Genomic DNA, 57,671 nt, shown 5'->3' with positions numbered 1-57,671 from the left:
AAGGGCCACTAAAATTGCTTTGAAATATAGTACCGGCGACCAAAAGCTAAGATAAACTCCGCGCATCATGCCAGCTGTCCGAATTTGTTTAACGGCTTGCTTCATGCGGGGAACAATATTAAGCGCGGCTAAAACACCGTAAGCAAATTTGCTTGGCAGGTGGAAATTTTGTTCAAAAGACCGTGCTAGTTCTTCCGCACTGGTGTCGATTGTGACACAGCTAATAGTTAAGATATAAACGTAGATCCGGCTGGATAAGCCAAGAGCGTTAAATAAGTCGGGGGTTGGCGTGAACCATTCAAGTGTCGCAAAAATCGTAAATGCGGCAATAAAGGGCACTATTAGTAGGAGCAGTAAGCTCTTTAACTTAATTTTTTTGACTAATAAATAGATAATTGCCAAGATAATAATCGCAAAATTAGTTGTTAGGCTAATTTTCAGCGATATTTCAAGCGAAATAATTAAGGCTAAAATAAATTTAAAACTAGGATTCATAAAGTTACCTCACTTAGTCACGTAATGCAGCTGCTTGTCGGCAAAGACCAGATGATAGTCGCACCAATCGGCTAGCCCATTAAGCTCATGGCTGATAATTAACAAAGTCTGACCGCGTTGTTCTTGGCTTTGTTTGAGCAGGTGCATAATTTTTTGACTAGATAGGTGATCTAAGCCGCTTAATGGCTCATCAATGAGTAATACATCTTGATCTGCAATTAACATTAGTAGAATTTGCAGCTTTTTTTGTTGGCCACCAGAAAGAGAATACACTACTTGGTCCAAGTGCTGGTCGAGGTCAAGGTCAGTTAAAACTTCCTTGATTTTTGGGTCAGTAAAAAAGGAATTAGTTCGCTGTTTTTTACTTAAATTAATTTCATCTTGAACGGTAACACTTAAGAATTGGTCGGTCGCATTTTGAAAAATCTGAGCAACGTGCAGTAAATATTTGCGCGTCTTTTGTTGGCGGATTTCACGGTTATGATAAGTTAAACTACCGTTATAAGGCAGCATCTTGGTTAGTGCGTTGAAGAGTGAAGTTTTGCCGACACCATTAGCGCCAGTAATTAGCGTGGTCTTGCCCGCAATAATGTTAAGCTCGTCTTGGTCTAATAAGAGCCTATTTTGCGTTAGCCGCGTTTTAGTTAGGGTAAAACAAGCAGCCTCATTTTGCGGCAATGCAAATGAATAATTATTTTTGCGAGTACTTGTTTGGAGTAAGTGCTTTTTGGCTGCGGGATCTAGCTGCTTAACGTTATGGTCTTTAAACTCAAAAAGACAGTCGCAGACAGTTTGATATCCGTCTAAAACATGGTCGCTCAAAATAATGGTCTTCCCCTGATCGCGCAAGTGCGCCAATTTGCTAATCAAAAATTGCCGCGCCTGTGGATCACAGCTGGCAAAGGGTTCGTCTAGCAAGAATAAGTCGATATCCATTGCTATCAGAACGGCCAGTGCCACTCGCTGCTGTTCACCACCTGACATTGTATTAATTTTTTGATCCAATAAATTTTCAATTTGAGCAAATTCGACGCCAGCAGATAGGTGCTTTTGGTAATTTTCACGTTTAACTTGTAAGTTCTCAAGCGCGAAAATAATTTCTTCACGTGGTGTTGCCATAGTGAACTGTTCGCCAGCATTTTGAAACATGATAGCCGATTTTAATCCAGCAAGGTTAAGTTCACCACTGAGTTTACCAGCATATTTAGGATATAGTCCGGCAAGTATTTTAAGTAAAGTCGATTTGCCGCAACCAGTAGGTCCAATCAAAAGTGAAAATTTCCCGGTGGGAATATCGAGATTAAGGTTGTTAATAATTTTAATATTTTGTTCGTATGAAAAGGTTAAATTTTTGCTTGTAATCATTATTTTTACCAATTAAAAAAGTCGCTAGGCAAGTGGCACTAACGACGTAAAAATCCATTCATTTTCCCTTCGCTGGCATTGTCCATAGCAGGTTCAACGGGTATTTTCTCAGCCTTGCGGCACCCCAAAGTTATCAAATTGATTGTACACGAAAGTGTTTTCGCTGTCTAGTCTTCTCAATTTTATGAAAATAAAATAGCAGTGAATATGTATTTTGCTATATAATAAAAGTATTAAAATAACAGTAAGAAGGTGAAGTTATGGCAGCAGTTAAATTAGCGCAATATTTAGCCAGTATTTTAAGTTCAACAAATAGTGATACAAATGAATTGCGGTTGAAAGCAGAGGGCAATTTTGACTTGTTTACGGTCTATCTTGAAAATCATAATACCGGTGTGCATCGTTATCAAACGACGAATGCAATGATTTTTTATGAAGCTGGCGGCAAGTCGAATATTAAAATTCATGGTCAAGACTTGGTACTAAACGTAGGAAATATCGTCTTTTTACCAGCTAAAAGTGACTATGAAGTGCAAAAGCAAACAAAAACTGATGTGCTGGTAAAGTTGGATTTAAATTCTAAGTATGATTTACAATATTTCCTGGGAAATATTGTAAATCATGAATCGCGTGAAGAGCAGGCAGTTAAGCAGATAGTTAGCAGTTTACGGACTAATCGGTTGTTATATTTAAAGTCAACCCCGATTTCTAAATCGGCTCAATTAATGAATCGAATAATTGATGAGTATTTAAATCAAAATTTGTTTGCTCAGAGTGTGGCTGCAGCAGAACTAAACTTGTTACTAATTTCAGCAGTTCGCAATCAAAACTTCGGATCAGTATCGGTGGAGAAGCAAGGTTTTGCGAATGTAACACTTGAAAGCTATATTGATACTAATTTTGCCGATATTACTTTAGATACGGCTGCCAAACATTTTGGCTTTAACCCAAATTATTTTTCTAGTTTAGTTAAGCAAAAAACCGGAAAAAGCTTTGTAGAGCATGTAGATGAACGGCGAATGCAGGAAGCGCGTAATTTACTTGCTCGTCCAGATATTTCGGTGAAGGAAATTATTGCCAGGGTAGGTTACAATGGCAAGTCTTTTTTCTATAAAAAGTTTAATGAATATTATCACCAAACACCGGTCCAAATGCGTGCAGAGCTGTTTCGCCAAGCTAATATTAATTTGAAATAACATCAAAAATGACATCTGTTAATTAACAGATGTCATTTTTAGATATTACATTTTTTCTAAACGTTTGATTCGGTCTTCTGTTGGCGGATGGCTATCAAATAGATGAGTAAAACCGTGCTTTTTACGCAATGGGTCTTCGATATACATGCCAGCACTACTAGGGTCGGCTTTCTTCATTGGTTTACTGCCGTCAATTTTTTCTAAAGCAGAAATTAATCCTTGCGGATTACGGGTAAGGTCGACTGATGAAGCATCAGCTAAGTATTCACGATTACGCGATAAGGCCATTTGCGCAAGACTGGCACATAATGGTCCCAGAATAAGTACAAAAACAATAGCAACGATTTTAAAAATAATGACAACGTTGTTATCATCATTTTTGTCACTGCCACGGTCATCATCAAACCACCAAATATAGCGGCTGGCAATTCCAGATAGATATGAAATTACTCCAACTAGAACAGCGGCAACCGTTGATAAGCGAATATCATAGTTGCGAATATGCGAAATTTCATGTCCCAAGACGCCTTCCAGTTCTTCGCGGTTCATCATGTCAAGTAAGCCTTGGGTTACAGCAACGGCGCTGTGGTCAGGATCACGACCGGTCGCAAAAGCGTTTGGACTAGGATCGTTAATGATAAATACGCGTGGCATGGGAACCCGGCCAACCATGGCCATATCTTGGACAATGTGCCATAATTCAGGGTTATCCTGTTCGTGAATCTCCTGAGCATGATTTAAATTCATTACTAGATTTGCGGGATCACGCATGACAAAAAATAGATAAAGAATGCTGATGATTAGCGCAATAATTACACCGCTCCACGGGTTATCACTGAAAATATAACCTAATCCAGCACCAACAAGGGCTAAGATCGCGGCAAATAAGACCATAATGATGCCAGTTTTGCGCTTATTACGAGCAATTTGTTGAAATAACATAGTAGTGACCTAGTATTTAAAATTTAACCTTAGGTGCTTCTTTTTCGGCATCACTGGCTTGTAAGTAGTCAACCTTTTTGAAGCCGTGAATACTGGCGATCATATTTGATGGGAAGGTCAGCAACTTTTGGTCGTAAAGGGCTGCTGATGAATTGTAAAGCTGACGTGAGTAGGCAATCTTGTTCTCGGTATTAGTCAATTCTTCTTGTAATTTCAAGAAATTTTGGTTGGCTTTTAGGTCAGGATAGTTTTCCTGTAAAGCAAAGATTGATTTTAAAGCATCAGAAATTTGGTTCGAAACCTTTAAAGTTTGGGTGCGGTCATCTTTAGGAATACTAGTTAACTGATTGCGCAGCTGCACAACATTTTCTAAGGTTTCCTGTTCATGTTTGGCATAGCCTTTGGTGGTTTCAACTAAGTTAGGAATCAGGTCATTACGCCGCTTTAATTGGACGTCAATTTGGCTCCATGATTCATCGGTGTAAACTTTGGCCTTTTGAAGACCATTGTAAATGGCGATATAGATAGCGATTAATAAGACAATGATAATTAGAATTATCCAAGTTAATGATGGCATAGGTTAAACCTCCTTATATATACTGCTTAATTATAACTGATTATATATTTTTTGGGTAGAAAAAAAGGATGTAACATTACATCCTAATTCAGATAAGTAAAATATGCTAAACAAGCAATAATAGCCAACCGATAATCATTAAGATGAATAAACCGATAAATTGCATGATGGTCCATTTCTTGAAGAATTCGTTTCTAGGGACGGTCGCATTCTGCATAAAGGTTTTGAGAACTAGCATGTTAGCCATTGAGCCGATAGGTGAGCCGAAACCGCCGATATTAGTTCCTAAGAAAAGCGCTTTGGCATATGGAGTAAATTTACCAACAAGGATCGTTGCGGGCACATTACTGATAATTTGGCTGGATAAAATTGATGTAAAGTAGGTTGAGCTTTCTGAATTAATCATTGTATGAATAATCATGACAATGATTGGAATCTGTTGAATATCGCTAATAAAGATAAAGAAACAGGTAAATGTTAGCAGCAAGGCAAAGTCAACTTTAAGCAAAATCCGCGGATTAATCAAAAGCGCAAGAATAATTGCCGCTAGCATCGGCCAGGCAACATTGACAACCTTGAAGACACCCAAAAAGAAAAAGGCGAAGACAATGGTTGTTATTATGGTTGGTCGAATACTGATATTAATTTGCTTTGCTTCTTGAACAGGAATTTGTTTACGCGGAATAAAGTGAAAAATAATAAATGTAATCACCAATGCGCTAAGCAAGTACGGCAATGACCATGAGAAAAAGGTCAGGGCATTAACGGAATATTTGCTAACCAGAAAAATATTGTGTGGGTTACCCCAAGGTGTGAATGCCGCACCGATATTTGCCCCCATTCCAATTAAGGTAACGGGCAAAATTTGCGGTAAATCATATCTTTTAGCAATGTTTAAATAAAGTGGAATTAGCGTAAGCGCTGTTATATCATTACCGAGAAACATCCCAGCGATAATTGCCAAAAGTGTGAACAAAATATTCAGTTTGCGCGTGTTGTCAGCAATACTAGTCAATTTGTATGCGAGCACGTCAAGCACGTGCAGGTACGCGTAGATTTGGATGATAATTAGCATCGCGGCGACTGAAAATATAGTGTGTAAGTTGATATCTCCAAGTCGCGGTCTAGCAAAAAAAAGACTTATAATTGTGACAATAGCAGTAATCTGCAAGATTCTGTCACTAAAGATTTTTTTCAAGACGGTCATAAAATGTCCCCTTTCGCAAGTTACAATCATCTATGGTTATTACTTCTATTTTGAGCTTTTTTTCCGTTGTGTGCAACGATAAATTTTTGACTATGAAAATGTAAATTTACTAAGCAGGAATTTTGCTTTCTTTTATGCACACAAGCTATACTTTAGTAAGTAGAAGAAATAAGGGGGATTTATGATGAGTAATTCTGAAACAATTAAAATGAATATAAAGCCTGAAGCTGCTGCTAGAATTAAAAGTCATGTTAAGCAAGACCAGATTGTATTATTGGCATTAAATGATGGCTCCAACCAATATTCTAAACTTGGCGGTACTTGTACTATTGGGGCTAATTTTCAATTTGTGATTTTGGATCAAAAAGACCCCGACTTTTCAATTGCAATTAACAACAATACTGACTTGAGTTTATTTACTAGTCCTGCAGAAATGCAGTATTTAGATAATAACTTAGTTGTCTCTGAAAAAAATGCCACAATGAGCTTGGCAGATGATAGTGGTGTGATTGATGGCGCGGTTTCAATTAACGAATATCAGCCATCAGCAGTAACTAAAAAGGACCTAGAGGAAGGTAAAACCTGTTAAATTGGTGCCATACCTTGATTCAAGACCCTTAACGTGGTAAACTAAGTAAGATTTTCGAAAATCTGAAAGGAAGTATAGTACTATGCGTAAAGGTGAAAATTACAACACTGGTTGTGAACCAAACCAAAGACCTAAGAACAAGAGAAACGGTAAGAAGCGTGTTGCTCACGTTGCTGCTGTTGTTGCTTTCTTGAACAAGGCCAAAGAAGACGAAAACAAGTAGTCTGATAATAATAAAATAAAAAGGTAGATTGCACTGCGCAACCTACCTTTTTTTCTTACGATAAATTGAGTAAAATTGAAATAATGGTAGTTTTTAATTTAAAGGAGCAGGGCAACGTGAAATTTCAATGCAGCAGCTGCGGTTTACGGATGAATTCGGTACATTTTAAACAGCATGGTTTAATAAATCCTAAATTAACGAGTATCTGTGATATTTGCCTGCAAAGAGGGCAAGATGCTAATGATTTTGCCAATTTGGCAGTGCAGATTTTTGCGCAAGGGCTGCTGTATACCTTTGTAGGTAAGCCGATAACTGATAATGAGCATGACTTTCTAGTAATTAAAAAGGAATATCGCAAGCGTTATGAGGCCTTTATTCAAGATTATGACGGCAATAGTTTAGCCCAGCAGCAATTGCCCCGTCATGATTTTAACGCGGCTGTTATTGCCAGTGAAATTGGTAAAAACGCCTTTGTTCCCCAACTTGATTTGACTTTTGCCGATAATCTGACGCAATTGGGGTTAAAAGTTGATTTTCAATTAAATGAAGTTAATTACATTGACCGTGAACGTATTCGAGCTAAGTACCATTATCGCTGCCAATATTGCGGTCGGCGTGGGCGTAGCGTTGACCATAAGGATCCAGTGTCACTATCGCGTAATAATGACTTAGATAATTTAATCTTATCGTGTCAGGAATGTAATCGAATCAAGTCTAATATGCCGTTTGCATTATTTGCCCAGCTAAACGACCAGATTTCTCAGATTAATCAGAAGTTGGTTAAGTATGAAGATGCATTAGCCACTTTGAAAGGTGAGTTTGAAGAGCGAAGACGTAAATTGGCGGCAACCATGCATCTTAAGGGTGTGGTTAATGATCCGGAATTGAATGCAATGCGTAAGCAGAATAAGAAGTTGCAGGATGCCATTGATAGCTTGGCGAGCGATTATCATGACTTGTGTAATTTACGTGAGCAGCACTTTATTACTGGCTGGAAATTAGTAGAAGAACAGAAAAAAACTGATATTATTTAGTAAATTTAGGTCGATTAGCTGGTGTAATTCTTTAGCTAATTAATTTGCCTAATTTTTATTCTATCAATTTTGCTATAATTAATGATGAGTATTTTTATATAATTAAATACAAAGAATATTGGCTGAAGGAGTAAAAATAATATGGAAATCAAAATTTTTAATAAGGGGCTTTCGCCACTAGTTGAATTGTCCTTAGCTAATGGTGAAACTGCTAAAATTCAACGTGGCAGTATGGCTTATATGCAAAATGTAAAATTACACGCAAAAATGAATTCTAACGATCACAAGGGCTTAGGTGGGTTAGTGCGCTCGGTTGCTCGCAGCAAGGTCACAGGGGAAAGCATGATTATTAATGAAGTTAAAGCAACTGGCGATAATGCATTAGTAGGAATAGCTCCTAACACGATCGGGGCAATAGAAGAATTGACTTTGGCTGAAGGGCACCAATATCGGCTAAACACGGGCGCTTTTTTGGCAGCGGATGAAAATACAGGCTATGAAGCTATCAGACAAAAGGGCCTATCGAAAGCTGTGTTTGGTAAAACTGGTGGCTTTTTCATTTTACATACCAAGGGAACGGGCAAATTATTGATTAATGGTACTGGTAATATCGTCAAAATGGAACTTACGGACGAAAATAACTTCCAAATTGATAATGACAATGTTTTGGCGTGGGAAGATTCTCTTGATTATAAAATTGAATCAGCCAGTGGGTCATTTGGCTTTATGTCTGGAGAAGGCTTAGTTGATAGCTTTTATGGGCATGGCGTTGTTTATTTACAAACTAGTAACCTTAAAGAATTAGCTCGTTCGGTAAGGCAATTTTTGCCAGCCGAATAAATTGTTGTAGTCAAAAAGAACCAACTTGTCGTGAGCTGGTTCTTTTTGATTAAAAAAACATTTATCTATTAAGCTGCTTCTGGCGCGGATGTAACATGATAATTGCGTTACTTTTGCGGCATATATTGTTAAGTTATTGTTTAGAAAGGAAGGTAAAGTGCAAATGGAATTAGCACGGGTTTTACGTGAAAGAAGGCAAGAATTGAATTTGACCCAGCAGCAGTTGGCAGATAAGTTGCATGTCACAAGGCAAACACTATCGCGCTGGGAAAATTCATTGAGCTATCCTAATTTGGATACTTTGGTAGAACTGAGTGACCTGTTGGCAGTTCCGCTTGACACTTTATTGAAAGGAGACAATAACGCAATGGTTAAGAAAATTAGTTCAGATGTAAATGATAAGCGGAGATACCGCCGCTATTTAATAATCATTGGCAGTATTTTTGCCGTGATTTTAATATGGCTCTGTGTTTTAGGCTATGGTCGAGCAAATCAAGTGGAATGGATTGATCGCTTTAATCCATTTTTGGAGACTAAGTATGGTTATGCTACTCTGCCGGATAAAGTTGAATTGAAAAAAGAACGCGGAATTGAGCAGCATGGTAAAACTAAGAAAAAAGTATGGCTTAAAATTCCACAAAAAGTGGATGAGTATGTTACTGACGATCCTTTCGATCATGGTTCGTGGCTAAAGTTCTCTACTGGCGAATACGACTTAAAGCACCGCTGGGCGTATGTGATGCATAAGGGCTCTTATGTGTATGCAATTCGCTTAGTTAAGAAGAGTGAAATACCCATGCAAATGCGTGGAACGATGCTGGATTATTATATGCCGTTTAAAGATGGAGCACCTGCATCTAGATTAAATAAAAATTTCCCGTGGTGGCCATTTAATTAATGAAAAAGAAAGATCAAAAATAAAAGCCTGTCGATTAACAGACAGGCTTTTAAATTAACTGTTTTGGAAGTTACGTAAGAACTTCGCTGTTTTTTCATTTTGTGGGTGGTTAAGCAATTGGTCAGGACTTCCTTGCTCGGCAATGACGCCGTCGCTGATAAAGAAGACTTGATCGGAAACGTCGCGGGCAAAGGCCATTTCGTGAGTAACGATAATCATCGTTAATCCGGTAGTGGCTAGGTCTTTCATAACGCTGAGAACTTCGCCGACCATTTCTGGGTCAAGGGCACTGGTTGGCTCATCGAATAATAAAATTTCTGGATCCATCGAAATCGCGCGGGCAATTGCGACCCGTTGTTGTTGACCACCGGACAATTGCTTAGGGCGGGCATTAATGTATTCTGCCATGCCGACCTTTTTCAAGTTGTCGACAGCAACCTTGCGGGCTTCTTCTTTAGAACGCTTTAGAACGAGTTCTTGACCAACCATACAGTTAGCTAGGACGTCTTTGTTCTCAAATAAGTCAAACTGTTGGAAGACCATGCCGACTTTAGCACGGTAGATATTGCGGTTATAGCCTGGGGCTAAGACGTTTTCGCCATGAAAGTCGATTTCCCCAGCTGTTGGTTCTTCCAGCATGTTGATGCAGCGCAAGGTGGTTGATTTACCACCACCAGAGGGACCAATAATTGTAGCAATTTCGCCTTTTTTAATATCAAAGGAAATATCCTTCAATACTTGGTGAGTGCCAAAAGATTTTTGAATATGCTTTAAACTTAAAATCGTATCGTTTGCTTGCGTCATGATTTGTTAACCTCCGTCTTTTCGGTTGAGCCGACCTGAACTTGGTTGGCCATTAAATTATAGTTTTTACTGCCTTCAAGGTGCTTTTCAATTAAATTAAAAATTCTGGTAATCGTGAAGGTGAGAATTAGGTAGATTACAGAAATTGTTAGGTAAGTTGGGAAGAACTTGAACGTTTGACTGGCAATCGTGGTCCCAACAAAGAATAGTTCGGAAACAGAAATAATACTTAAAACTGATGTGTCCTTGATGTTAACGATAAATTCGTTGGTAATGGATGGCAGACAGTTTCTAATGGCTTGCGGCAGAATAATGTGCCACATTCTTTGGTTATGGCTCATTCCTAGGGCACTGGCTGCTTCAAATTGCCCTTTTGGCGTTGACATAATTCCGCCGCGGATAATCTCGGCTAGGTAAGCACCAGTATTAATGGAAACAATTACCAAGGCGGCGATTGTTCGGTCAATGTTTAGGTGCCATAACTGGGCGATACCATAATAGATAACAGCAGCTTGTACCATCATTGGCGTGCCCCGGAAAATTTCAATATAAACTGATAGTAACCAATCAATAAACTTCAATGTCCATCTCTTGCCGCGAGTTGTTGGTGTTGGAATGGTCCGGATGACGCCAACGAATAGTCCAATGAAGAACCCGGCGATAGTACCCACTGAGGCAAGCAGCAGGGTCATGCCAATCCCGCTCATAATCATGCCGCCGTATTGTTGCCAAATCGAAACAAACCAATTTTGTTGTTTGCCCTTTTTACCTTTGGCATTATCAGTCTTTGGTTGCTCCTTAATAGCTGCGGTCATTAACTTTGTTCTTTTAGAATTAGGAATTGTGGCGAGAATTTGGTTAACTTGCTTAAGCAACTGTTTGTTAGGTTTGGCAATTCCGATGGAAGTTACTGATTCTTCCTTAGTCGCGTGGAAGCCAGTCATCTTATTAACAGGAATTGCCTTGATGTCGGGATCAACCATTTTAAATGAGGTGGCTTCAGTATCTTCGGCAACGTAACCATCAATCGTACCTGAAATTAGGCTTTGGCGCATGGCAGCGAAGTCACGCATTGCTGGCTGCTTCTTAGCACCTTTTAGTTGGCTGATTAATTGGTAGTGGAACGTTCCTTGTTGCCCCGTTAATTTTGCACCCTTAAAGTCGCTTAGACTTTTGGCATTGGCATATTTACTGCCCGCCTTGGTAATAACGACAAACGTGCTACGTCTGTAAGGTTGGGAAAAGTTAATTGCCTTCTCACGTTCAGCAGTGGGACTCATGCCGGCGATAATTAAATCAGCTTTACCACTGGTCAAAGCCGGTAAAAGACCGTCCCATTCAGTCTTGAAGACGACTACTTTGCGGTGCAATTTTTTACCGATGATTTTGGCGATTTTGACGTCATAACCGTTGGCAAAAGTATGAGAACCATCAATCGGAACGGCACCGTTAGCGTTATTAGTTTGGGTCCAGTTGTATGGCTGGTAGTTAGCCTCCATTGCGACTTTGAGGACACCATTATCTTTAGCGTAAGCTCGCGGAGACAATCCTAATGTGATTGCTAGCCCGAGCAAGGTTGCAATGAAAATAGATAACCATTTACTTTTTGACTTCATTTTAAAACCTCCAAATTGTTTTAAATAAAGCCAACACAATAAAAGCGTAAACCAAAAACCTCGCTGCGTTCGCAACGAGGTTATAATTAATCATATTTAGACAAATCATATAGCGCTCCCCGGGGACGAACCGAGACAGTCTGCAAGATATGCTCCTGCAGCCCAACAAAAAAGTGACGCAAATCAAATTCTTGTTTCGGCGGTAATCCTTCAGACTAGCCTTCATTGCGTTTGCGCGCTAGGACCAGGTTCGTAATTATCGCGACCTCTATTGCATTGGAAATTATTTAACTTAGTGAGAATGATAGGCTAAAAATTACGTCTTGTCAACTTAAGGTCTGCTAATGATTAATAATGAAATATAAGATGAAGCGAGATCGCAGTAACTAATTTGAACTGCTGCTTGATGTGAAAATGAATGATAAGCTCTAAAGTAAACTTGGGCTTATTTGGTTAAGTATTTTTTGGCAAATTGTTCATAAAATTCAGTTGCTGCGAGGTAATCGGGAATATCAACGTACTCGTCAACTTGGTGGCAGCTGTCATTTCCGGGTCCAATGCTAAACATGGTTGGTGCCGACGGACTATTGACGAATTTAGACGCATCTGTTGTTCCTGACTCGGTGAATAAGTTAACTGGGCGCTTTAGAATATTTTCAAGTAACTTTTGAGCTGCTTGGACATATTCATTGTTTTCGTCACCAGAGACAGCTTCACCCAAATAATCGTACTGCAATTCAAAATGGTGCTGCGGCATCTGGTTAACTTCATTGATGACATTTTCCAAAATCGTTTGAATGTCTTTAACTGTATAGAATGGGTTAATACGAATATTGCCGCGGGCAACAACCTTATCGGGCATACTGTTGACCTGATCGCCGCCGGAAATCATCGTAATGTTGTGTAAAACAGGACCTAATTTTTCGTGAACTTTTGGTAAATGACGCAACTTTTGATTGGCTAGTTGAATGAAGTCAGTCATATTGTCAATGGCATTGAGAACATTCAATTGAGCAGAGTGAGCGACTTTACCATAGGAAGTGACGGTGTAGTCAATGTCGCCGTTGTTGGAATAAGAAATATCAAGGTTAGAGTCTTCGCCAATGACGATAACGTCCAAATCGTCGATAAAACCTTCCTTAGTCAGTTCTTCAGCGCCCCATTGACCAGTTTCTTCACCAACTGACATTAACAGCCGCAATTCGCCTGTTAACGGCACATTATCTTCAAGTAAAGACAGCAACGTTGCAATCATTCCGGCTAAACCGCTTTTCATATCAGTGGTTCCACGGCCGTACATTTTGGTGTCATTGTCGTATAATTTGCCGGAAAATGGATCGTCACGCCAAGCTTCGCGGTTACCCAGGTTAACTACGTCCATGTGACCGGAAAAACCAAGCTTGAAATTGCCATCGGTTGGTCCAATTGAAATGACACAACTTTCGCGATCACCTTGGTAAGGTACGTGGGTGATGCGGACACGATCACCAAATGGGGCAAACAGCTTTACAACATAATCAACAACCTTTTTTTCGTGGTCGTCAATGGTTTCAATTTGGATTAAATCCTGCAATAACTTAATTTGTCTTTGTCTATTTAACATATTGTTCCCTTACTTTATAGATGATTATTTGTCTCTAGTAGCAACTTGAACTTGGTTAGCCATTAAGTTGTAGTCTTTACTGCCATCAAGGTGTTTTTCAATTAAATTGAAGATTCTGGTAATTGTGAATGTCAAAATCAGGTAAATTGCGGAAATTGTCAGGTAAGTTGGGAAGAACTTGAAAGTCTGACTGGCAATAGTTGAACCGACGAAGAACAATTCCGAAACGGAAATGATGCTCAATACTGACGTATCCTTAATGTTGACGATGAATTCGTTAGTGATTGACGGCAGACAGTTTCTGATGGCTTGCGGCAAAATAATGTGCCACATTCTCTGATTGTGGGTCATTCCCAAAGCACTAGCTGCTTCGAATTGCCCTTGCGGCGTTGAAATAATCCCGCCGCGGATAATTTCGGCTAAGTAAGCCCCAGTATTAATGGAAACAATAATTAGAGCGGCCGCGGTACGGTCAATATTAATGTGCCAGAACTGAGCAATACCATAGTAGATAACGGCAGCCTGAACCATCATTGGCGTGCCTCGGAAGATTTCAATATAAACGGATAACAGCCAGTCGACAAACTTTAATGCCCATTTTTTGCCGCGAGTTGTTGGCGTTGGAATGGTGCGAATGATACCGACAAACAGACCAATGAAGAACCCGGCAATGGTACCAACAGCTGCAAGCAGCAGGGTCATGCCAATTCCGTTCATAATCATGCCGCCATATTGCTTGAGCATGGAAACAAGCCAGCTTTGCTTTTTGCCGTTTTTGCCTTTCTTGGAATCAGTTTTTGGCTGTTCCTTGATGGCTTCAGTCATTAGCTTAGTTCTCTTGGATTTTGGAATCGTGGCTAGGACTTGGTTGACTTGCTTGAGCAATTTCGGGTTAGTCTTGGCAACGCCAATTGAGGAAACCATCTGTGCCTTAGTGACGTGGAAACCTTTCATTGGGTTAAGCGGCACGGCTCTAATGTCGGGGTCAACCATCTTGAAGGAGATTGCTTCGGTTGAATCGGCAATATAACCATCAATGGTTCCAGAAATTAAACTCTGCCGCATCGCTGAGAAATCCTTCATGTTAGGCTCTTTTTTAGCGCCAGGCAACTGGTTGATTAATTGATAGTGGAACGTTCCTTGTTGGGCAGTAAGGCGCGCACCCTTAAAGTCGGTTAGTTTTTTAGCATTAAGATACTTGCTGCCGGCCTTAGTGACAACGACAAAAACACCGCTCCAATAAGGATTAGTAAAGTTAATGGCCTTTTCCCGTTCTGGTGTAGGACTCATGCCGGCAATGATTAAGTCGGCCTTGCCGCTAGTTAAAGCGGGTAATAGCCCGTCCCATTCGGTTTTCATGACAACAATTTTTTTGTGCAATTTTTGCCCAATAATTTTAGCTATTTTGACATCATAGCCATTGGCATAGGTGTGAGAACCATCAATGGGTACAGCACCGTTAGCATTATTGGTCTGCGTCCAGTTATTAGGCGAATAATTGGCTTCCATTGCGACTTTGAGGACGCCATCATCTTTTTTAGCGGCGTTAGCTTGGTTATTGTTCAAGCTAAGACCACTAATTAAAGTGAAAACGACTGCGAATAACGCAACTAGCCATCTGGTTTTTGACTTCATTTTAAAACCTCCAAATTGTTTTAAATAAAGCCAATACAATAAAAAGCGTAAATAAAAACCTCACTGCTAAATGGCAATAAGGTTAAAAGTGATCATATTTAAACAAATCATATAGCGCTCCCCGGGGACTAACCGAGACAGTCTGCAAGATATGTTCTTGCAGCCCAACCGTGAATTTACGCTGGACAAATTCGCAGTTTCGGCGGTAATTCTTGAGCTAATTGTCATGGCATCACGCGTGCTCGGATTAGGTTTGTAATTATCGCGACCTCTATTGCATTGGAAATTATTAACTTGGTGAAAATATTAAATTAAATTTTACTTATTGTCAACTATATTATCAAAAATAATTTATTAATATTTAATTTTTAACGACGGGAGTTTTTTCGTATTCAGTCATGTCTTTACCAAAAATCATCTAGAACTTTTTGTGTATCTTTGACACCAGTTATTTTAAATTTATGATCTGATAGTTCTTCAACACCTAGGACTAAGATTCCACCATCAGCTTTTTTTATATTCTAAATGTTCATCTTCTTGAGGTAGCGAATTATTATAGTCTATTATTTTCATAAACAAAATCATTTTTTTAAAAACCAGCAGCAAATTAATTACGTAAAACGCTGGATTATAGGGATTCTGCCACAACTTTATAAATTATGGCAGTTTAAACCAGCAGAAAACTAGCAGAAAATTAATTACTTTGTTATACGTAATAATTTTATCATTAAACCTAGTACCAACCATGATTTTTATCATAATCGCGCTTTTTCATTCGCGAGACGTAAGGATTGCCACTAACGTAATAACGCAAAGGCTTCTGCGCCCATTCTTGGTTGGATTGATTAATCCCGATTCGCGGACCAGCAATAATTTTCGCTGCATGTTTTTTATGAGTATTATCAAGGTCAATGCTAAACGGCGAATCAGTTAAAAAGTGCAGGTTCCAATGTTTATCATGGATGCCGAAGGCCTGCATCATTTTGGCAGGACCATTGGTTAATAAAACGCCGTCTTTGCCATTGCGATTGGTAGTCATCTGGTCAATACCCCATCTGGGTTCAATTGCTCTGATTAAAATTCCTTGGGGCTCGTCCAATTCTTGGGTGGCAACATCAAAGAAAAAGTATTGCCGCTGGCTATAAATATAGATAGTACCGCCAGCACGATACAGACCTTCATTGGCTGGACTGCGGCGGTTGTTATAGGAATGAGCCGCACGATCGCGAATACCTAAATAGGCTTCGGCTTCAACGATGTAGCCGCCCATTAAGTGCTGACCGTCATTGTAAGTTAACGGGCGACCGATTAGGTCAGCCGTGATTTTGGCGGTAGAATTGTTAGTAAAATAAGTTGAATAATCCATGTTTCATTCCTAATAGTACACGATAAAAATTAAAGAGGTAATTACGATGACAGAAATTAAATTAGTCCGAATTTATGACCATGAGCAACCTGAAGGTTACCGGATTTTGGTTGATCGGCTATGGCCGCGCGGGATGAGTAAAGTTAAAGCTGATTTAGATGAATGGGCCAAGGAAATAGGTCCAAGTACTGAATTGCGCAAATGGTTTAATCATGATGATGCCAAGTTTGTGTCTTTTAAAGAAAAATATCTTACTGAATTAGAGCAAAATCCTGCAGTACCGCAATTTTTAGCATTAGTGAAGATGCAATTGTCTAAAACAGATGTTTTATTTTTATATGGTGCTAAAAATAAAGAGCACAACCAAGCGGTTGTACTCAAAGAATATGTGCTGCAATCCTTATAGCTTTTTGTGACCATGACGTTTAACCCGCCAAAAGTGAAAGGCAATTGTCAGTAGGAGGATGCCAAAGACAATCATTGCAAACACCGTGTTAGGCAGCTCGTAATTAAGCGGCGGCAGCGACAGCAGTAATTTAAGCGCGATAATTCCAATTAGAATGTAGGCCATTGGCTGCAGTTCTGGGATAATATCCATTAACTTGATAATGATTTCGGCTACGCCTCGCATGCACAAGATGCCAATCATGCCACCGACCAATACAATTACCGGATTACTGGAAACTGCCAAGGCGGCTAAAACAGAGTCAATTGAAAAGACAATGTCCATAGCTTCAATGGAAATAACCGTGCGCCAGAAAAGGGATAAAACATGTTTGCCTTTTTTGGCCTTGTGTTTACTAAGTTTAGCTTCTTCGGCTTTTTCCTTTGTGGCCGCCTTTTGCGGGTGACGCTGATCGTAGAAAAATTTAATTGCTAAGTAGAATAGGTAGAAACTACCAGCTAGCTTAATCTCCCAAAAATTAATCAGGTAAGTTCCGATACCAATGACAATAAAGCGAAAAATGTATGCGCCCCAAAGACCATAAAATAATGACTTTTCCTGTTGCTTTTTGTCGGGTAAAGCCTTAGTCTGTGCAGCTAGGACTACCGCATTATCTACAGACAATAGGCATTCCATTAAAATCAGGGTAAGAATAATCATCCAATCCTTACCACTGGTTAAAACATGCAGCCAGTTGCTGGCACTGAAAAACGGCGCGTACATTTTAATAATTGAATTGATAATCGACATCTAAAAACTCTTTTCTAAATTAATCAGGTGCTTTTTGTAGTTATTGCCCAAACGATATTGGTCATAAGGAATTTACTTCACTTGATTAAGTACTTTTTGCTGCCAAGGGGTAACTATTTGGCTGATACTTAACGGTAAATCAAATCCCTTTCGAGTTCCAGTTAAAAATTCAGCTAATTCGCAAAGGTAGGGAGCTAGCTTTGCCGGCTCATAGGATAACTTTTCACTTGGATAAAAGTGACTGATTGGTAAAGTGGGCAATCCTTTTTGTCTAACATAGGTTAGACCATTTTTGTTTGCTGCTAGCTCAAACGTCACATAGTCAACGGTCAAAGCGGCATAGTAAAGCATTAGAGTTGTTCAAAAACGTCTAGCGCGTCCGCAATAATTGAAGAAATGCCGGCTGCTGGAATTGCTGTCTTGTTAATTGCCCAAACTTTGGCGTTGTTTTGCCGGTAAGACAATAATTGGGCGAATGGATAAACGACAAAGCTAGTTCCAGAAATAATTACTAAATCAGAATTTTGCATGGCGTTAACGGACTTGGACAAATTGTCGCCGTTGATGGCTTCGCCATAGAGGACAATGCCGGGACGAATGATGCCGCCGCAGTTTTCGTGGCGGAAGCTTTTGGCATATTCGGCGTAAGCAACAGGCTGGTGGCACTTAGTGCAGTAGATATTATAAAGGCTGCCATGAAATTCGGTGACGTGCTGATTGCCGGCTTTTGTATCAAGATGGTCAACATTTTGGGTAATTAAATCGCCTTTTTCATTGCAAAGTTCAGCGATTTTTTGGTGGATGGCGTTAGGCTTGGCATCAGGGTAGTACATGTTATCCATGACAAACTTGTAGAAAAAGTCAGGCCGGCTGTTGAGCGTTTCTGCACTTAAAATAGTCTCGGGACTTTCGGAGACGCCATCGTAAATACCGTTTTTGGAACGATAGTCGGGGATGCCGGAATGGGTAGAGACGCCGGCACCAGTTAAAAATGTGATGTGTTGGGCTTGGTCAATGTCGTGTTTTAATTCGGTTATTTGTTTTGGGTCAATCATTAGTTTTGTACCTTTCTTAAAATCAATTCACTATCTGTAGTTTACTACAATGTGGTTCCAATGAACGACTTTAGTGCGGCGGACTAAAGCTTTTAGGAGGTCAAGCAGCTAAAAAGCCGTTAAGTTTCTACTTAACGGCTTTTGCTATGATTAGTAACAAAGGTGTTCTAGCTTTATTTAACAAACTGCACTCTACCCGAAGCCCACATGGCGTAGAAAAATAGGATTATACAAATTATTACTGAAATTATTAGTCCTAAAATTATAGCAATGAAGGAATTCATGTTCTTTCTTTGAAAAAAAGTAGCTACTATATCCATAACATCTAATAAATAAAATCCCAAAACTATCGTAGAAAAATCAAATAGTTTGAACCACGGGCAAATCAAAATTAGAAGTAACTCTACTACTGAAAGAATCTTTAACCATTTATATACCTTAGGGGATAACGTTTCATACTTAGTTTCTTTGTCTTTTATAATTTTCAACTCTTGTCATGTATATATTACATACATTTTTATATTTTAATAGTATATAAAAGAGGCGATATATATTCAAGTTTGTTTTCATTAGTAGAATTAAGCAAAAAATACACGATCCCGGTAAAAACTATTGGAATCGTGTATTAGCAGTTTTTATAATAAAGGAATATCATGCTTGGCGCATTCAGCGATCATTTCTTTAGGCCAGATGCTGGCTTGAACCTCGCCAATGTGTGCCTTACCCAGCAGCAACATGCATAGTCGTGATTGACCAATGCCGCCGCCGATTGAATAAGGCAGTTCACCCTTGAGCAGCATTTGGTGGAAGGGTAATTTTTCACGGTCAAGGCAGTCAGCCTTGGTTAATTGCTCGTGCAGACTTTCGGGGCTAACGCGAATTCCCATTGAAGAAACCTCTAGCTTTTGTTTGAGTGGTTCATACCAGAAGATCAAGTCGCCATTTAGTTGCCAGTCGTCGTAGTCTGGTGCGCGACCGTCGTGAGGTTTGCCGCTGCGAGACAACTTATCGCCAATCTTCATTAAGAATACGGCTTTTTCTTCCTTGGCAATCTTGTTTTCACGTTCCTCAGGGCTGATGTCTGGCCAGCGGTCTTCCAGCTCTTGCGTTGTTACGAAGTGGACTTCGTCAGGCAAATGATAAGTAGAAGCGGGATAACGTTCGGCACATTCAGCTTCAATTTGTTTAATTGCGGTGTAAATCTTTTGCACGGTTTGCTTCAAGGTTTCAATCGTTCGATCTTCCTTGCTGATGACCTTTTCCCAGTCCCATTGGTCAACATAGATGGAGTGGAAGTTATCCATTTCTTCGTCGCGGCGGATCGCGTTCATGTTAGTGTAGAGTCCTTCGTGCATGCCGAAGTCGTACTTCTTTAGCGCCATTCGCTTCCACTTGGCAAGTGAGTGGACAATTTCAATTGTATCGTCCTTAGGCATGTCTTTGGCGTCAAAGGCAACAGGTCGTTCAACGCCATTTAAGTTGTCGTTTAAACCCGTGTCTTTTTCGACAAACATTGGTGCAGACATCCTTTGCAAGTTAAGCTTTTGCGCTAGAATAGTTTGGAATCGTTCCCGAATGAAGACAATAGCTGCTTCAGTATCGCGAATTGTTAAAGTTGGCTGATATTTTTCTGGCAAAATTAAAGTCATGGTTGTTTACCTCCAAAATTAGGTCAAAGAAAAAAGCCCTTTGTCCAATTGTCAATTCAATAGGACGAAAGGCTTTTTCCGCGGTACCACCTAAATTGCTCAAATAGTGAGCCAACTCATGAAGCACTAACATGCTTCACCAGCGTGGTAACGTACTGGGGACGACGCAACCTACTCTAATAAAATTTCAGTGCGCTGCTAAAAGGGTTTTTCGATAATTCAGGGTCTGGTGCATTCTCACTAACTGCACCTCACTGACAAGGGATAAATTATTTACTCGTCTTTGTCATTGCATTTATTGTAATGATATTTAACACTAATTTTAATAAAATTGCAAGCAAAAATTAATTATATTCGATATAACTATCGAAATTGAGCCACTCTGTTATAATAAGGAATAATAGCGAGGAGAATTTTTATGGCAAATTCGACATTTTTATACTTTCTTTTTGATGCTGTGGTGTTTGCTTACACCTGTTACAGCTGGTTCTGGCAAGCAAGCATTGACTTGAAGGGACGATATCGGACTTCATCAATTGTCTGGACAGTAATAATCATTTGGGCCGGCTTTGCCTGGGAATTTTTAGAAAAAAGCGATCCGGGTCTAAGTATGTTCCTGGCCATCTTTTTACTAATGGGAATTATTGATGGTTTTTCCGGGTTAACACCCAAAAGGGCAGTGGTTTCAGGATACTTTAGGCGGACGGTTTCTTATCAAGATATTGCCCTAGTGACTTTAATTAAGGTGCCCAATCCTAAGAAAAAAATGGTGATTTGCATTCTGACTACTAATAAACACCAGCAATATTACCTACGATTCTCTGAAGGGGTTGCGCAAATTATTGCCGTCCTGAAAAACCGCATCGGTCATAATGTTCGAATTGAAGTTCAAGATATTTTATAAATAAAAAAGGCAGTTAAATAAATTTTTGATATGAACCCCGAAATTAAGACAACCAATTTCGGGGTTTTACTATGCTTAAATTAACTAAACAAGACAAATATTTATAATTTATGGAAAAACTATCTTGTTGGTTCAAAGTTACCAAGAAAAAAGTTTGTGAAATTCTTATGCTTTTAACTATTTCATAAATTATATCAATTTGATTATGACAACTAAAAATCAATTTAGTTTTAAAGGTTGATAGCAAAAATATATTTCTGTAGTTGTTGAGATGGTTATTAATTTGAACACATTTTAAAAATATCAATAAATTATTTTTAATTTTCAAAATAATTTGACATAAAATTGAACTATAATTACAATTATAAATATTTAAAGCAGGTTAAATATTTATATATACATGAAAAGTAAAAATAAGATAATTATATTTATAGTTTTAATTATAATGAATGAGGAGTCTTTATGAATAAATCTAAATTTATGAAAATGAGCGTTAGCTTAGCAGGTGTAGTATTAATGCTTGCTGAAAGTACGATGCCTGTAATTGCTAGAACTAATAAAATTTCTCCTGTTGTTCATAGTACAGTTTGTCCAGTAACAGGAGTAACCAATTTACATACGCATTATTCTGGAAAGACACATAAGATAACATTTAAAGGGGACGTGAGTGGTGTTACTAAAATAGCTTTTAAATATAATAATCGAGTTATTAAAAGTGTTAAGGTTCATAAAAACTTTAACACTACGTTAGCCTTTCATGGATATAAGACCTTTAAAATTTGTGATGCTTCTAATAACAATGTGCTTAGCAAAATTTCTGCAACTAAATATGCAACTAAGAAGCCTAATGTTTATTCACTGAGAGAGGAAAATAATAGATTACAGGTGCAGGTGTATGGCAAAAAAGGCGATATTATAAAAATTTGGAAGAATAGGAAACCTATATTGAGTAAGAAGGTTATTTCTTCAGGAATAACTACTGTGTCGGTAGCAAATAGTAAATTCTCCAATAAAGCTAAAATTAGCCTGACTGTGCATACTCTTGGTAAGAAGACCAGTAAGCCGTATACACTGTATAAATTGGATAAAAATCAGCAAAATATCTATAATTAATTATAGATTCTTATATTAAAATAGTGGTATTTATATTTTAGTTATGTAATACCTATTTATTCCCAAATTAACTACAGAATACTGTGAACTTTTCTGGTGGGCAGGGGGAGCTTTCCAGTCTTCTATAGCAAAAACATTGAAGAATATAACTGAAATAGATGCAACTTTATCAATTTTTACAACTTGAACAAAATAAAAAAGCTTTTACAGATAAGTGTAAAGGCTTATTTTTTTGTTCAATTATAGAATCGGGGATAACATTCTAGAAAAACTCTGCAAAGTGCGCAGCCAGCGACCTTGCTTGGCTATCATGTCTGGCGTGAGCAAAGTTGACTGCTTCATGTCTTCTTCAAAGGCATGAGCGACCTCACTGGTGAAGTTCTTGTCATAAAAAATCGCAATGTCCTCAAAATTCAGGTCGTAAGAACGATAATCTTGGTTCATGGAACCAACAGTTGCAAAGTCATCATCAACGACAATTGTCTTGGCATGGATAAAGCCATGATTGTAAATATAAATCTTGACGCCATAACGTGACAATTCATTGGCGTACCACTGGGTTGCCCGGTAAATGAACGGGTGGTCCGGCTTGCACGGAATCATAATGCGCAAGTCAACTCCCGACATGGCAATTGTCTGCAGAGTCGCAAACATGGCATCGTCAGGGATTAAGTAAGGTGTTTGCAGCCAAAGTCGCGTTTTGGCTTGCGACATTAACTTCATAATTCCGTTGCGCATGTTGGCGTTGTAATGATCGGGACCATCGGAAATGATTTGCGTTGCAACATCGCCGGGGTGGATTTCGTTTTCATCTAAGTCAGGGAAAAGCAGGTGGTTAAAGGTAATCAGCTGACTATCTTTTTGAATTGAAGCATTCCAGTCCATGACGAACCGTTCTTGAAGCAGCAGTGAAGCTGAACCAACGATGCGCACCTGGCTGTCGCGCCAGTAGCCGAATTTCTTTTTGCGGCTTAAATACTGGTCACCAATATTAAAACCACCAGTCCATGAAATCTTACCATCAACAACCACAATCTTGCGGTGCAGGTGGTAATTAATCCGGTACCGCGTAATCATGTTGCGTGATGTAACAAAGGGCAGAACCTGCCCGCCGACTTGGCATAGTTGGTTAAACCATGACTTAGTTGCCCCCATTGACCCCCAAGCATCGTAAAGAACGCGGACGGTCACGCCCTCGCAGGCTTTTCTAATCAGTAAATCGAGGATTTCGTTGCCAATATCATCGTTATAGAAAGTATAAAATTCCACGTTGATCGTTTCACGGGCATTTTTAATATCCTGAATCATGTCGGCAAACATTGGTTGACCATCAGTATAGAGCTTGACCTGATTGTTCTTACTTAATGGCGATTCGCCTTGCCGATCGAAGAAGTGAACGACCATCTTGGCCTTGTTAGAAGTATCTGATGAACTAATCTTCTTGGGCGCCTTAGTGATTGACTTTTGGACGTTGCGCAGACCGATGTGGTGCTGCTTATTAATGGCGAAGATGTTTTCTTGCGAAATTCCCCGACCAAAAAAGCCGTACATAATCATTCCAATTACTGGAAAGACAAGTAGGATAATTAGCCAGGCCCACGTTGTCGAAACAGACCGGCGTCTATGAAAGACAATGTAAAAGGCGAGAATAGTGTTGGTAATAACGATGATACGCGCAATGTCGCGAAGCAGACTCACGGAAATCCTCCAAAATAAAAAAGTTACTGTGTCAGACCGATAAATTTATCGACAATTTTGATAACGAACGGATTATCATGCATCCAGCTGTGCTCGGCGTATTTTTGTCCACGAATTTCAACTTCGTGGTATGAATGAGCGCCAGGTGCTAGAATGTAGCGAATACTTTTAGCAGAAATAACGGAAATGAACTTGTCGCTGTTGGTGTTGTCTAGGACATTGCCATAGATATTCAAGACCGAGATGTCGGGGTTGAACCGCTTGCGCCTAAGCAAAAGGTAAATGTAATGCGGATTGATTACCTTAGGGCGACCATTGGCGTTGAGCCCATTGACGTTAGGAATGTCGCCCATGTAGGTGACACCATCAAACGGTCCAGCAATCAGGGCACATTTGGTTAGCCGCGGGAAGTTCTTCTTGCGGTAAGTGCGCATTTCGGTCCGGACAATGCAAGGACAGGCCAATGAATGAGCAACAGCCATGTAATTTTTAAAGTGAAATTTTTGTGCCAGGAAGGGCAGCAGCATGCGCAGATAATAATCAATCGCGTAGATACCGATTAATCGCTGGCGGAAAACGACTTGAACGATTGGATGTAAATCACTAGTCCAGGTACCTTCGAGTTTAAAATTACCCAATAAATCGATGGTTACTTTAAGATATTTAGGATTATCCTTATCCTTTAAAGCTTGCTTAACCATCACGTTGGTTGTGTAATCGCCGCCGCGAAAGCCGTGAAAGTAGAGCACGGGTATTTGGTCAAAGTTACCAGTTTTTTCTTCAATTACAGCCTTGTCGTCAATGTGCTTTTTGTGCAAGTGCAAGAGCGACCTAGTGGGAGCAATGCTGGCCAAGATTGCCAAAAGGAGCATATTAAACCGACTGGGTTCTTCAGATAGATTATGTTTGCGATTTTTTTCTGCTTCTTCCTTATATTTTTTGGTATTGAAGAACATTGCGCCCACCTTTAAAATAATAATTAATTATATTCTAACATTGCCAACAACTTTTTAGTAAATGAGGTACATATGAAATTTTACGCCGTAAAAAAAGGCCGTGTTCCTGGAATTTATCGTACGTGGGATGCAGCTAAAAAGCAAGTCGATGGGTTCTCTAATGCAGTCTATAAATCTTTTAAAGAGGAAGCTGATGCAATAGAATACATGGACTGGCTGCAAAACAAGTCATCAAAGCAAAGTGAGGAAGCTGCGGTACTTAAGCCAGTACACCAAAATATTGCTTCAAGTAAGCCGCTGCCTCAGAGCGAAGATACATTAGAAAATGCGCTTGCTAAAATTCAAGCTTTCAGTAAGCAAGTTAAGTCCCAGCCGTCAGTCAAGCCAGCAATTAAAAAAGCACCCAAGAAAACTCGGGTGCATCAGGAACAGACTTATTTTGCGACAATTTATACAGATGGTGGGACACGCAATACCGGTAATTATAAGGGCGGTCATGTTAAGTCAACGGATAAGGCGGCTTGGGCTTACCTAATCGAATGGCAGGAAAATGACCAGCCTAAGTCGACTTACGGCACAAACGGTGAGTTTGGTGCTACCAACAATAAGATGGAATTAACCGCCTTAATTGAAGCCCTTAAGAAGCTGCTTGAACTAAAGTTTAATACCAAACCGCTCTTGTTTGTGCTTGATTCACAGTACGTCTTAAATCCGATTACTAAGGGCTGGCTCAAAAATTGGAAAAGGCAGGGCTGGCACAAGAGTTCTAAGGGCGAAATTGCTAACTTAGCTGGGTGGCAGGAATTAGATAGCCTGCTTAACCAGTTTACCAACGCCAATTTTGAGTGGACCAAAGGTCATGCTAATAATCGCGGTAATGAGTTTGTTGATCATACTTTGAATAAGTTTATGGATCAGATGTAATTACCTGATGGTAACAATCGTGCCGCCGAATAAATGACCAAAGAAGCTGGTAATATTGTCCCAAAGCTGCTCAAACCAGTTGCGGTTCTCTTGAGTGTTGAGCTTATTGAAAATATCCTTGGCGTTCTTTTCAATTCCTTTAGAGAGGGTAGCAGCCTGTTCTTTGAAGTTGTGGTTCTTTAAGGCGCCAGAATCACGGACTTCAATCAGCACATTAATGATTTGTTGCTTTTGGTTGTTATTAATAGTATTGCCAAGATGGTTGATGTTGATTTGATTATTGACAATATCGTGAATTTGACTGTCAGAAATGTTGTTGCCGATCTTGCCCATTTCTTGTTTAGCACCAGCAATCGCATTGTTTAATTGAGCATCGGTGTAACCATCTTTATCCTTGTTTTCCTTAGTGATTTTGCTTAAAGTGCCCATCTCATCTTGGGCGGCATTTACTTGGCTTTGGTTTAAATGGTTGCCGTTCTTGGCATAAGCGGCATAAACTCCAGCTAAAGCTCCAGAACCATCGATTGGCACGGCACTGGTCACATAAATGTTGGCGTCGGCAATTCCGGCAGTTAGAGCAGCGTTTTTGTATTGGTTAGCGGTAATTGTTGTAATGTTGTTATTACCTTTGTAATCTAAAATCTGCACATTGATGCCACTGCCGCTTGCTGTCTTCTGGATCATCGCGCTTGACCAAACTCCCGAGCTAGTAGTGAAGTTATCGCCTGATGGATTAAGGTACTTGACGAGGTCGGAGCCATCAATTGTGATTGTTTGGTAACTGGCACCATTAAGTGGTCCGGTTAAGGTCTTTAGGGTACCGTCACGCTGGGCATCCGTTAAGGATGTGCCTAGGCAGACAATTGGCAATTCATCAGCCTTTGCCGTTTGTCTTGGCACAGAAACTGTACAGATTGCAATTAGGGAAACGATTAATGTTGTTAGTATTGAAATTGTTTTTTTCATAAGAATCTTAACTCCTTTTGATGTCTTAATTATAATAGGTAGTTATAATAAAAGGTCAAGTTACGATTTCGTGTCGTTTATTTTACGTTTTTTTAATATCTTAGATGGTATAATAAACATAATATTGAGGAGGACCTATGCTCAAGCAACCCGAATTAACTATCATTATGCCAGTGTACAATGTTGCTAAATATCTAGCGCGGGCGTTAGATCACTTAGCGGGGCAGAATGACAAGAACTTTAAGCTGCTGATTGTCAATGATGGCTCAACAGATAATACACGTGAAATAGCCGAGAGTTACCAAGATCGCTTTCGCTATTTTAAAATTATTAATAAACCAAACGGCGGTTTGTCCGATGCCCGTAATGTCGGCTTAAAGAATGTCGATACCCCGTATGTGACTTTTCATGATGGTGATGATTGGGTGGATCCCGATTATACGGCATTTTTTGTGCAAGCTTTTCATGCGCATCCGGATGCGGCCATGGTTTCGTGTGGCTTTTGGCTGGATTATGAAAACAAGGCAGGTTCAATTCCAGTAACGAAAAAGGTCGTTCATGGGATGAAGCCGAAGTTTAGGACATATCAACTCGTTAGTAATCCTCTTGGCTCGTTATTTAACAATCGCATTTTAGCGACGTCAGTTAAGGGTTATACGTGGAATAAGGGCTATAAAATTGCAGTCATCCGCCAGCATCATTTGCAGTTTGTGGAAGACCTTGCTTTTATGGAAGACCAGATTTTCAATGTCCAGTATTTGTCACTGACTGAAGGATTCTATTGTGATAGTCGGCCGCTGTATCACTATTGGCAGCGTAAGGACAGTATGGTGCACAATTTTAACCTAAAAATGATCCCAGATGACTTCAAGGCTAATTATCTTGTAGCTAAAATTGTGGCGCGGAGCTTGTGGCGTGAGCATCAGCAAAAGCAGCAGAAACAGCACTTAATTGAAGCAAGTGAGAGGGATAGGCGATGATAGAAAAGGTTAACGGTAACGAACTTTACTATAATAAACTAGGTCAGGGTGCGCCGCTCTTATTATTGCATGGACACCACTTAGATGGCGGGATGTTCGATCAAGTAGTTGCCCCGTTATCGCTTTATTACACGGTCTATGTGCTAGATATGCGGGGTCATGGCTTAAGTCAGGGTGAAGTTGCCGAGCATTACCAAACAGAAGTTGAAGATTTGGCGGCTTTTATTAAGCAGGTTGATATTCGCGGCTGTTATTGCTTTGGCTTTGACGCTGGCGGACTTGTTGCTATGATGCTCGCCAGTCAAGACCAGCAGATTTTTAAAAAATTAATGGTTGCCGGCGTCTTCGTCAATGGTAACGGCATTCGGTCTTACCATTACCTAACTGAAGGCGTTTTGCGGTACTTGCATTTTGACCGTGACAGTCAGGTAGAATTAACTGAGAGCTTTATGTCCGTTGACAGTTTGAAGGCAATAAAAATTCCAACTTATTGCGTTGTCGGTGAAAAGGACTGGGTCAAGGTTGATCATGTCCGCTGGTATAGCCAGATAATTCCACAAGGTCAGTTAATAGTCATGCCGCGGCAAAAGCATGATAGCTATGCGGTAAATAGTTTTAAATTGTTAAACTTGATGGAAGACTTTTTCAAATAAAGCTGGGGGTAATTCCCAGCTTTTTTTGTTAGAATTTATCCCTTTCCTAGTCAGGAAGAGTATTTTTTGGTTATAATAGACGAAAAGATAGTATTTTTTGATAAAGAGGTAGCTATGAACAAGGAAGAAATCTTGGAATTAATGCATCCAATGAAGTTGATTGGTCTAGGTGGGAATCCAGCTTTAAATGAGAAAATTGCGGCAATTTTGAAAAAGCCGTTGATTGAAACCGCGGTTCAACATTTTAGCGATGGTGAAATTCAAGTAAATATCGGTGAAAGTGTCAGAGGCTGTGACGTTTTTGTTATCCAATCGATTCAAGATCCAGTTAACGAAAACTTTATGGAATTAGAAATCACGTTAGATGCTTTACACCGTGCATCAGCTCACCGAGTTAACGTAGTGGTGCCATACTTAGCATATTCACGCTCTGATACTAAGACGCGTTCAAGAGAACCAATTACTGCTAAATTAGTTGCTAACTTGTTGCAATTAACGGGCATGGATCACTTAATTGCACTTGATTTACATGCTTCACAAATTCAAGGTTTTTATAATGTGCCAGTTGACCACTTGCACGCGCTGCCGCTTTTGGGTCAATACTTTATGGATAATGGTATTGTTTCTAAAGATGATGACGATTTAGTAATTGTTTCACCTGATCATTCTGGTGCAAAATTGGCGCGGAACTTTGGGCAAATTTTTAATGCACCAATTGCAATTGTTGACCAGCGTCACGCTCGCTATGATGAAGACGTGCACGACATGATTGGTGATGTTAAGGATAAAAAGTGTATTGTTGTAGATGATTTGATTGATACTGGCTCACGAATTGCTTCTTCAACCAAGTCAGTTATGGCTGCAGGTGCTAAGAAAGTTTACGTTGCCGCAACTCATGCATTATTGTCACAAGATGCGACAGAAGTCTTGAATGAACTGCCAATTGAGCAAATTGTTGTTACTGATACAATTAAGCATAAACGCTATCCAGACAGAATGGTTCGGATTTCAGTTGACTTGCTTTTAGCACGAGGAATTAACTGTGTTTATAATGACCGCTCAATGCACTCAATTAATGAAAGCGATTTTAAATAAAGAGCGTCAGATAAGCTACCAATGTTAAACACTGCCATTGTTCTCTAGTAAAGAACAAATATAAATTTAATATTATGAAACTTTTAATTAATATTAGTACATATTTGTTTATTTATTCCACATCATTGTTATAATAAAACAAGATGTATAGGAAAACGGAGAGAAAAATTATGGCAAGACGAAAAAATTTAGAGAGACGAAGAATAATACTAAGTAATACATTTCATTTAATTAGAGAGAATGGAATGGATAATGTTTCTTTTCAAATGATTGCAGAGAAGTCGGGAATTTCTAAGTCCCTGCTGCAGTCATATTATTCGCATAAGTCTAAGTTGATTGATGACGTTGTTCGCAATCTACTCAACACTTTGGATAGGCAAGTTGAAAAGTTTAACCAAACTGATGATAGTGATATTTGTGCTCGGACGAAGGCATTTATCTATACGATTGCAAAATTAGGAGTTTATGATCGCGGGCTAGACCGCATCATTTCTGAAGTCTTCAAGAGTAATGAAACGCTTGATAATTGGAGCCGAATGCTAAACGGCTGGATTGAAAACAACCGCTTGTTTGCGGAAGATAATTATAATCTTGATGATGTGCAGACGGGAATTGCTTTTGTAGTTACCGGGGTTGGCCGACTTTATCACGACCGTGATATACGTGGTCTATCAGCAGAACAAATGGCTGACTATGCAACTAGCTCGTTAATGTTTAGCTTTTTGCATTGTTCATCTGAACAAATCAAAACTGCACTTGATGATGGACATAAAATTATCGCTTCAATCGATATTAAAAAGATCTATGACGCAATTGATACCATGTTTGCGGAAGGTAAAGAAATTGTGTGTTAGAAGGGAATAATATGGTAAATGGCGCGCGAACTGGTTTGCGCAGAGTAAATCAAGAACAGAACACCCAATATAAAAAGGTACTGTCCTTTATGATTTTCCTAATTGTGGCACTGATTATGGTTACTGGGACTTTTTTGAATCCTTTATTTATGAAGGGACAAATTAGAACCAGTAACAATGAAGCAGTTGTGGTTAGGCAAGTTAATCGTCATTTTGACACGTTGGCGGAAGTAATAGGCGCTAATCAGAGTGGCAACTCAAATTTATTAACCAGCAAGCAAACCCAGCCAATTGCTGATCACATTATTGATTACACATTTGGTCTTCATTGGTTCAAGTTTGATAATCTGAAACTAGCCAAGCAAATTTTGCATGATATTGACCTAAATATTGATCAAGGCTCGTCTAGTAATGCGCAATTGGTTCAGGAAAAATTAAAAAAGCAAAAAGATAATGCACCACACGAAGTGGTTGCAGCCTTTAGTCTGAATACGATTAGAGTTGGTGCTAATATTGCACTGATCTTGCTCATTATGAATATCGTCATCGTTGTAGTAACGATTATTAGTCTGAAGTCATTAATTGAAGAAATGATGACAATGATGACTACTAAGATGCTCATTCATGATGTTACAGCTGCTGGAATGTGGGCTGGTTTCTGGCTGATTTTAATTGCTGGCTTGCTGGCCTTAATTCCAGTTGTATTCAACGTTAGTGGCTTAGCCGTTTTGGGTTATGTGCTTGAGATTGGCAGCAGTATCTTTTTAGATTTTGTAATTGCTGGCGTCATTGTCTATATTCTGAGTACTATTTTGTGGGAAATTACCTCACCGAATAATTAATAAGAAGGTCCTGCTTTTAAGTAAGCAGGACCTTTTTGGGTAAAAAAATGCATAGATTAATTAGGAGAAATTATGGCAGTTGAATTTATTCCAGCTAAGCAGGCGGATTTACCAGCAATAGTTGCAATTTATAATCAAAATATCGCTAGTAAAAGTGTGACCGCGGATTTGCAGCCAGTTAGTGTCAGTCAGCGTCAGGAATGGTTTAATGGTCATAACGAGAAGCGACCATTATGGATAATTGAGGTTAATGACCAACTTGCTGGATGGCTGAGTTTAGAATCCTTTTATGGAAGAGCAGCTTATCACGCAACAGTTGAAATTAGTATCTATCTTGACCGTAAATTTCAACACCAAGGCTTAGGTACTAAGGCATTAGCATATGCGGCGGCGCAGACTAAGCGGTTAGGAATTAATACTATCTTGGCCTATATTTTTAGTGCTAACAAGGCAAGTCAGGCCTTATTTAAGGCAGCTGGTTATCAGGTTTACGGTCACTTGCCTAAGGTTGCCGACATGGATGGCCGACTGATTGATCTAGACATTTTAGGTAAAAAATTTGGTTAATATTGCAGTGACTTAATAAAAATAATTTAACGATAACAAGCAGATATTATTTTTGCTATAATCATTGTTGAACAATGTAATAAAAGTTTTAAAGGGCGGTGGCTGTTTAATTCCAAGGAGATGGTTGTCTATGGAAACATGGAACAAATTATTGAAAGGGTTAGCAGTTAATGAGCACGTTCGATGTGATTTCTTTGATATTGCAGTTAAGTTTAGTCTTGCTGGCGTTATTGACATATATCAACAGCAACCATCACGACAAATGATTGCAACAAAAAAGACCGTCCCAATCATAACTTTGGCGAGTTATGGGATAGTCTTTTAGTTATCCTATAATTAAGCCACCGCTCTTAAAGGCGGAGCTATTTGCTTAAAGAAGTTCTATTAGTGTAGAACTTCTTTTTTAATTATAACAATATTTAACAGGTTGGGCGGATTATTCTTGCTTAAATAATTTGAATTTATACTGGCAAATACCACTAACTTTAACCTCGTATTCGTGACCTGCAATTAGAGGCGTTGTACCTGGCAGATAAGTAATAATTGTTTCAAAATTGCCGTAGCCAACGTCCCGATAATTAGTTACATTGGTTGCTTGATAAGTTTGCGCAGTATCGTTATCCGTAATTGTAATTTGCGGTGTAGTCGTGATGGTTTGATTGGAAAAGTAGAGCGACCAGGCAATTTGCCGATCACTGACTAGTTCTATTGGGAAAAGCCCCTTGCTCGGATAAGTTACCAATTCCTGACTAGCTGGTCGAAAAGCATCGCAGGCATTGAGAACTTTTTGAACAGAATAGCGATAACCATTACTGCCATAAGCTGCTCCCGTACCAATTGAAGACAGGCGTGTTGATAATAGCCATGCCCGGTGCCCGGTGTCAAGACCAGCTAAGTTGTAGCGGTCGGTCAGCAGGTCAGTTATGACGTTCCCGGCAGATTGATTACCGGTATTAAAGTTTAGATTGGCTGTTTTAGAAGTAGTTTGCGCAATTTTCCAAGTGGTCCGTGTGATCTCCTTTGGACGTTTTTCGTAAGGCAAACCATGTTGGTTAATCAGTGGGTTAGCATTTAATGCTGCTAGGACTGCCGCGGTCTTTTGTGATTTTAAATCAGCATTTGAATTTTCAATTACTGGACTTAAGTCAAAAAGACTACGGTAATAATTAATGTAGTCCAGTTGGGTATTCAAATAGCTGGGTGCAAGTATGCCTTCCTTGAAGCGCCGATTCAATTTGGGCTTAGCTTCATAAAGATTGTTGAGATTAAATGGCGTTTTGTTTAGCGCGGCATATTGTTGCTGGAATTGCTCGACTTTATTGGCTTCAGTTGGTGTAAACTCAGCAGCCATAACAGTCGTGCTGCTGATTGGAAATACCAGTAATAGACTAGCAAGCGTAATTAGCAATTTGCGTGACATTCTAAGTCTCCTTCTTGTAAGTATGAGATTATTATAGTCGATCTTTCGTAATTTTTTGATTAAGAATAATAAAAAACGATCCTTTTAAGATCGTCTTTGAATGTTGCAAACAAATAGTATGTTGTGTATATTAGTGTGTTTTATACTGTATTCTATTTATGTAACTATTTTAAAAATTATCTAGATAATGTAAAAATAAATTAATAAATATATTATAGCTCCGATTATTGTATTTGCTAGAGCTACAATCGCTTTTAACTTGTTTTGAGAGAATTTCACTGTAGTATGATTAGCTAAATATTCATGTGAAAATGAAATCAGTATTACGAAAATAAAGAAGAAACTTCCCACTAGCTTAGTTCTATTAGAAGTCAAAAAAATTGAGTTTAGGCTGCTAACTAATGCGATTAATGCAAAGGTTATGGTTATTTGATAATTTGAAATCATTTTTTTCATAATGCACCTCTTGTTTATTAAGATTGCAAAAAGCTGCGATTGTTGAAAATCTCAGCTTTTTGTCTAAGAGTAATTTCTTATTAACATAACAGAGAACCTGCTTGGTATAACAGTCCTATTACTAGTGGAACGATAACAGCTGCTGGTCCAGAAATACCTAGCAAAGCTGCTGCTGCTGCATACATTCCAGAATGAACATACCCAATAAATTGTAAAGCTTTTGCACAGGTGCCCTTATGCTTCTTTCTTAACAAAGGATTATCGTCAATGTTTTTAAACTCGGATGGATGAGCTTTAATAAAGTTATTTATTTTGTTTACAACATTCTTTACTTCGTTAATACTCAAGCCGGTTTTTGCTTCTTTTAATGAAGTAGCTAAATAATCTGTGTCTATAATTTTTATTTGTGGTAATCCTTTAGCATCCTTAACAACGATAAGTGAACCTTGCATTGCTACTGCAACTTTATTAGCCTCAGCCTTTGAAGGTTGGTTACTTGTTTGTGTAACTTTAACAGGTTGTTGAGTTGTAGTTGCTGCTGATACTTGACTAACTGGTACTGCAAACATAGATACTGCCATTGCAGCTGATGATACTAATGTTACTAACTTTTTCATAATAATATACCTCCTAAATAACACTTTTATATTGGTTACACATAATTAATCAACTAAAAACATAAAAAGTCCTCTTAAAAAATTAATCATTTCATATCCTCCTTTCTTATTTCTTCTCAATTTCTACAGTTACTATATTAAGAAAGTAATTTCAAAAATTAAAAATGACGTATTTGCTAATTTGTTACAAATACGTCATTTCTTTATGTGTTTTCTTTCAAAAGGTTTTTGAGTTCGGTACTATATTTTTGCATACCATTTGTTGCAAAATTTGAAATTATTGCGTTACAGATACTTAGCTCTTCAGTTTTAGAATTAATACAATAATTAATTAAATGAATTAAAAAATTTAAAATATTTTTGTAAAAATAATTTTCGGGAAGAATATCAACTTCATTAGCTTTTTTAATAAAAAAGGCTACTTCATCAAATTGTTGTTGCTTAATACAAAGAAGCAAAATATTAATAATTACTGCTAAAATTTTATTTTGTACTTTAGGATCATCATCTATAAAATTATTAACAATTTTTTTAGAAATCATCAAATTAGTAGTCAAGTCAAACCATGCCATACAATTACAGTAAAGATTAATATTATCCTTTGAAAAGTTTTCAACTTCAAAAATTTTTTCCTTCAAAATTTTTTTAGTCTTTGAATCCAAACTGTTATAGTCATTATCTACTAAAGCTATTCCAATATCTACTAATAATAGCTCTTCTTTTTTATTAGATAATTCACTAGTTTCAATCAATTTTCGTACTTGATATAATTTATCTTTAGAATCTATATAATAAGCTTGCTTTATTTTATATTCTATTTCTCTAGTTGCTTTACTTTGTAATTGCATACTACGATCAAATCTATTAAAAAATTTAGTTAGTGAAATCTTGTTATATTGGAGCAACTTAATTAAGTCTTCTGAAGAGATTCTATTTGCACCTTTTTCTACGCGAGCATAAAAAGACGGACTAATTACATTACCTGCCCATTCTTTTTTGGTCTTTGATTGGCTGATACGGAATTCTTTTAACAGCGTTCCTATTTTCATTGTGTTTTCCTTTGCTCAAACTAGCATATATGTCATTTATCATCTTTTATTATGAAATTACTTTATGCTGTTATGCAAGAGGAAAATTAAAGGAGAAAAATATATATGAAGCATAAATTAATTAAACTTATTGCCGCAATTCAACTTACGTTATCATTGTTTGTCTTGCCAATGAATAATGTATCTGCAAGTATAACTAATGCTAATCCGACCTCACAAATTACTAATAATAACAATCTGCTGAAATATCAAGAGCAAATTTATATCAATGCGATTAAGCATTTTAAGAAAATTTCTGTTCAAAAATTAAACAAATTAGTTGGTAAAAAGAAAATTACTGTTTTCTGGGGTAAGAAAAGTTGCCCATTTTGTCGTGCTTTTGTACCTAAATTAGCTAAAATTAGTCATCAACAGCATATGAAAATTTATTATATTGATACAACAAAGACTGACAGCAATTCCGCTTTAAAAAAGGCGCGTAAAAAGTTCAAAGTAACAGGTGTTCCTACACTAATGAAAATAAAAAGTAATAGAAATTTTTTAATTATGGATCGTACGCATATGGACATTATCCATTTCTTAACTAAAAATTATTCTAATTAAGTTAAACTAACTTTTTAGTTTAGTTTTGCTTATGCTACAATAGCCGTATAAAGAAAAAGAACCAAGTTCCAGCTTGGTTCTTAAAAGATGTTCCCGCTTAAAAGGCGGTGGCAAGATTATTTTGACTAAAGAGTCGTCACAAACCTGCTAAAGTATCGGACGGCTTTTTTAGTACAATTATTTTCTGTTGTGTTTGTCGATATAATCGAGCAAAGCAAGAATAAACATACCGAATGTAAACATCAGCGTTAATGCATCCTAAATAGAAAAATCAAAAGCAAATTAGGAAAAAACTAGTTTGCTTTTTTAATCTTTAAAAATATTTCTAAAATTACTCTAATTTAAGTTTTTTCTACTAGCTAATGCCGTATAATTAACAGGTGATAACGATAATTAAGAGGTAAAAATAATGACTAAGAAAACACAAGTTGGGTTAATTTTTGGCGGTAATTCATCGGAATATGAAGTTTCAATTATGTCAGGCCATAATATTTACAAGGCGATTGACAAGGAACGATTTGAAGTACATCCAATTTGGATTACCAATGATGGTTATATTGCTAGTGAGGAAGATTCGTTTAAGGTTCTTGATGATCCTAAATATACGGTAGCTAATCCGCACAAGGTAGCCAATCTGTCTAACTTAAGTGAGTTAGCTAATTTACCGGAAATTGATGTTTTCTTCCCAATTGTCCACGGTAATTTAGGTGAAGACGGTAGTTTACAAGGTTTGTTCCGGATTTTGGATAAGCCATTTGTTGGCGACGATGTGTTAGCTGCCGCAGTTACAATGGATAAGGAATTTACCAAGATTTTGGCTCAACGTGCTGGTGTACCAGTAGCTGACTGGATTGCCATTAAGCGGTTTGAGTATGATGATGAAACTAATCCGAAGCGTGATTATGCCAAGGTTAGTGCCAAGCTTGGCGGCGACTTATTCGTTAAGCCATCTAATCAAGGTTCATCTGTTGGCGTGCACCATGTTACTAATGAAGCTGAGTTCAAAGATGCCTTAGCTGATGCCTTCAAGTATGACGACAAGGTTTTAATTGAAGAAACAATTCACGGTACAGAAGTTGAAACTGCCGTTTTGGGTAATGACCATCCAATCGTGTCAGGTGTTGGTCAAATTATCAATGCCGCAGGGACTTTTTATAGTTATGATAACAAGTACGATGATGATTCCACTTCAAAATTACAAATTCCGGCTGACTTGCCTGAAGATATTGTTGCCAAAGTACGCGACAATGCTATCAAGGTTTATGAAGCAACTGAATGCAGCGGGATGGCTCGGGTTGACTCGACTTTGCGTGCCAGTGACAATAAGATAATTTTAACTGAAATCAATGCCTTGCCAGGTTTTACCAATATTAGTATGTATCCTAAGTTATTTGAAGAAGCTGGTATTCCTTACACTGAATTGATTACACGTTTAATTGATAAAGGAATTGAACGTTACAACCATAAGAAGACTTTACTTCACAAAATTGGTTAATCACTTAGTGCTAGGGAGAACACAAGATGACAAGTGATAAGCATAATTTTGAAGAACTATTGGCGCCAAGTGCTACGGCACGCCAATTGCATATTAGTGTGGCAACCTTGCGCAAGTATTCGCTGATTGTTGAGCGAATTACGGGCAAGTCTGATTATTATGCCAGAAACAAGCAGCGAGCTCGGCTTTACAGCAAGCAAGATGTGCAGGATCTGGATGATTTTCACAAATTAGCGCAAAATAATGGCTTGACGCTGCAGGAAGCAGCCAGACAAATCTACGCCGTTAGTGATAAGGATAATGAACTAAATTCCACATCAGTTAAGGATCAAGAAGTAATGACCACACCGCAGGCGGTTAAACTGTTAAATGCTCTGCAACAGACAATTAGTCAGCAGAATACGGCAATTAAGGATTTGCAAGCGCAACTTAGTCGCATTGAAGAACAGAATAAGGAGCTTTTGGCTAAGCAGGACCAATTACAACAGCCTAAAGATGAGCAGGATTTCAGTGCTTTACCTGATATTTCTGGAATCGTGTCAGAGGATGATGAGGAAGAATCCGCACCACTTCAGACAATGCAGGAAGAAAAGCCCTTAACTAAGGAAGAAAAACGGGCGCAAGTTGAACTTGATGAAGCAAAATCAAGTCAGCAGCTTCATGAGGAAATTTTGTCTAAAGCTAAGGAAAACGCGCAAAAACGTGCTGAAATTAATGGTCACCGGACATTGCAGGATATGCAGCTGGAACCGGAAAAGAAGCACTGGTGGCAACGATTTATTAATATGTAACAGAAAAACGACTTTTAGTTAAAAGTCGTTTTTTCATGTTAAAATTAGCTAAAATCTACGCCGTAAGGGTTAATTTTGCGTTACAGTAGACAAATAGATAGGATGATTAAGTTGAAAAAAGTTAAGTGGCGCTACTGGATAGCGTTAATTATAGCAATTATCGGGCTAATATTGACGACCTGCACCTATTTTGCAACTGCAATTTATAGTAAAGATGATGTGGCAGTTATTACAGACCATACGATCAAGGATACTTTAGTGCAGAAAAATCGTGATGTCTACAACAATCATGATGAAACCAGAAAGCAGATATTACATCTTAAGATTTTGTCAGGAAAATATCGCGGGCGTACCTTTATAGCTCCGAATATCTATTATCCTTCGCAAATGGTGACACAAAAATACCGTGCGGGGCAAAGGGTGTTTGTCAGTATCAGGAGCGGCGATCCAGCAATCAAGAACCCTAAGCGTGATTGGGTCTTGGTCTTGGCATTAACAGTAACAATTGTGTTAATGGTCTTGGTTGCAGGTAGGGAGTCATTGGGCTTAGTTGTTTCTATGGCATTAAGCTGGTTATTGTTTTACCTAGTAATTATCTGTGACGTGAAGTTAAATGGTTCCTACATTATTTTGCTCTTTGGTTTAGCCGATGTTGTGTTTTCATTTTTCAGCTTGTTAATTGTCCAGGGACTTAATCGCAAAATGCTGGCAACATGGCTGGCAACCTTACTTGGAGTATTTGTTTCCTTTGCGCTCTGCTACTTAATCATGCATGTTACGGGTGAGTCCGAAATCAAGTATGAAACTGGTGATTACGCGACTCAAGACCCGCGCGGGCTCTTTTTAGCCCAAACTCTACTTGGAATTTTGGGTGCAGTTATGGATGAGGCAACCGATATTATTTCTAGTTTGTATGAATTGGTTCAAACTAAGAAGGACTTGACCGCTAAGCAAATGATAGTGAGCGGGCGCACGATGGGTCAAGAAATCATGGGGCCACTGATTAATGTGCTGGTTTTGATTTTTATGTCCGAGGCACTGCCCATGACAATTATTTATTTGCGTGATAATAATAGTTTAAGTTCAGCTTTTGGCTTTACCTTGTCGCTGGGCGTGACGCAAAGTGTCATTTCGGCAATCGGCATTGTCTTAACGGTAGTGTTTGCGACCGGCTGCAGTCTGTTGTTTTTAGAAGATAAAAAATGGAAGGCGAGGGCTGACAAATGAGTACCTTAATGGCGTTAATTATTGTTTTGGCGGTTTTGATGACGCTAATTGGCGGGGAAACTGGTATTCGCAGTTTCTTTAGTGTGTTAATTAATACACTGCTTTTGATTTTGGTAGCGGTCTTTATTTCGTGGGGAATTAGTATTCCGGTCTTGATTTTGATATTTATTCCGTTAAAATTAGTAACAATTATCTTTTTAGGAACTCATGATTATCAAGTTGCTAAAAACTCATTTTATTCAGCGTTGATTGTTTGTCTAATTGATAGCTGCCTGATTTTGGGCTTTCAATGGCTGGCGCAAGCTGCAGGTTTAGGACCAGAAGCAGGAGAAGTCTTAGTTGGTCTGTCGCAAATGCCGGGTTTGAGTTACCCACTGATTGCCGTGGCCGTAGCAATCTTTTCAACATTAGGTGCAGTGGCGGAAGCCGCGGTGGCAATGAGTTCAGGACTATTAGAAATTAAAAAGCACAACCCTGACATTAGTCAACATGAGCTGCTTATTAGTGGTGGCAAGATTGGCAAGGATGTGTTAGGAACCGCGATGAACACCATTTTATTCGGGATGTTTGGCAGCTTTCTTTCATTATTCTTGTGGTATTTCCGTTTGCATTACACGCTGGGTGAAGTTTTAAATGAAAAGTTATTTGTCAATGAAGCGTTAATCATTATGTATTCGCTTATTGGCGTGTTATTAACTGTTCCGCTGTCGACGGCTTTTTTGGCACGAGGAATGGCAAAACGTGAGGTGAAAAATGAAGATAGAAGATAAGACGCTAACTAATTTTAATGGTCGTAAATTTAAGATTCATACCTATACTTTGGGCGATATTGGCGACTTGGTGACAGCCAAAAGACCGCTGGCCGTAGTAATTCCCGGCGGCAGCTTTGACCATTTGTCTAAACGTGAAGGCGAGCCAGTTGCCTTGGCCTTTAACAATCGCGGGTTCAACAGTGTCGTGATGGATTATAACTTGATCCAAGATGAAGGCGACATCTATCCTGACGCGGGACTCGATGTTTTGACTACGATTAAATATTATCGTGATCACGCTGCTGAATACCAGATTGATCCCGAAAGAATTGTCACAATTGGCTTTTCTGCTGGTGGTCACGTTGCCAGCATTGCCAATGACTTTGCGACTTCAAGTAAGTATCAAAAACAGTACAATTTTGCTTGTCAGGATGTTATCCCTAACAAAACCATCTTGGGTTATCCATTGATTGATGTTAATAAGATTGGCTTTGATGTGCCAGATGGCGAAGAAGGCATGATCCCAGAAGATAGGTATCTGCAGGACAGTGCATTAAGTGTTACACGTGAAACACCAGCAACCTTTATTTTTCATGCATGGGACGACCAGGTTGTATTAGTTGAGAACACCTTGGAATATGTGGCGGCACTGCGGGCAAAAGATGTACCGTGTGAAGTTCATATCTTTAATAAAGGTGGTCACGGCTTTTCACTGGCACGCGGCGACATGGTAACTAAGGGTCGCGAATGGCAGGAAAATCCTCACGCGGGACATTGGTTCGACCTCGCTCAAGAGTGGCTGACAAGTGAATGGTAATTAAGATGAGGCAATCTGCTAAACAGCAGGTTGCCTTTTTATTTAAATAATATTTTCTAGAATTATTTAAGCAAAGGACTTGCAATTTTTGCTAGAGGGTATATAATGCAAATATTTATATCGAAAGAAAGGACATGATTTTTTGAAGTTATTAAAGATGAAACTATTGACAGCAATTAATGGCTTACTGACAGTGAGCAGTTTAATCATGTTGTTCTTTGGGTTATGCAATCAAATTAATGAGTCAGGCAATTTTTTAGCAGGTGAGCAGACAATCGCAAATAATGCTAATTTAATCATCTTTATGGCGGTAATCGCCATGATGATTTTCGGATTTGCGTTTTTTGCCAGCTGGATCAAGAAGAGAAAAGTTGAGGCACATTTATTACGACACGCGAGACACAGCGCACACAGAGCGTAAATTGATTAATTAAAAAAGCTACATTTTGCAAGTCGCGAAGTGCAGCTTTTTGCTTGTTAAAAGTAGTTAAATATCAATACCTGATGATAAAAAATAGGTATTAAAAAAGCAGCCTAATAATTATTAGACTGCTTTTTATTATGGGAATTAATAAAAGTTAAATTTAATACCAGTTGTGAGCTAACCAAAATCTTTTGGCGTTAACCCATGAACCATAGCGACCGTAAACGTAATTGTCAGCGGTTCTGTCTTGGTTCTTCTTCGAATAATCGCCGTGCAGGTAGCCGATATTTAATTGGTATTTACCGTAACAAGAACCGTTTCTTGCGGAGTAGTTGCCGCCAGACTCTTGCATGGCAATCCAGTTTTTAGCTGCTTTTTCAGTTTTGGATAACTTGCGTGCAGCTTGAACGGTTTGAGTGTTATTGTTAGTAGTTGTTTGAACAACTGCGGTAATACTTAAGGCGAGTGATAGTGCCGCGATTAGTTTAAGGATAAAAGGCTTAATTTGTTTCATTTATTTATTCATTCCCCGTAATTTGTTAATTTTTACTATTGGTTATAGTACACTAGCAATATTTCATTGTTGTTACAGAAATAACACATGGCCCTTACAATCAAGTTTTAATGTTATTTCTGTACATTTTTGGTAAAATTTATAATAATGACTAATTCAGGAGGCAATTATGGCAGTAAAACATTTTTACGAAACTTTTCACCCAGAACATTATGATTTGTTCATAGATGTTAACCGTGAAAAAAAGACGATTACTGGTACTTCAACCATTACTGGTGAGGCACTTGAAGACACAATTTTAGTCAACCAAAAGTACATGAAAATTGCGGCAGTTAAAGAAGATGGCAGGGACGTACCGTTTACTGTTGATGATGATAAAGAAGCAATTAAGATTGACCTAGGTAAGACTGGAACAGTTACCGTTGCGATTACTTATAGCGCGCCATTAACCGATACTATGATGGGGATTTATCCGTCATATTACATGCTTGATGGTGTCAAAAAGCAGATTATTGGTACCCAGTTTGAAACAACTTCCGCAAGACAAGCTTTCCCGTGTGTTGACGAGCCAGAAGCTAAGGCAACCTTCAGCTTAGCAATTAAGTATGATGAGCATGAAGGCGAGACAACGATTGCCAATATGCCAGAAGTCAAGGTTGAAAATGGTGTGCACTACTTTGAAAAGTCGGTTAGAATGTCCAGCTATTTGGTTGCCTTTGCCTTTGGTGAATTGCAGTCCAAATTAACGGAAACTAAAGATGGTGTTAAAGTTGGTGTTTTCGCAACCAAGGCTCACAAGGCTAAGGAATTAGACTTTGCCTTGGATATTGCTAAACGGGCAATTGAATTTTATGAAGAATTTTATCAAACTAAGTACCCATTGCCGCATTCATGGCAATTGGCATTGCCAGACTTCTCTGCTGGTGCAATGGAAAACTGGGGCTTAGTTACTTACCGTGAAGCCGCAATTTTACTTGATCCAGACAACGCCACAGTCGAACAAAAGGGTTACGTTGCTAGTGTCATCACCCACGAGTTAGCTCACCAATGGTTCGGTGACCTTGTAACCATGAAGTGGTGGGATGACTTATGGTTGAACGAAAGTTTTGCCAACATGATGATGTATCTGTCAGTTGATGCAATGGAGCCTAGCTGGGATGTTTGGAACAACATGTACCAAACTGGGGAAGTTCCTGCAGCTTTGAACCGTGATGCAACCGATGGCGTGCAGTCAGTTCACGTTGAGGTAGAGCATCCCGCAGATATTGACTCACTCTTTGACAGCGCAATTGTCTATGCCAAGGGTTCAAGAATGCTGGTAATGGTGCGGCAATTGTTAGGCGACGATGCCTTACGTAAGGGACTCAAATATTACTTTGACCACCATCAATTTGGTAACGCCACAGGTGACGACTTGTGGAACGCCTTATCAACGGTAACTGATTTGGATATCGGTAAGATTATGCACACTTGGCTCGATCAACCTGGTTACCCAGTTGTCAGTGCCCGGGTTGAGAACGGTCATTTACTATTAAGTCAGAAGCAGTTCTTTGTTGGTGAAGGTAAGGATGCTAGCCGCACTTGGGCAATTCCGCTGAATGCTAACTTTGCGGCACCACAAATTATGACAGAACAAGAATTAGACTTAGGTGACTACCAGACTTTGCGCGCTGAAGCTGGTCATGCTTTACGTCTAAATGTTGGTAATAATTCCCACTTTATCGTTAATTATGATGAAACTTTAATGACCGACATCATGAATGAATTAGATACCCTCAAGCCAGTTGATGAATTGCAATTGTTGCAAGACTTAGGATTATTGGCAGAAGGCAACCAAATTTCTTACGCTGAAATTGTGCCATTATTGCCAAAATTTGCGGCTTCAAGATCAAATATTGTCATTAACTCCTTATTTAGTTCAGCACGGCAATTGCGTAAATTTGTTAAGCCAAATTCAGTTGAAGAAAAGAACTTAAAGGCTTTCTTTAACCAATTGTCAGCTAAGCAAATTGAACGTTTGGGCTGGGAAGTTAAGGCAGATGATAATAGTGCTGATTTGCAAATGCGGCCAATTGAATTATCTGCTGCCTTGTACGCTGATAACCAAACCGTAATTGACGAAGGACACAAGATTTTTGTTGCGCATCAAGATGATTTGGCAGCAATTGAAGCATCTGTAAGACCATACGTTTTGATTAACGAAGTTAAGAATTACAATGAGGCTGGTCTAGTTGACCGCTTAATTAAGGAATACCAAACAGTAGTTGACCCTTATTACAAGGAAGATTTGCTTGCCGCAGTTACTAGTACCAAGAATGATGCGGAAATCAAGCAAATTATAGCTGACTTTGAAGATGCCGATGTCATCAAGCCGCAAGATTTGCGGTCATGGTACTACAATATTTTGGCTAATCCTCAAGGCGAACAAGCTGCTTGGGACTGGCTGCGTGATGAGTGGTCATGGCTGGAGAAGACAGTCGGTGGTGACATGGAATTTACTACTTACATCACGGTTACTTCTAGAGTATTCCACACACCAGAACGGCTAGCGGAATTTAAGGCTTTCTTTGAACCGAAGGTTGACCAACCGGGCTTGGGTCGTGAAATTAACATGGATACCAAGGTAATTGCAACCAAGGCAGCGTTAGTTGAAAAAGAACAAGCTGCCGTTAATCGAGCAATCAATTGTATTTAATTAAAATTAAAAGAGCATTACTGTTTCCTAGTAATGCTCTTTTATTTTGCTGAATGTGAGTATAAGATTTAATTTTTATTAACATTAGCTGTATAATTGTAAGGTACTGTTTAATTAAAGGAGCTTAATTTTAATAATGAAGGAAAAGAATAACGATACGGCGTTCTTTGGTCAACCTAAAGGGCTGTCAACGCTGTTTTTCACTGAAATGTGGGAAAGATTTAGTTATTATGGCATGCGGGCAATTTTATTGTTCTACATGTACTACGCCGTAAGCAAGGGTGGTTTGGGCATGAACCAAACTACGGCTGCTTCGGTAATGTCGATTTATGGCTCGCTAGTTTACCTATCAAATATTGTCGGTGGCTGGTTGTCTGACCGAGTTTGGGGTCCGCGCAAAACCGTCTTTATTGGCGGGGTTTTAATTATGTTCGGTCACATTGTCTTATCGCTGCCGATGGGACTAATTGCCCTTTATGCTTCAATTGCCCTGATTGTTGCTGGTACGGGATTATTGAAGCCTAATGTTTCTGACATGGTTGGGGGTCTTTATTCCGAAAATGACCGGCGTCGTGATGCTGGCTTTAGTATGTTTGTTTTTGGAATTAATCTGGGGTCCGCGATTTCACCAATTTTGGTACCGTGGGCTGCTAATGGCTTTGGCATTCACATGTTTGGTAATGAAATGAACTTCCACGCCGGCTTTTCACTGGCTGCAATTGGGATGTTCTTTGGCTTAATGCAATATTATTTTGGCGGGAAAAAATATCTCTCAAATGATAGCTTACTGCCAACTGATCCAATTGACCATGATAGTTTAATTAAGATTTTGAAAAAGTCGGCAGTTGCTGTAATTGCCGTTATTGTATTGCTGGTCATTATGGCAGCTTGCGGTCAATTAAATATTGCCAATGTTATCTTATTGATTACGATTGTGGCAATCTTACTGCCGATTTACTTATTTGTAGTTATGCTGCGGAGTAAGAAGGTAACTAAGATTGAACATTCACGTGTTCTTGCATATATTCCACTCTTTATCGCTGCTGCTGTATTCTGGGGAATTGAAGAATCTGGTTCAGTTGTCTTAGCGCTATTTGCGCAAGAACGGACGGTTCTTCATATTGGCAGTTGGCATTTTGCTGCTGCTAACTTCCAAACGCTTAATCCATTATTTATCATGATTTTGACGCCATTCTTTGTTTGGCTTTGGAGTAAGTGGAAGAAGCAGCCAAGTGCTGCCGGTAAGTTTTCATGGGGCTTAATCTTTGCTGGGTTGTCTTATGTTGTCATGGCAGTTCCTGGTCTTCTTTATGGTACTGCTGGTCGCGTTAGTCCATTTTGGCTTGTCGGTTCATGGTTTATTGTTGAAATTGGGGAAATGTTAATTTCACCAATTGGTTTATCAGTTACAACCAAATTAGCACCAGCTGCTTATAGTTCGCAAATGATGAGTATGTGGTTCTTAGCTGATGCCGCAGGACAGGCAATTAACTCACAGATTGTTAAGTACTTCTCTACTGGCACCGAAATTCAATATTTCTTGATTATTGGTGGTGTAAGTATTCTGCTAGGCTTATTGATGTTCTTCTTAGTTAAGAAAATTGACGGTTTAATGGCTGGAGTTCACTAATTAATAACAAAAAATATCCGTTAGTTATTAGGACTAACGGATATTTTTTTGCTTATTTAGTTATAGACGATAACGGCTTCGTGCTTAACAACATTGTGCCAAACTTGTTTAATTTCACTTGGCTTAATATTAACGCAGCCGTGTGAACCGCCGCGTAAATATGCCTTCTTGCTCCAATCGGTGCGCCAACTGGCATCGTGCAAGCCGCAGCCGCTTAAGGTAAATGGCATCCAATATTGAACTTTAGAAGCATATTTAGAACCATCATCGTTGCGCCCGCGCAGAGTTGCTGGGGATTGTTTGTCTTGGATATACCAAACACCCTGCGGTGTTCGGTTGCCTTTGCCGCCGTCTTTAGTTCCTGTAACAACATCAGTTAAGTGAACTGCTAACTTGCCTTTGCGAACAATCCAGATCTCCTGCTTTTTAAGAGAAACGACAACGTAATTATCACCGATGCCGTGGTTATTCTTGCCGTAGCCCAGTCCATAAGTACTGTAACCCAGCCCATAAATATAATCTTGACCGTCAATTGTCTTGGTTTGATTAAGGTAGGCTTGTTCAACCGCTTCTTGGGCCTTTTTAATGTAAACTCCCCAACCGTAACTTTGGTTTTTGACCGTGATTTTGTTACTGTTTAGTTTAGTATTACTTGGTACGGCGAAGGTATAGCTCTTGTGCAGAGTCGAAACATCTTTATCAATTTGATTGAGTTTAGCAGTTAAGTTCTCGACATTATTGAAAGAATACTTACCCTTTTTAAAAGTGAGCTGGTTAACCATCTTCTTTGCTGGCAAATTGTAATTTTTGCCGGCAACTTGATAAGTAATCTTCGCCTTGCTGATTGTCTTGAGCTTTTTAGCGGCAGCCTTTAACTGTTTAAAGTCATAAGTGTAACCTTGCTTATTTGGCATTGATGTGTGCTGCTCTTTGAAGTAAGTATTGACCGTGTCCGCATCAATTGTAGTGGTGTCGGGATCGCGTTCGATAGTAACCTTACCATTTTCAAGTAAAGCCATATTATTGGCCCGAGTATTGATCTTGGTGGTAGCCTTATTGACAGTTAGATTGCCGACTTTTACACCATAGATAGTGACATTAGGATTGAAGTGGTCAACGGCAAACTCCCGTGCCCTTTTTTGGGAGGCAACATGGTTATTGTATAAGACCACTCCGAAAATAACGGCTAAAATCAAAATAATGCCAGCAATAATTAAGTAGAGGTTGTTGCGGTGATTGTATCTTTTTAAGTCTTTTCGAGATTGCATAAATTTACCTACTATAAAATAAAACACCTGTAAGATGATCGCTGCTTCAGTTTATCATCTATTACAAGCATAGTAAAACTTATCAACAAAGCGGGTTATCCGCGATAATAACTAGATATGTATTCAATTAATTATAGAATATTTTTTGTTACTTGGGAAAGATTAACTTATAATACGTAACATTAGGCTGGCAAAATTATTGTTAGGGAGAGTAAGAAAATGAAAAATGAACCGTTAGTTTTTGAGTTAGGAATTGCTAAAGATAAGCCGCATTCATACCGTAAAACATCACGTAAGCCGGTCTGCCCCTTTTGTGAAGTTGACCAATTAACCGCTATTTATGAAAAACGTGGCGAGATGATCTGGCTGCACAATAAATTCCCCACTTTGCGTGATACTGTTCAGACAGTTTTGATTGAATCTAGCGATCATACTGGTGATATCGCCAATTATCCTCCCGCTTATAACCGCGAACTCATGCGTTTTGCGTTAGCATGTTTTACAAAGATGAATGACAGCGGCAAGTATCGGTCTGTTCTGTGGTACAAAAATTATGGTCCACGTTCTGGCGGCTCACTCGAGCATCCGCATATGCAGCTAGTTGGCTTAAAGCAGCTGGATGGCTACAAGTATCTGCAGCAAAATAATTTTGCTGGGATTTCTTTATTTAATAATCAGGCAGTAGAAGTTAATATTGCCACGCATCCAGTTCAAGGTTATGATGAGATAAACATTAATTTACTCAAGGAAGCTGGGCTTGACTTATGGGCTGACTGGATTCAGAGCGGTGTCAAATACATGCTTAATATCATGTTTAATGGTCGCTGCACATCTTATAATCTATTCTTTTATCCCCGTGAAGATGGTGGTATTTGTGCTAAATTAATTGCCCGCTTTGAGGCGCCGGCATATTTTGTTGGTTACAAGTTGTCACAGGTTGATGATGAAAAGACTTTGCAAGCTGAAGCAAGGCAATTTCGCCGCTTTTTTGATAATGGTTCGCCGCTGGAATAAGGTCGTTGCCAGACATGGTTCAATAAATCTTTGGTAAGATTAATGGTTAAGATAAGCAGTATCTAAATTTTATCAGCAGGATATTGTAAATATTTATTAAGGAGAAACAGATGCACAGAAAAGAAACGCGTAACTTAGCGATTACCGCCGTATTTGTTGCAATTTTTTTATTACAGACTTTCGTTCCTAATATTGGTTATATTCGGATCTTGCCGACATTACCGGCAATTACAACTGTACCACTGACAGTGGCTGTTTATTCGTTATTAATGGGACCTAAGGCAGGAACACTTTTTGGACTTTTCTGGGGCTTATTACGGCTCTTTCAGGCATACACACAGCCAGGAGATATTGTTAGCTTGATGCTGTTTCAAAATGTCTTTATTTCGATTGTACCCAGCATTTTGGCTGGGTTATTCCCAGGCCTAATTGGTCGCTTGTTTGAACATAAGTCGGGTAAAGCGAAGGAATTAGGTTACATTTTGGCTGGGGCAGTTACATCCTTGACTAATACCGCGATGGTAATCTTATTAACAAGCGTTATCTTTATGGGAAATGGCAAATTGGCAGCAAGTATGGGGCATTTCGCGCCGGGAACGCCGTTAATTGTGATTTTGATTTTGGCATTAGGGATGAATGGTTTAATTGAAGCAATCTTCACGGCAGTTATCACGCCAATTATTGTTACCCCCATGAAAACAGTTATGAAAAAATTACGGTAATAGGGATTACTGTTAATAAACTCAAGAGTAGGTTGCCTACTCTTTTTTTATGGCTGAAATTATATTAAAATAAATACGTTAGAAAATTCAGTTAATTAGTGGGGGAAAATTAAATGAAAAAGTGTCCAAGTTGTGGTGCATTAATGAATGCTGACATGAATTTTTGCACTAATTGTGGTGCAGATATTCGGCAAGTTGCGCAGAAGCAAGTTAATCGTGCTGATATTCAAGCAGAAATTAATCGCGGTCAAGGCGAGTCTGATGAAACATCACGGCAAAATTCCGATGATCAATTACAAAAATATTGGCATTGGCTTGTTAAGTCGTGGCGGCATCCATTTAATGAGCAGGCAAGTGTTAATTGGTATGGTGCAATTACGTTATTAATTGAAGATGTAATCTTTGCCTTGGGGTTGTATATTGGCTTGAGCGGGATTTCGAGCCAGTATATCAATGGGCAACAATTGCCAGTCTTTACCGGAATTTCTTTTGGTACGGCACTTGAAGTCTTATTTTTTGTCATGCTCTTAGAAGCAGCGATTGCTGGGGCCAATTATCTAGCCTATCTATTTATTTATGGTCAAAGACGCAGCTTTATTTCGTTTTTTAATTACGCTATTCAAGCATCTAATCTTAATGCTATCTTGATCGTGGCTGCCTTTATTTTTATGATGTTAGGCATCGGCGGCAAGATTTTTGCCGTATTGTTATGCCTAATTTGCTTTGGTATTTTTTGCGATGCCTTCCAAGTAGTTCTATTGGGCGACGTAAACCCAGTGCGTGACAAGATGTATGGCTTCCTGATTTCCTTATTTGCTTATTTTATTGTGGAATTAATTTGGTTTGCAGTTGTTTATAATACCGTTATTTTGCAATTTATTTCGTATTTTAGCAGGTTATAAAGTAGGGGGAATTAATTATGGGAGAGAAAAAATTTTGTCCGCAATGCGGTAATCAGGTAGATGCAAGCGTTAAATTTTGTCCACATTGTGGTGCTGATCTGACAGACGTGGCGACTGCTCAGCCGCAAGCAAAAGTAAATTCGACTAGTCAAAAGCACTCGCAGCCTAAGTCGCGCCAGCAGGTTAATCAAGTAGCGACACCTAAAAAGCAGCCGCTCAAGAAGAAAACCAAGGTTATGTTGTGGTTAGTGGCAATTATTGTGGTTTTATTTGGCGCTTTCTATGCTTGGGGCAGTAATCATTACAGCCGCAATAACCAAATCGACCAGATTATTGTTAGTTTGAAGAACCCGCAAATGGGCTTGGCACAATATGTGACAACTGATGATCATACTATTAAGGTAACTAATGATGCCTTGAAGCCGCTGCAAAAGTACTATCAGGCCCACCAAACAACGGCTAACAACTTGAGTATGAACTTAAAGGCAGGCGGCAGTACAAGTCAGATCAGCTTAGTACAGTCAGGTCGCTATCTGCTGCTTTTCCCGAAGTATACGTTGCACATCAATACGTATACCCCGCAAGTGGAAACCAATCATCGTGATACCCGCGTGTTAGTCAACGGCAAGTCAGGTGGTCAAGTGAAGGGCAGTGCGGATAGCTATTATAAGAAATTACAGCCGCTGTTTCCGGGTAAGTATCATCTTGAAGTTGACTCTGTGGTGTCAGGGCGTGAGCTCAAGGCTGACTCGACGGTCAATGTTTGGTCGAACAAAACGATTAACATGAATATCAAGACAGCGACATTTTCAATTGCTAGTGTTCCCGGTGGGACAATTTATATCAATGACAAAAAAGTTGGTGTCCTGAGCGGCAGCGGCAGTAAGGTCTTCAAAAATTATCCAATTACCAATAATATGGAAGTCTATGTCACGACGACCTTTGGCAGTCAAACGATTAAGTCGCAGTTGATTACTGACTTGCCGGAGTCGATTGATAACGGCGATAGCGACAGCAATATTAGTGATGATGTTGACTTTGATGATGACGATCATGTGGTCTTGAAGCCGCAATGGAAGGGGCTAATTGATAAGAGTGACGCGGAGGATTTGTTAAAGGGGGACTTTAATGATCCCGAAAGTGAAGACTTTATTGGCGGCAGTGATAACAGCAGCTACCAAGAATTGCGTAAGATGCTCAAGGGCTTTGACCGCAATGACTCCACGATTTCCTATGATATGGATTGTGACATCGTTTCGATTAATCCAGCTCCGAATGATTCCAGCAGTGTTATTTACAAAATCACCTATACCTTTGAAAAGGATAACGGCGACGAGCATACCCAAGTGATGCTCTATAAGGGTGCTATTTTGCAAGAAGACAGCGATAAGCAAAAGATTAAGTCAATCGGTAGTGGGGCAGTGATCAGTGATAAAACTGATAAGTCCGGCGAAGATGACGATGATGATTAAATAATGACTAAAAGATAAATCTTTCTAAAGAAATTAGAGGATTTGTCTTTTTTTGTAATATTGTTTGACAATTTACCAAAATTAATATTATTGTATTAGTTAGATAGTACAGATAAGTTTTTGAAGAGGATGAATTATGACTGAAATTTTACGGGTAGATCAAGCTACTAAAACTTACGGTAAACGTGGTGAAAAGCAATATCAAGCACTAAAAGGAGTTAACTTTGGTGTTGATGCTGGTGAATTTGTGGCCATTATGGGCGCGTCAGGTTCTGGTAAGACAACACTGCTTAATATTTTGTCAACTTTGGATAAGCCGACAACTGGTCATGTGTTTATCAATCATGAAGATATCAGCACTTTAAATGCTAACCAGATGGCAGACTTTAGAAGCAAACAGATTGGTTTTATTTTTCAAGATTTTAATTTATTAGAGAACTTGACTAATCGGGAGAATATCGCGCTGCCACTAACCCTTCAAGGCGTACCGGCACGTAAGATTGATCCGCTGGTTGACAGGATTACTGAGAGATTAGGTATTAAAGAGATTCTCGCTAAGTATCCGGCAGAATTATCCGGCGGGCAAAAGCAGAGAGTTGCTTCAGCAAGGGCCCTAGTTCATGAACCGGCAATCTTACTTGCTGATGAACCTACGGGAGCGCTAGATTCAACCAGTGCGCGCGAATTGCTTGATACAATGGCAGACTTAAACCAAAAAGATGGTGTAACCACGTTAATGGTAACTCACGATCCGTTTTCTGCTAGTTTTGCTAATCGGATTTTATTTATTAAAGATGGTAAAATTGGCGAGCAACTCTTAAAGAAAGATCAATCAAGACAAGACTTTTATCACCTGTTAATCGAGCATCTGGGCACCGAAGAATAGGAAGTAACTTATGATTTGGAAATTATCGCTCACAGGAATTAAGAGCCGGCTGAAAGACTATCTTGTCCTGTTTTCAGGTCTAGTTGTTGCCAGCATGATCTTTTATATGTTTCTGACTTTGGCGATTAATCCGGCTTTTTTAAAAAGTAATAGTGGGATATTGCAAGATAATTTAATCACTTTTATTTTTGGCTTTGGCATTGCCTTATTAATGATTATTACCGTGGTGTATCTGGTTTATGCCAACTCATTTCTGCTTAGTATGCGTAAGCATGACTACGGCATGTTTCTCACTTTAGGAGCTAAAAGTTCACGCATTGGCTTACTAATCTTTTGCGAAACGCTTATCACGGGATTGATGGCTACTGTATTAGGCATAATCCTTGGCTTTGGTTTAACTGCGCTGGTTGGTCACTTGTTAATCAGCAGGTTAGGACTAGTAATTGCTCATTTTCAAGTAATTTTACCCAGTGCGATTTTGGGGACACTTGCCTTCTTTATTGTCGTTTTCTTTTTGGGCGCGTTACGCAATGTCTATAAATTAACTCGTACTAAAGTAATTGATTTACTGCATGAAGATCAGGAACCGGTAAAGTTTAAGCAGCGCCCAGTTTTGCATTCAATTGAGGCAGTCTTGGGCTTAGTCTTGTTAGCTGCCGGATACTGGATCATGCAACGGCGCGGGCTGGATCCATTTAATGTTATCCCGATTGCTTTAGTAACAATTGTTGCCGGCTCGTATTTTGTTTTTAATTCCTTATTTACAGCAATTATTGGCTACCTAATTAATCATCGTAAGTTTTCTTATTGCGGCATTCGCATGTTTACCTTGGGGCAGTTAAAGTTTCGCTTGCATGATTACACAAAAATTCTAACAGTGATTTCGCTGTTGTTTGCGTTAGCTCTAGGGGCAATTACTGTTGGGCTTAACTTTAATTCTGAAAAGGAAATGACGAAGTCGAGCATTTACTATGATGCAACAATAATTAGCAAGTCTCCGGCTGTTCAAAAAGAGCTGGCGAAGGTATCAATCAAGTCTAAGCAAACTTATCATTATAAGGAAACTAAGCATGGTTTGTATTTTAAGCGGGCAGAGTTTAAGAATCAGCCAATAAAAGCCATTAAGACTAAGGGACAAGGGGATAGTCTAACTTGGTCTGAAAAGACATTACCAACAAGTCAGCTTGACTGTGCAGGGACTGAGACTAACAATGAATTTGGCAATCTGCTGCCTAATGGGATAGAGAAAAAGATTTACTTGGTATCTGCTTCTGCTTTAGCCAAAGTTAAGGGTCAACAAAAGTTCATCTCGTTAATTAGGGTTAACGATTTTGACAAGGATTTTCCTGCCCTGCTTAAGCTTGAGCAGCTGCAGAATAAAGAAACACCAGCATTTCACACTGTTTACACCGGCAGTAAACCATATTCCTATCAAGGAATACTGGGAATAATTAGCGGGTTTGAATTTATGGGCTTTTTCTTGGGATTGGCGTTCTTAACGATGCTGGCGTCTACCTTGATGTTTAAGGTCTTGAGCAGTGCGGCTAATGATAAATTGCGGTATCAAATGCTCTTTAAGGTAGGCACTAGGCGGCAAGCCTTAAAGCGGTCTGTTGCTGAAGAAATCGGTATGCTGTTTTTAATGCCCGGTATTTTAGGAATTATCGATGTTTTGTTTGGCTTGCAGTTATTTAGAACAATTTTAGTACGACCATATGCTGGAATTTGGCTGCCGTTTACTATTTTTATCGTTTTGTATTTCTTCTATTATGTTTTGACGGTCCATCTTTACGAAAAAATCGTTCTGGCAAAAAATTAGGGAGAGGATAAAGAAATTATGATTTGGAAATTATCACTTACGGGGATTAAGAGTAGGTTAAAGGACTATCTGGTGCTGTTTTCTGGGCTAGTTGTTGCCAGTATGATCTTTTACATGTTCTTGACGATTGCAATTAATCCGTCTTTTATGAGCCATGATGTGAATGCACCGACTAATTATCTCAGCTTTATTTTTGGGGTTGGAATTGTCTTACTTGTGATTATTACACTGGTTTACTTGATGTATGCCAATTCCTTTTTGCTAAATATGCGTCAGCATGATTACGGGATGTTTATGATGCTGGGGGCAAGAAGTTCACGGATTGGTCTATTGATTTTTTGTGAAACCCTAATTACTGGAATTATGGCGGCAATTGTCGGGATTATTATTGGCTTCGGCTTAACCGGATTAGTCGCCAACCTCATTATTGGTAACTTAGGTCTGCATATTACCCATTTTCAAGTAATTTTACCAAGTGCAATTTTATGGACGTTAGTCTTTTTTGTAATAATTTTTATCATTGGGGCAATTCATAATGCTCGAAAGCTTACGCGCAGCAAGGTAATCGACCTACTTCACGAAGATCAAAAACCGGTAAAATTAGGTCAACATCCTACTTGGACCGCAACTCAGGCTATTTTAGGCGTTGTGCTGCTGGCAATTGGTTATTATGTACTCAATTTGTCGTCGGCAATGATTTTTATAATTGTTCCAGTTGCTTTAGTGACAATCGTTCTGGGGTCATACTTTGTTTTTAACGCGCTGTTAATAGCAGTTATTAATTTCTTGTTAAAGAAAAAGAACTTTTCCTACCGCGGTATTCGACTGTTTACGTTGGGGCAATTGAAGTTTCGCTTGCATGACTATACCAAGATTTTAACGGTGATTTCGTTGTTATTTGCCTTGGCATTAGGGGCAATTACAGTTGGCTTGAATTTTAACACGATCAAGGATCAAGCTAAGACTAGTAGTTATTATGATGGCACCATTGTCAGCAATTCACCGCAAGTTAACCAGCTCAAGGCTAAGTTGACGATCAAGGATGAGCAGACATTTTACTATAAGGAAACAGCTAAGTATTTATACTTTAACCAAGCAGAATTTGTCCATCATCCAGTGAAAACCATGCACTTTGAGCAACAGAATGGTCAGGCAACCTATCACTTAGAAACATTGCCGACTAATCAGCTCGATAAGCCAGGAACAAATGCCAATGAAGTTTTTGGCGGTATGGTACCGAATGGAACGCCAAAGGTGATTCAATTAGTTGATTCGCAAGAATGGCAAAAAATCGCTGGTAAAAAAGAGTTCGTGCAATTTATTAGGGTGAAGGATTTTGATAAAGATTACCCGACACTTTTGAAATTGGGTCAGTTGCAGGCTAAAGAAAAGTCCAGTTATGGCGATATTTTCCAGACCAGCAAGGCGTATGGCTACCAACTAATGCTGGGCATGGCGAGCGGGTTTGAATTTATGGGCTTTTTCCTAGGGATTGCCTTTCTAACGATGCTGGCGTCAACTTTAATGTTTAAAGTATTGAGTGGGGCAGCAAGTGACAAGGTTCGTTATAAGATGCTCTTTAAAATTGGCGTTCGCAAGCGTGTATTACGCCGCTCAATTAGTCGCGAGATTGGAACTTTATTTTTGGTGCCGGGAGTTTTGGGCGTGATTGATGTTTTGTTTGGTTTGAAACTATTTAAAGCGCTGCTGCCTAATCCGTACGCTAATATTTGGGTACCATTTTTGATTTTTATTATTTTGTATTTCTTGTATTACGTGTTAACGGTTAAACTTTATGAACGGATTGTATTAACAAAAGAATTATAAATAAAAGGCTGCAAGTGATTGCAGCCTTTTTAATTTGGTCTAATTTTAGTGACTTCACCGCTAGTAATTGTGCGTAATTGACCGCGGCAGTCAAGAAGCAGGTTTGCCTTTTGATCAAGTCTGACAGCAGTCCCCGTAACTATCTTTTGCCCCAATTTAACAGTGACTTTTTGTCCGAGCATTGGCAGATATTTTTGGTAGTCTGATAAGAATTGTCCTTGAGCAAAATTAGGCAGAAAGGACAAGATATTTTTAATTAGTTCAGCTACAAAAATGCAAAATTGTTCAGTGGATGGCAGATAAGCTAGCAAGTTTGTGCTAGATACTAACTTTTGTTCTAGGTTAGGTTGATACAAGTTGCAGCCGATGCCGATAACAACTACTTGGGGGGCAATTTGTTCGGTCAAAATGCCGGCGATTTTTTTCCCATGTAAAAGTAAATCATTAACCCACTTGATGTCGGGAGTGATCTTAAATTGCTGGCGAATTGTTTGGTGCAGGCACCACGCGATTCCAGTAGTTAACAGACCTTGGTTATTTGCCGTCAATTGCGGCACCTTGATAATCAGTGACAAATAAACGCCGCCAGTATTAGAAATAAAGTGGCGTTTTTGTTTGCCATAACCAGCAGTCTGTTTGTCGCTGCCGATTAAAACGGGGTTAACAAGGGGCTTGCCCTGATAGACTTTTTTAGCAATTGTACTAGTAGAACTAACTTGCTGATACCATTGAATTGTTACTGGTAAATCTGCTAATAAATGTTTAATTTTTGATTCTTTAGTTAAGTTAATTTGCTTGCTCATTTTATACATACATACTTTAATCTTTTAAAAAACTTTGATAATCAAAATAAGTTGTTAATTACTAAGAATAATTTTACCAAAGCTATGTTATTTTGGGATATAAATTTGACAAATTTGCTAGTTTGCAATATCATACTGCCATAAAATACTTTGATGTTTAAAGTAATTTGGAGGGGATGTTAATTAGCTCAAATAAGCAAGATTAAGCTAACAAAACATGTAATTTATTATTTGAATAAAAGGGGCAGTGGAAGTGGAAGCTAATTTAAAAGAAATAAATAATTTACTGACGACTGTTTATACCGACATCATGCATGTAGAAGAACGGGAGCTACATAAAAGTGAATTTAAAGATATTTCGATTAAAGAGGTTCACGCAATTGATGCCATGACGATGTATGATCACAAGACGAGCTCGCAGCTGGCTAAAGAGCTGATGATTACCGCGGGCACTGTTACCACGATGGTTAATAACTTAGTGCGTAAGGGCTACGTTGTCAGAATCCACGGTAATGATGACCGCCGAGTTGTGCGGCTCGGGTTGACCCACCGCGGGCGGTTGGTTTACCGGGCACATGATTCGTTTCATCGCTACATGGTAAAGAAGTTTCTTCATGGCTTTGATGA

56 protein-coding genes, 2 riboswitches and 1 other annotated feature (2 of these 59 only partly in view) are annotated in these 57,671 nt (G+C 39.0%); of the genes, 33 read left to right on the top strand and 23 right to left on the bottom strand.

The annotated features are described in order from the left end of the window. Window positions 1-495, bottom strand: the 5' portion of a protein-coding gene (locus tag PT281_RS06225; RefSeq protein WP_277152986.1) for an energy-coupling factor transporter transmembrane component T. 159 nt of this gene lie to the left of the window's left edge; only the first 495 of its 654 coding nucleotides appear in the window; its start codon is at window positions 493-495; its stop codon lies off the left edge, out of view. Between the two features lie 9 nt (window positions 496-504). Continuing rightward, the gene (locus tag PT281_RS06220; RefSeq protein ID WP_277153023.1) at window positions 505-1,863 is read right to left on the bottom strand and encodes an ABC transporter ATP-binding protein; all 1,359 of its coding nucleotides are present in this window, start codon (window positions 1,861-1,863) and stop codon (window positions 505-507) included. A 44-nt stretch (window positions 1,864-1,907) separates the two neighbouring features. Beyond that, a riboswitch (TPP riboswitch) is annotated at window positions 1,908-1,997 on the bottom strand. A gap of 123 nt (window positions 1,998-2,120) precedes the next feature. Between PT281_RS06220 and PT281_RS06215 the strand changes: the two genes are divergently transcribed. After that, window positions 2,121-3,056, top strand: a complete 936-nt coding sequence (locus PT281_RS06215; RefSeq protein ID WP_277152984.1) for an AraC family transcriptional regulator — start codon at window positions 2,121-2,123, stop codon at window positions 3,054-3,056. Between the two features lie 45 nt (window positions 3,057-3,101). On the opposite strand, the gene htpX is transcribed toward PT281_RS06215, so the two are convergent. From htpX to PT281_RS06200, 3 genes are all read right to left on the bottom strand, one after another. After that, on the bottom strand, window positions 3,102-3,998 hold the full coding sequence (htpX, locus tag PT281_RS06210; RefSeq protein WP_277152982.1) for a zinc metalloprotease HtpX: 897 nt from the start codon (window positions 3,996-3,998) through the stop codon (window positions 3,102-3,104). Window positions 3,999-4,014: 16 nt separating this feature from the next. Next, window positions 4,015-4,575 (bottom strand): LemA family protein, encoded by a 561-nt coding sequence (locus PT281_RS06205; protein ID WP_277152980.1) that lies wholly within the window; start codon window positions 4,573-4,575, stop codon window positions 4,015-4,017. A gap of 106 nt (window positions 4,576-4,681) precedes the next feature. Beyond that, window positions 4,682-5,782 (bottom strand): SLC13 family permease, encoded by a 1,101-nt coding sequence (locus tag PT281_RS06200; RefSeq protein ID WP_277152978.1) that lies wholly within the window; start codon window positions 5,780-5,782, stop codon window positions 4,682-4,684. A 184-nt stretch (window positions 5,783-5,966) separates the two neighbouring features. Between PT281_RS06200 and PT281_RS06195 the strand changes: the two genes are divergently transcribed. The 5 genes from PT281_RS06195 to PT281_RS06175 all read left to right on the top strand — a co-directional run bounded on the left by PT281_RS06195 (window position 5,967) and on the right by PT281_RS06175 (window position 9,366). Further along, window positions 5,967-6,371, top strand: coding sequence for an iron-sulfur cluster biosynthesis family protein (locus PT281_RS06195; protein ID WP_277152976.1), 405 nt, complete (start codon window positions 5,967-5,969; stop codon window positions 6,369-6,371). A gap of 82 nt (window positions 6,372-6,453) precedes the next feature. Then, window positions 6,454-6,594, top strand: coding sequence for a hypothetical protein (locus PT281_RS06190; RefSeq protein WP_277130954.1), 141 nt, complete (start codon window positions 6,454-6,456; stop codon window positions 6,592-6,594). Window positions 6,595-6,710: 116 nt separating this feature from the next. Then, a complete protein-coding gene (locus PT281_RS06185; protein ID WP_277152974.1) occupies window positions 6,711-7,628 on the top strand; it encodes an HNH endonuclease signature motif containing protein in 918 nt (305 codons plus the stop codon). 141 nt (window positions 7,629-7,769) lie between these two features. Further along, a complete protein-coding gene (locus PT281_RS06180; RefSeq protein ID WP_277130949.1) occupies window positions 7,770-8,468 on the top strand; it encodes a TIGR00266 family protein in 699 nt (232 codons plus the stop codon). Window positions 8,469-8,631: 163 nt separating this feature from the next. After that, window positions 8,632-9,366 carry a helix-turn-helix domain-containing protein gene (locus tag PT281_RS06175; protein ID WP_277152972.1) on the top strand — a complete coding sequence of 245 codons (735 nt, stop codon included), beginning with the start codon at window positions 8,632-8,634 and terminating at the stop codon, window positions 9,364-9,366. Between the two features lie 54 nt (window positions 9,367-9,420). On the opposite strand, the gene PT281_RS06170 is transcribed toward PT281_RS06175, so the two are convergent. The 5 genes from PT281_RS06170 to PT281_RS06150 form a co-directional block, all read right to left on the bottom strand. Then, a complete protein-coding gene (locus tag PT281_RS06170) occupies window positions 9,421-10,170 on the bottom strand; it encodes an amino acid ABC transporter ATP-binding protein (protein WP_277130946.1) in 750 nt (249 codons plus the stop codon). Beyond that, a complete protein-coding gene (locus tag PT281_RS06165) occupies window positions 10,167-11,786 on the bottom strand; it encodes an ABC transporter substrate-binding protein/permease (protein WP_277152970.1) in 1,620 nt (539 codons plus the stop codon). Before PT281_RS06165 ends, PT281_RS06170 begins: the two co-directional genes overlap by 4 nt. A 102-nt stretch (window positions 11,787-11,888) precedes the next feature. Beyond that, window positions 11,889-12,065: riboswitch (Lysine riboswitch) on the bottom strand. A gap of 166 nt (window positions 12,066-12,231) precedes the next feature. Then, on the bottom strand, window positions 12,232-13,389 hold the full coding sequence (locus PT281_RS06160) for an ArgE/DapE family deacylase (RefSeq protein WP_277152968.1): 1,158 nt from the start codon (window positions 13,387-13,389) through the stop codon (window positions 12,232-12,234). Window positions 13,390-13,413: 24 nt separating this feature from the next. Beyond that, window positions 13,414-15,024: an ABC transporter substrate-binding protein/permease gene (locus tag PT281_RS06155; protein ID WP_277152966.1), complete on the bottom strand. Its 1,611-nt coding sequence runs from the start codon at window positions 15,022-15,024 to the stop codon at window positions 13,414-13,416. A 733-nt stretch (window positions 15,025-15,757) separates the two neighbouring features. Further along, the gene (locus tag PT281_RS06150; protein ID WP_277152964.1) at window positions 15,758-16,390 is read right to left on the bottom strand and encodes a DNA-3-methyladenine glycosylase; all 633 of its coding nucleotides are present in this window, start codon (window positions 16,388-16,390) and stop codon (window positions 15,758-15,760) included. A 46-nt stretch (window positions 16,391-16,436) separates the two neighbouring features. Between PT281_RS06150 and PT281_RS06145 the strand changes: the two genes are divergently transcribed. After that, complete coding sequence (locus PT281_RS06145) at window positions 16,437-16,796, top strand: DUF488 family protein (RefSeq protein ID WP_277152962.1); 360 nt, start codon at window positions 16,437-16,439, stop codon at window positions 16,794-16,796. Here the strand turns inward: PT281_RS06145 and PT281_RS06140 are convergent. From PT281_RS06140 to asnA, 4 genes are all read right to left on the bottom strand, one after another. Next, a complete protein-coding gene (locus PT281_RS06140) occupies window positions 16,791-17,585 on the bottom strand; it encodes a TerC family protein (protein WP_277152960.1) in 795 nt (264 codons plus the stop codon). The two genes, PT281_RS06145 and PT281_RS06140, sit on opposite strands and share 6 nt — an antisense overlap. A 72-nt stretch (window positions 17,586-17,657) precedes the next feature. Beyond that, the gene (locus PT281_RS06135; protein ID WP_277152958.1) at window positions 17,658-17,936 is read right to left on the bottom strand and encodes a hypothetical protein; all 279 of its coding nucleotides are present in this window, start codon (window positions 17,934-17,936) and stop codon (window positions 17,658-17,660) included. Then, the gene (locus tag PT281_RS06130; protein WP_277152956.1) at window positions 17,936-18,640 is read right to left on the bottom strand and encodes an NAD-dependent protein deacylase; all 705 of its coding nucleotides are present in this window, start codon (window positions 18,638-18,640) and stop codon (window positions 17,936-17,938) included. Before PT281_RS06130 ends, PT281_RS06135 begins: the two co-directional genes overlap by 1 nt. A 635-nt stretch (window positions 18,641-19,275) precedes the next feature. Then, window positions 19,276-20,289, bottom strand: coding sequence for an aspartate--ammonia ligase (asnA, locus tag PT281_RS06125; RefSeq protein ID WP_277152954.1), 1,014 nt, complete (start codon window positions 20,287-20,289; stop codon window positions 19,276-19,278). A gap of 57 nt (window positions 20,290-20,346) precedes the next feature. Then, window positions 20,347-20,588: a binding site (T-box leader), on the bottom strand. Between the two features lie 119 nt (window positions 20,589-20,707). Between asnA and PT281_RS06120 the strand changes: the two genes are divergently transcribed. Both PT281_RS06120 and PT281_RS06115 read left to right on the top strand, forming a co-directional pair. Then, window positions 20,708-21,193: a hypothetical protein gene (locus PT281_RS06120; protein ID WP_277152952.1), complete on the top strand. Its 486-nt coding sequence runs from the start codon at window positions 20,708-20,710 to the stop codon at window positions 21,191-21,193. Between the two features lie 462 nt (window positions 21,194-21,655). Next, the gene (locus tag PT281_RS06115; RefSeq protein WP_277152950.1) at window positions 21,656-22,306 is read left to right on the top strand and encodes a hypothetical protein; all 651 of its coding nucleotides are present in this window, start codon (window positions 21,656-21,658) and stop codon (window positions 22,304-22,306) included. A gap of 240 nt (window positions 22,307-22,546) precedes the next feature. Here the strand turns inward: PT281_RS06115 and cls are convergent, their stop codons facing one another. Beyond that, the gene (gene cls, locus PT281_RS06110; RefSeq protein WP_277152948.1) at window positions 22,547-24,004 is read right to left on the bottom strand and encodes a cardiolipin synthase; all 1,458 of its coding nucleotides are present in this window, start codon (window positions 24,002-24,004) and stop codon (window positions 22,547-22,549) included. Window positions 24,005-24,027: 23 nt separating this feature from the next. Then, window positions 24,028-24,960, bottom strand: a complete 933-nt coding sequence (locus PT281_RS06105; protein WP_277152946.1) for an alpha/beta hydrolase — start codon at window positions 24,958-24,960, stop codon at window positions 24,028-24,030. 72 nt (window positions 24,961-25,032) lie between these two features. Between PT281_RS06105 and PT281_RS06100 the strand changes: the two genes are divergently transcribed. Then, window positions 25,033-25,884 (top strand): ribonuclease H family protein, encoded by an 852-nt coding sequence (locus tag PT281_RS06100; protein WP_277152944.1) that lies wholly within the window; start codon window positions 25,033-25,035, stop codon window positions 25,882-25,884. Here PT281_RS06100 and PT281_RS06095 read toward each other — a convergent pair whose 3' ends face one another. Then, complete coding sequence (locus PT281_RS06095) at window positions 25,885-26,850, bottom strand: DUF1002 domain-containing protein (protein WP_277152942.1); 966 nt, start codon at window positions 26,848-26,850, stop codon at window positions 25,885-25,887. 137 nt (window positions 26,851-26,987) lie between these two features. On the opposite strand from PT281_RS06095, the gene PT281_RS06090 reads away from it, so the two are divergent. The 6 genes from PT281_RS06090 (at window position 26,988) to PT281_RS06065 (ending at window position 31,841) form a co-directional block, all read left to right on the top strand. Further along, window positions 26,988-27,830 (top strand): glycosyltransferase family A protein, encoded by an 843-nt coding sequence (locus PT281_RS06090; protein WP_277152940.1) that lies wholly within the window; start codon window positions 26,988-26,990, stop codon window positions 27,828-27,830. Next, entirely contained in the window at window positions 27,827-28,483 is a 657-nt protein-coding gene (locus PT281_RS06085) for an alpha/beta hydrolase (protein WP_277152938.1), read from the top strand. Before PT281_RS06090 ends, PT281_RS06085 begins: the two co-directional genes overlap by 4 nt. 114 nt (window positions 28,484-28,597) lie before the next feature. Beyond that, the gene (locus tag PT281_RS06080) at window positions 28,598-29,578 is read left to right on the top strand and encodes a ribose-phosphate pyrophosphokinase (RefSeq protein ID WP_277152936.1); all 981 of its coding nucleotides are present in this window, start codon (window positions 28,598-28,600) and stop codon (window positions 29,576-29,578) included. 170 nt (window positions 29,579-29,748) lie between these two features. After that, window positions 29,749-30,432, top strand: coding sequence for a TetR/AcrR family transcriptional regulator (locus tag PT281_RS06075; protein ID WP_277152934.1), 684 nt, complete (start codon window positions 29,749-29,751; stop codon window positions 30,430-30,432). A gap of 11 nt (window positions 30,433-30,443) precedes the next feature. After that, entirely contained in the window at window positions 30,444-31,274 is an 831-nt protein-coding gene (locus tag PT281_RS06070) for a hypothetical protein (protein WP_277152932.1), read from the top strand. Between the two features lie 72 nt (window positions 31,275-31,346). Next, window positions 31,347-31,841 carry a GNAT family N-acetyltransferase gene (locus PT281_RS06065; protein ID WP_277152930.1) on the top strand — a complete coding sequence of 165 codons (495 nt, stop codon included), beginning with the start codon at window positions 31,347-31,349 and terminating at the stop codon, window positions 31,839-31,841. A gap of 436 nt (window positions 31,842-32,277) precedes the next feature. On the opposite strand, the gene PT281_RS06060 is transcribed toward PT281_RS06065, so the two are convergent. The 3 genes from PT281_RS06060 to PT281_RS06050 all read right to left on the bottom strand — a co-directional run bounded on the left by PT281_RS06060 (window position 32,278) and on the right by PT281_RS06050 (window position 35,383). Beyond that, on the bottom strand, window positions 32,278-33,261 hold the full coding sequence (locus PT281_RS06060) for a CAP domain-containing protein (protein ID WP_277152928.1): 984 nt from the start codon (window positions 33,259-33,261) through the stop codon (window positions 32,278-32,280). Window positions 33,262-33,797: 536 nt separating this feature from the next. Beyond that, window positions 33,798-34,334, bottom strand: coding sequence for a hypothetical protein (locus PT281_RS06055; RefSeq protein WP_277152927.1), 537 nt, complete (start codon window positions 34,332-34,334; stop codon window positions 33,798-33,800). Between the two features lie 203 nt (window positions 34,335-34,537). Beyond that, entirely contained in the window at window positions 34,538-35,383 is an 846-nt protein-coding gene (locus PT281_RS06050) for an Rgg/GadR/MutR family transcriptional regulator (RefSeq protein ID WP_277152925.1), read from the bottom strand. A 105-nt stretch (window positions 35,384-35,488) separates the two neighbouring features. Here PT281_RS06050 and traF point away from each other — a divergent pair, with 105 nt between their 5' ends. The 7 genes from traF (at window position 35,489) to PT281_RS06015 (ending at window position 41,489) form a co-directional block, all read left to right on the top strand. After that, window positions 35,489-35,986, top strand: a complete 498-nt coding sequence (gene traF / locus PT281_RS06045) for a conjugal transfer protein TraF (protein WP_277152924.1) — start codon at window positions 35,489-35,491, stop codon at window positions 35,984-35,986. 409 nt (window positions 35,987-36,395) lie between these two features. After that, window positions 36,396-37,481 carry a D-alanine--D-alanine ligase family protein gene (locus PT281_RS06040; protein ID WP_277130909.1) on the top strand — a complete coding sequence of 362 codons (1,086 nt, stop codon included), beginning with the start codon at window positions 36,396-36,398 and terminating at the stop codon, window positions 37,479-37,481. A gap of 26 nt (window positions 37,482-37,507) precedes the next feature. Then, window positions 37,508-38,272, top strand: coding sequence for a transcriptional regulator (locus PT281_RS06035; protein ID WP_277152922.1), 765 nt, complete (start codon window positions 37,508-37,510; stop codon window positions 38,270-38,272). A 102-nt stretch (window positions 38,273-38,374) separates the two neighbouring features. Further along, complete coding sequence (locus PT281_RS06030; RefSeq protein ID WP_277152920.1) at window positions 38,375-39,499, top strand: YibE/F family protein; 1,125 nt, start codon at window positions 38,375-38,377, stop codon at window positions 39,497-39,499. Then, the gene (locus PT281_RS06025) at window positions 39,496-40,269 is read left to right on the top strand and encodes a YibE/F family protein (RefSeq protein ID WP_277152918.1); all 774 of its coding nucleotides are present in this window, start codon (window positions 39,496-39,498) and stop codon (window positions 40,267-40,269) included. Before PT281_RS06030 ends, PT281_RS06025 begins: the two co-directional genes overlap by 4 nt. Then, window positions 40,253-41,068, top strand: a complete 816-nt coding sequence (locus PT281_RS06020; RefSeq protein ID WP_277152916.1) for an alpha/beta hydrolase — start codon at window positions 40,253-40,255, stop codon at window positions 41,066-41,068. Before PT281_RS06025 ends, PT281_RS06020 begins: the two co-directional genes overlap by 17 nt. A gap of 157 nt (window positions 41,069-41,225) precedes the next feature. After that, on the top strand, window positions 41,226-41,489 hold the full coding sequence (locus PT281_RS06015) for a hypothetical protein (protein WP_277152914.1): 264 nt from the start codon (window positions 41,226-41,228) through the stop codon (window positions 41,487-41,489). Between the two features lie 163 nt (window positions 41,490-41,652). On the opposite strand, the gene PT281_RS06010 is transcribed toward PT281_RS06015, so the two are convergent. Next, a complete protein-coding gene (locus PT281_RS06010; RefSeq protein ID WP_277152912.1) occupies window positions 41,653-42,006 on the bottom strand; it encodes an aggregation promoting factor surface protein in 354 nt (117 codons plus the stop codon). A 169-nt stretch (window positions 42,007-42,175) separates the two neighbouring features. Here PT281_RS06010 and PT281_RS06005 point away from each other — a divergent pair, with 169 nt between their 5' ends. Together PT281_RS06005 and PT281_RS06000 are read left to right on the top strand one after the other, a co-directional pair. Next, a complete protein-coding gene (locus PT281_RS06005) occupies window positions 42,176-44,701 on the top strand; it encodes a M1 family metallopeptidase (RefSeq protein WP_277152910.1) in 2,526 nt (841 codons plus the stop codon). Window positions 44,702-44,837: 136 nt separating this feature from the next. Further along, a complete protein-coding gene (locus PT281_RS06000) occupies window positions 44,838-46,331 on the top strand; it encodes a peptide MFS transporter (RefSeq protein WP_277152908.1) in 1,494 nt (497 codons plus the stop codon). A gap of 56 nt (window positions 46,332-46,387) precedes the next feature. Here PT281_RS06000 and PT281_RS05995 read toward each other — a convergent pair whose 3' ends face one another. Beyond that, the gene (locus tag PT281_RS05995; RefSeq protein WP_277152906.1) at window positions 46,388-47,599 is read right to left on the bottom strand and encodes a L,D-transpeptidase family protein; all 1,212 of its coding nucleotides are present in this window, start codon (window positions 47,597-47,599) and stop codon (window positions 46,388-46,390) included. 219 nt (window positions 47,600-47,818) lie between these two features. Between PT281_RS05995 and PT281_RS05990 the strand changes: the two genes are divergently transcribed. The 7 genes from PT281_RS05990 (at window position 47,819) to PT281_RS05960 (ending at window position 56,241) form a co-directional block, all read left to right on the top strand. Continuing rightward, complete coding sequence (locus PT281_RS05990; RefSeq protein WP_277152904.1) at window positions 47,819-48,613, top strand: DUF4931 domain-containing protein; 795 nt, start codon at window positions 47,819-47,821, stop codon at window positions 48,611-48,613. A gap of 110 nt (window positions 48,614-48,723) precedes the next feature. Then, a complete protein-coding gene (locus PT281_RS05985) occupies window positions 48,724-49,335 on the top strand; it encodes an ECF transporter S component (protein ID WP_277152902.1) in 612 nt (203 codons plus the stop codon). Window positions 49,336-49,448: 113 nt separating this feature from the next. Continuing rightward, window positions 49,449-50,237 carry a zinc ribbon domain-containing protein gene (locus PT281_RS05980; RefSeq protein WP_277152901.1) on the top strand — a complete coding sequence of 263 codons (789 nt, stop codon included), beginning with the start codon at window positions 49,449-49,451 and terminating at the stop codon, window positions 50,235-50,237. 17 nt (window positions 50,238-50,254) lie between these two features. Then, window positions 50,255-51,709, top strand: coding sequence for a zinc-ribbon domain-containing protein (locus PT281_RS05975; protein WP_277152899.1), 1,455 nt, complete (start codon window positions 50,255-50,257; stop codon window positions 51,707-51,709). Between the two features lie 136 nt (window positions 51,710-51,845). Next, on the top strand, window positions 51,846-52,595 hold the full coding sequence (locus PT281_RS05970; protein ID WP_277130897.1) for an ABC transporter ATP-binding protein: 750 nt from the start codon (window positions 51,846-51,848) through the stop codon (window positions 52,593-52,595). 10 nt (window positions 52,596-52,605) lie between these two features. Beyond that, window positions 52,606-54,414: an ABC transporter permease gene (locus PT281_RS05965; protein WP_277152897.1), complete on the top strand. Its 1,809-nt coding sequence runs from the start codon at window positions 52,606-52,608 to the stop codon at window positions 54,412-54,414. Between the two features lie 18 nt (window positions 54,415-54,432). After that, complete coding sequence (locus PT281_RS05960) at window positions 54,433-56,241, top strand: ABC transporter permease (RefSeq protein WP_277152895.1); 1,809 nt, start codon at window positions 54,433-54,435, stop codon at window positions 56,239-56,241. Between the two features lie 29 nt (window positions 56,242-56,270). Here the strand turns inward: PT281_RS05960 and PT281_RS05955 are convergent, their stop codons facing one another. Beyond that, the gene (locus PT281_RS05955) at window positions 56,271-57,044 is read right to left on the bottom strand and encodes a biotin--[acetyl-CoA-carboxylase] ligase (protein ID WP_277152893.1); all 774 of its coding nucleotides are present in this window, start codon (window positions 57,042-57,044) and stop codon (window positions 56,271-56,273) included. A 253-nt stretch (window positions 57,045-57,297) separates the two neighbouring features. Here PT281_RS05955 and PT281_RS05950 point away from each other — a divergent pair, with 253 nt between their 5' ends. Further along, window positions 57,298-57,671 carry the 5' portion of a MarR family transcriptional regulator gene (locus PT281_RS05950; protein WP_277152891.1) on the top strand. Its footprint extends 91 nt past the window's final position, so only the first 374 of its 465 coding nucleotides appear in the window; it begins with the start codon at window positions 57,298-57,300; its stop codon lies beyond the right edge, outside the window.

Source organism: Lactobacillus sp. ESL0701, from assembly GCF_029433445.1.
Taxonomy (GTDB): Bacteria; Bacillota; Bacilli; order Lactobacillales; family Lactobacillaceae; genus Lactobacillus.
This window is presented reverse-complemented; position numbering and strand designations above follow the sequence as displayed.

Coding starts and splice junctions, on each gene's coding strand:
- PT281_RS06215 (WP_277152984.1), top strand. CDS start 2,121: ATGGCAGCAGTTAAATTAGCGCAATATTTAGCCAGTATTTTAAGTTCA.
- htpX (WP_277152982.1), bottom strand. CDS start 3,998: ATGTTATTTCAACAAATTGCTCGTAATAAGCGCAAAACTGGCATCATT.
- PT281_RS06205 (WP_277152980.1), bottom strand. CDS start 4,575: ATGCCATCATTAACTTGGATAATTCTAATTATCATTGTCTTATTAATC.
- PT281_RS06200 (WP_277152978.1), bottom strand. CDS start 5,782: ATGACCGTCTTGAAAAAAATCTTTAGTGACAGAATCTTGCAGATTACT.
- PT281_RS06195 (WP_277152976.1), top strand. CDS start 5,967: ATGAGTAATTCTGAAACAATTAAAATGAATATAAAGCCTGAAGCTGCT.
- PT281_RS06190 (WP_277130954.1), top strand. CDS start 6,454: ATGCGTAAAGGTGAAAATTACAACACTGGTTGTGAACCAAACCAAAGA.
- PT281_RS06180 (WP_277130949.1), top strand. CDS start 7,770: ATGGAAATCAAAATTTTTAATAAGGGGCTTTCGCCACTAGTTGAATTG.
- PT281_RS06175 (WP_277152972.1), top strand. CDS start 8,632: ATGGAATTAGCACGGGTTTTACGTGAAAGAAGGCAAGAATTGAATTTG.
- PT281_RS06170 (WP_277130946.1), bottom strand. CDS start 10,170: ATGACGCAAGCAAACGATACGATTTTAAGTTTAAAGCATATTCAAAAA.
- PT281_RS06165 (WP_277152970.1), bottom strand. CDS start 11,786: ATGAAGTCAAAAAGTAAATGGTTATCTATTTTCATTGCAACCTTGCTC.
- PT281_RS06160 (WP_277152968.1), bottom strand. CDS start 13,389: ATGTTAAATAGACAAAGACAAATTAAGTTATTGCAGGATTTAATCCAA.
- PT281_RS06155 (WP_277152966.1), bottom strand. CDS start 15,024: ATGAAGTCAAAAACCAGATGGCTAGTTGCGTTATTCGCAGTCGTTTTC.
- PT281_RS06150 (WP_277152964.1), bottom strand. CDS start 16,390: ATGGATTATTCAACTTATTTTACTAACAATTCTACCGCCAAAATCACG.
- PT281_RS06145 (WP_277152962.1), top strand. CDS start 16,437: ATGACAGAAATTAAATTAGTCCGAATTTATGACCATGAGCAACCTGAA.
- PT281_RS06140 (WP_277152960.1), bottom strand. CDS start 17,585: ATGTCGATTATCAATTCAATTATTAAAATGTACGCGCCGTTTTTCAGT.
- PT281_RS06135 (WP_277152958.1), bottom strand. CDS start 17,936: ATGCTTTACTATGCCGCTTTGACCGTTGACTATGTGACGTTTGAGCTA.
- PT281_RS06130 (WP_277152956.1), bottom strand. CDS start 18,640: ATGATTGACCCAAAACAAATAACCGAATTAAAACACGACATTGACCAA.
- asnA (WP_277152954.1), bottom strand. CDS start 20,289: ATGACTTTAATTTTGCCAGAAAAATATCAGCCAACTTTAACAATTCGC.
- PT281_RS06120 (WP_277152952.1), top strand. CDS start 20,708: ATGGCAAATTCGACATTTTTATACTTTCTTTTTGATGCTGTGGTGTTT.
- PT281_RS06115 (WP_277152950.1), top strand. CDS start 21,656: ATGAATAAATCTAAATTTATGAAAATGAGCGTTAGCTTAGCAGGTGTA.
- PT281_RS06105 (WP_277152946.1), bottom strand. CDS start 24,960: ATGTTCTTCAATACCAAAAAATATAAGGAAGAAGCAGAAAAAAATCGC.
- PT281_RS06100 (WP_277152944.1), top strand. CDS start 25,033: ATGAAATTTTACGCCGTAAAAAAAGGCCGTGTTCCTGGAATTTATCGT.
- PT281_RS06095 (WP_277152942.1), bottom strand. CDS start 26,850: ATGAAAAAAACAATTTCAATACTAACAACATTAATCGTTTCCCTAATT.
- PT281_RS06090 (WP_277152940.1), top strand. CDS start 26,988: ATGCTCAAGCAACCCGAATTAACTATCATTATGCCAGTGTACAATGTT.
- PT281_RS06085 (WP_277152938.1), top strand. CDS start 27,827: ATGATAGAAAAGGTTAACGGTAACGAACTTTACTATAATAAACTAGGT.
- PT281_RS06080 (WP_277152936.1), top strand. CDS start 28,598: ATGAACAAGGAAGAAATCTTGGAATTAATGCATCCAATGAAGTTGATT.
- PT281_RS06075 (WP_277152934.1), top strand. CDS start 29,749: ATGGCAAGACGAAAAAATTTAGAGAGACGAAGAATAATACTAAGTAAT.
- PT281_RS06070 (WP_277152932.1), top strand. CDS start 30,444: ATGGTAAATGGCGCGCGAACTGGTTTGCGCAGAGTAAATCAAGAACAG.
- PT281_RS06065 (WP_277152930.1), top strand. CDS start 31,347: ATGGCAGTTGAATTTATTCCAGCTAAGCAGGCGGATTTACCAGCAATA.
- PT281_RS06060 (WP_277152928.1), bottom strand. CDS start 33,261: ATGTCACGCAAATTGCTAATTACGCTTGCTAGTCTATTACTGGTATTT.
- PT281_RS06055 (WP_277152927.1), bottom strand. CDS start 34,334: ATGAAAAAGTTAGTAACATTAGTATCATCAGCTGCAATGGCAGTATCT.
- PT281_RS06050 (WP_277152925.1), bottom strand. CDS start 35,383: ATGAAAATAGGAACGCTGTTAAAAGAATTCCGTATCAGCCAATCAAAG.
- traF (WP_277152924.1), top strand. CDS start 35,489: ATGAAGCATAAATTAATTAAACTTATTGCCGCAATTCAACTTACGTTA.
- PT281_RS06040 (WP_277130909.1), top strand. CDS start 36,396: ATGACTAAGAAAACACAAGTTGGGTTAATTTTTGGCGGTAATTCATCG.
- PT281_RS06035 (WP_277152922.1), top strand. CDS start 37,508: ATGACAAGTGATAAGCATAATTTTGAAGAACTATTGGCGCCAAGTGCT.
- PT281_RS06030 (WP_277152920.1), top strand. CDS start 38,375: ATGATTAAGTTGAAAAAAGTTAAGTGGCGCTACTGGATAGCGTTAATT.
- PT281_RS06025 (WP_277152918.1), top strand. CDS start 39,496: ATGAGTACCTTAATGGCGTTAATTATTGTTTTGGCGGTTTTGATGACG.
- PT281_RS06020 (WP_277152916.1), top strand. CDS start 40,253: ATGAAGATAGAAGATAAGACGCTAACTAATTTTAATGGTCGTAAATTT.
- PT281_RS06015 (WP_277152914.1), top strand. CDS start 41,226: ATGAAACTATTGACAGCAATTAATGGCTTACTGACAGTGAGCAGTTTA.
- PT281_RS06010 (WP_277152912.1), bottom strand. CDS start 42,006: ATGAAACAAATTAAGCCTTTTATCCTTAAACTAATCGCGGCACTATCA.
- PT281_RS06005 (WP_277152910.1), top strand. CDS start 42,176: ATGGCAGTAAAACATTTTTACGAAACTTTTCACCCAGAACATTATGAT.
- PT281_RS06000 (WP_277152908.1), top strand. CDS start 44,838: ATGAAGGAAAAGAATAACGATACGGCGTTCTTTGGTCAACCTAAAGGG.
- PT281_RS05995 (WP_277152906.1), bottom strand. CDS start 47,599: ATGCAATCTCGAAAAGACTTAAAAAGATACAATCACCGCAACAACCTC.
- PT281_RS05990 (WP_277152904.1), top strand. CDS start 47,819: ATGAAAAATGAACCGTTAGTTTTTGAGTTAGGAATTGCTAAAGATAAG.
- PT281_RS05985 (WP_277152902.1), top strand. CDS start 48,724: ATGCACAGAAAAGAAACGCGTAACTTAGCGATTACCGCCGTATTTGTT.
- PT281_RS05980 (WP_277152901.1), top strand. CDS start 49,449: ATGAAAAAGTGTCCAAGTTGTGGTGCATTAATGAATGCTGACATGAAT.
- PT281_RS05975 (WP_277152899.1), top strand. CDS start 50,255: ATGGGAGAGAAAAAATTTTGTCCGCAATGCGGTAATCAGGTAGATGCA.
- PT281_RS05970 (WP_277130897.1), top strand. CDS start 51,846: ATGACTGAAATTTTACGGGTAGATCAAGCTACTAAAACTTACGGTAAA.
- PT281_RS05965 (WP_277152897.1), top strand. CDS start 52,606: ATGATTTGGAAATTATCGCTCACAGGAATTAAGAGCCGGCTGAAAGAC.
- PT281_RS05960 (WP_277152895.1), top strand. CDS start 54,433: ATGATTTGGAAATTATCACTTACGGGGATTAAGAGTAGGTTAAAGGAC.
- PT281_RS05955 (WP_277152893.1), bottom strand. CDS start 57,044: ATGAGCAAGCAAATTAACTTAACTAAAGAATCAAAAATTAAACATTTA.